At 48.4% G+C, this 57,671-nt stretch carries 49 protein-coding genes (2 of these 49 running past the window's edge); 28 read left to right on the forward strand and 21 right to left on the reverse strand.

All coding sequences use genetic code 11. The features are described 5' to 3' along the window. The 7 genes in view from PRUTH_RS06290 to recC are tightly spaced (at most 58 nt apart) and all read right to left on the reverse strand, a layout consistent with a single transcriptional unit that may run on beyond the window. Positions 1–342: the 5' portion of a DUF2589 domain-containing protein gene (locus PRUTH_RS06290; protein ID WP_081604450.1), read on the reverse strand. 303 nt of this gene lie to the left of the window's left edge; 342 of the gene's 645 nt are visible here — the first part of the coding sequence; the start codon lies at positions 340–342; its stop codon lies beyond the left edge, outside the window. Beyond that, a complete protein-coding gene (locus PRUTH_RS06295) occupies positions 339–605 on the reverse strand; it encodes a hypothetical protein (RefSeq protein ID WP_151172865.1) in 267 nt (88 codons plus the stop codon). The genes PRUTH_RS06290 and PRUTH_RS06295 overlap by 4 nt, the downstream gene beginning before the upstream one ends. Further along, positions 595–1,251 carry a DUF2589 domain-containing protein gene (locus PRUTH_RS06300; protein ID WP_218939692.1) on the reverse strand — a complete coding sequence of 219 codons (657 nt, stop codon included), beginning with the start codon at positions 1,249–1,251 and terminating at the stop codon, positions 595–597. Before PRUTH_RS06300 ends, PRUTH_RS06295 begins: the two co-directional genes overlap by 11 nt. 58 nt (positions 1,252–1,309) lie before the next feature. Then, entirely contained in the window at positions 1,310–1,675 is a 366-nt protein-coding gene (locus PRUTH_RS06305; RefSeq protein ID WP_151172866.1) for a hypothetical protein, read from the reverse strand. A gap of 2 nt (positions 1,676–1,677) precedes the next feature. Continuing rightward, positions 1,678–3,510, reverse strand: coding sequence for an exodeoxyribonuclease V subunit alpha (gene recD / locus PRUTH_RS06310; protein WP_151172867.1), 1,833 nt, complete (start codon positions 3,508–3,510; stop codon positions 1,678–1,680). Then, positions 3,503–7,072 carry an exodeoxyribonuclease V subunit beta gene (gene recB, locus PRUTH_RS06315; protein ID WP_151172868.1) on the reverse strand — a complete coding sequence of 1,190 codons (3,570 nt, stop codon included), beginning with the start codon at positions 7,070–7,072 and terminating at the stop codon, positions 3,503–3,505. Before recB ends, recD begins: the two co-directional genes overlap by 8 nt. Further along, positions 7,059–10,322, reverse strand: coding sequence for an exodeoxyribonuclease V subunit gamma (gene recC / locus PRUTH_RS06320; protein ID WP_151172869.1), 3,264 nt, complete (start codon positions 10,320–10,322; stop codon positions 7,059–7,061). The genes recB and recC overlap by 14 nt, the downstream gene beginning before the upstream one ends. Positions 10,323–10,552: 230 nt before the next feature. Here recC and PRUTH_RS06325 point away from each other — a divergent pair, with 230 nt between their 5' ends. Further along, positions 10,553–11,110, forward strand: a complete 558-nt coding sequence (locus PRUTH_RS06325; protein WP_151172870.1) for a DUF6795 domain-containing protein — start codon at positions 10,553–10,555, stop codon at positions 11,108–11,110. A 156-nt stretch (positions 11,111–11,266) separates the two neighbouring features. Here the strand turns inward: PRUTH_RS06325 and PRUTH_RS06330 are convergent, their stop codons facing one another. Then, on the reverse strand, positions 11,267–12,316 hold the full coding sequence (locus tag PRUTH_RS06330; RefSeq protein ID WP_022943768.1) for an alkene reductase: 1,050 nt from the start codon (positions 12,314–12,316) through the stop codon (positions 11,267–11,269). Between the two features lie 125 nt (positions 12,317–12,441). Here PRUTH_RS06330 and PRUTH_RS06335 point away from each other — a divergent pair, with 125 nt between their 5' ends. Both PRUTH_RS06335 and PRUTH_RS06340 read left to right on the forward strand, forming a co-directional pair. After that, complete coding sequence (locus PRUTH_RS06335) at positions 12,442–13,026, forward strand: TetR/AcrR family transcriptional regulator (RefSeq protein WP_130144940.1); 585 nt, start codon at positions 12,442–12,444, stop codon at positions 13,024–13,026. A gap of 161 nt (positions 13,027–13,187) precedes the next feature. After that, positions 13,188–14,072 carry a patatin-like phospholipase family protein gene (locus PRUTH_RS06340; protein ID WP_022943766.1) on the forward strand — a complete coding sequence of 295 codons (885 nt, stop codon included), beginning with the start codon at positions 13,188–13,190 and terminating at the stop codon, positions 14,070–14,072. 33 nt (positions 14,073–14,105) lie between these two features. Here the strand turns inward: PRUTH_RS06340 and PRUTH_RS06345 are convergent, their stop codons facing one another. From PRUTH_RS06345 to PRUTH_RS06370, 6 genes are all read right to left on the reverse strand, one after another. Next, the gene (locus PRUTH_RS06345; RefSeq protein ID WP_151172871.1) at positions 14,106–14,549 is read right to left on the reverse strand and encodes a nuclear transport factor 2 family protein; all 444 of its coding nucleotides are present in this window, start codon (positions 14,547–14,549) and stop codon (positions 14,106–14,108) included. 267 nt (positions 14,550–14,816) lie between these two features. Next, positions 14,817–15,134, reverse strand: coding sequence for a hypothetical protein (locus tag PRUTH_RS06350; protein ID WP_022943764.1), 318 nt, complete (start codon positions 15,132–15,134; stop codon positions 14,817–14,819). 86 nt (positions 15,135–15,220) lie between these two features. Beyond that, complete coding sequence (locus PRUTH_RS06355; RefSeq protein ID WP_151172872.1) at positions 15,221–16,645, reverse strand: alanine/glycine:cation symporter family protein; 1,425 nt, start codon at positions 16,643–16,645, stop codon at positions 15,221–15,223. A 124-nt stretch (positions 16,646–16,769) separates the two neighbouring features. Continuing rightward, positions 16,770–17,669, reverse strand: a complete 900-nt coding sequence (gene secF, locus PRUTH_RS06360) for a protein translocase subunit SecF (RefSeq protein ID WP_151172873.1) — start codon at positions 17,667–17,669, stop codon at positions 16,770–16,772. Continuing rightward, a complete protein-coding gene (gene secD / locus PRUTH_RS06365; RefSeq protein ID WP_151172874.1) occupies positions 17,662–19,497 on the reverse strand; it encodes a protein translocase subunit SecD in 1,836 nt (611 codons plus the stop codon). Before secD ends, secF begins: the two co-directional genes overlap by 8 nt. 76 nt (positions 19,498–19,573) lie before the next feature. Next, positions 19,574–20,017: a hypothetical protein gene (locus tag PRUTH_RS06370; RefSeq protein WP_170268905.1), complete on the reverse strand. Its 444-nt coding sequence runs from the start codon at positions 20,015–20,017 to the stop codon at positions 19,574–19,576. Between the two features lie 218 nt (positions 20,018–20,235). Here PRUTH_RS06370 and PRUTH_RS06375 point away from each other — a divergent pair, with 218 nt between their 5' ends. Continuing rightward, entirely contained in the window at positions 20,236–21,522 is a 1,287-nt protein-coding gene (locus PRUTH_RS06375; RefSeq protein WP_138547178.1) for a Glu/Leu/Phe/Val family dehydrogenase, read from the forward strand. Here PRUTH_RS06375 and PRUTH_RS06380 read toward each other — a convergent pair. After that, positions 21,509–22,090, reverse strand: coding sequence for a TetR/AcrR family transcriptional regulator (locus PRUTH_RS06380; protein ID WP_022943758.1), 582 nt, complete (start codon positions 22,088–22,090; stop codon positions 21,509–21,511). The genes PRUTH_RS06375 and PRUTH_RS06380 overlap by 14 nt on opposite strands. 387 nt (positions 22,091–22,477) lie before the next feature. On the opposite strand from PRUTH_RS06380, the gene PRUTH_RS06385 reads away from it, so the two are divergent. The 8 genes from PRUTH_RS06385 (at position 22,478) to PRUTH_RS06420 (ending at position 34,261) form a co-directional block, all read left to right on the forward strand. Next, on the forward strand, positions 22,478–23,668 hold the full coding sequence (locus PRUTH_RS06385; protein WP_045978677.1) for an efflux RND transporter periplasmic adaptor subunit: 1,191 nt from the start codon (positions 22,478–22,480) through the stop codon (positions 23,666–23,668). Between the two features lie 8 nt (positions 23,669–23,676). Then, positions 23,677–26,850, forward strand: a complete 3,174-nt coding sequence (locus PRUTH_RS06390; protein WP_022943756.1) for an efflux RND transporter permease subunit — start codon at positions 23,677–23,679, stop codon at positions 26,848–26,850. Positions 26,851–27,057: 207 nt separating this feature from the next. Then, positions 27,058–27,642, forward strand: coding sequence for a PilZ domain-containing protein (locus tag PRUTH_RS06395; RefSeq protein ID WP_151172876.1), 585 nt, complete (start codon positions 27,058–27,060; stop codon positions 27,640–27,642). Positions 27,643–27,760: 118 nt separating this feature from the next. Further along, positions 27,761–28,801 carry an agmatine deiminase family protein gene (locus PRUTH_RS06400; RefSeq protein WP_151172877.1) on the forward strand — a complete coding sequence of 347 codons (1,041 nt, stop codon included), beginning with the start codon at positions 27,761–27,763 and terminating at the stop codon, positions 28,799–28,801. Continuing rightward, complete coding sequence (locus PRUTH_RS06405; protein ID WP_151172878.1) at positions 28,798–29,697, forward strand: carbon-nitrogen hydrolase; 900 nt, start codon at positions 28,798–28,800, stop codon at positions 29,695–29,697. The genes PRUTH_RS06400 and PRUTH_RS06405 overlap by 4 nt, the downstream gene beginning before the upstream one ends. A gap of 13 nt (positions 29,698–29,710) precedes the next feature. Next, positions 29,711–33,187 carry a transcription-repair coupling factor gene (gene mfd / locus PRUTH_RS06410; protein ID WP_151172879.1) on the forward strand — a complete coding sequence of 1,159 codons (3,477 nt, stop codon included), beginning with the start codon at positions 29,711–29,713 and terminating at the stop codon, positions 33,185–33,187. Continuing rightward, positions 33,184–33,990 (forward strand): CsiV family protein, encoded by an 807-nt coding sequence (locus PRUTH_RS06415; protein ID WP_082079271.1) that lies wholly within the window; start codon positions 33,184–33,186, stop codon positions 33,988–33,990. The genes mfd and PRUTH_RS06415 overlap by 4 nt, the downstream gene beginning before the upstream one ends. A gap of 19 nt (positions 33,991–34,009) precedes the next feature. Then, positions 34,010–34,261 (forward strand): hypothetical protein, encoded by a 252-nt coding sequence (locus PRUTH_RS06420; protein WP_022943670.1) that lies wholly within the window; start codon positions 34,010–34,012, stop codon positions 34,259–34,261. Positions 34,262–34,273: 12 nt separating this feature from the next. Here the strand turns inward: PRUTH_RS06420 and PRUTH_RS06425 are convergent, their stop codons facing one another. The 3 genes from PRUTH_RS06425 to PRUTH_RS06435 form a co-directional block, all read right to left on the reverse strand. Continuing rightward, complete coding sequence (locus tag PRUTH_RS06425; protein ID WP_239383899.1) at positions 34,274–35,647, reverse strand: hypothetical protein; 1,374 nt, start codon at positions 35,645–35,647, stop codon at positions 34,274–34,276. A gap of 112 nt (positions 35,648–35,759) precedes the next feature. Next, complete coding sequence (locus PRUTH_RS06430) at positions 35,760–38,462, reverse strand: TonB-dependent receptor (protein ID WP_022943668.1); 2,703 nt, start codon at positions 38,460–38,462, stop codon at positions 35,760–35,762. 576 nt (positions 38,463–39,038) lie between these two features. After that, positions 39,039–39,530, reverse strand: coding sequence for a hypothetical protein (locus tag PRUTH_RS06435; RefSeq protein ID WP_151172880.1), 492 nt, complete (start codon positions 39,528–39,530; stop codon positions 39,039–39,041). A gap of 310 nt (positions 39,531–39,840) precedes the next feature. On the opposite strand from PRUTH_RS06435, the gene ccoN reads away from it, so the two are divergent. The 11 genes from ccoN to ttcA all read left to right on the forward strand — a co-directional run bounded on the left by ccoN (position 39,841) and on the right by ttcA (position 49,741). Then, positions 39,841–41,274: a cytochrome-c oxidase, cbb3-type subunit I gene (gene ccoN / locus PRUTH_RS06440; protein WP_022943666.1), complete on the forward strand. Its 1,434-nt coding sequence runs from the start codon at positions 39,841–39,843 to the stop codon at positions 41,272–41,274. Between the two features lie 10 nt (positions 41,275–41,284). After that, positions 41,285–41,905 carry a cytochrome-c oxidase, cbb3-type subunit II gene (ccoO, locus tag PRUTH_RS06445; protein WP_022943665.1) on the forward strand — a complete coding sequence of 207 codons (621 nt, stop codon included), beginning with the start codon at positions 41,285–41,287 and terminating at the stop codon, positions 41,903–41,905. Between the two features lie 5 nt (positions 41,906–41,910). Beyond that, the gene (locus PRUTH_RS06450; protein ID WP_045978669.1) at positions 41,911–42,096 is read left to right on the forward strand and encodes a CcoQ/FixQ family Cbb3-type cytochrome c oxidase assembly chaperone; all 186 of its coding nucleotides are present in this window, start codon (positions 41,911–41,913) and stop codon (positions 42,094–42,096) included. Then, the gene (gene ccoP, locus PRUTH_RS06455) at positions 42,093–43,061 is read left to right on the forward strand and encodes a cytochrome-c oxidase, cbb3-type subunit III (protein ID WP_151172881.1); all 969 of its coding nucleotides are present in this window, start codon (positions 42,093–42,095) and stop codon (positions 43,059–43,061) included. Before PRUTH_RS06450 ends, ccoP begins: the two co-directional genes overlap by 4 nt. A gap of 113 nt (positions 43,062–43,174) precedes the next feature. Further along, complete coding sequence (locus PRUTH_RS06460) at positions 43,175–43,675, forward strand: FixH family protein (protein WP_022943662.1); 501 nt, start codon at positions 43,175–43,177, stop codon at positions 43,673–43,675. Then, the gene (locus PRUTH_RS06465; protein ID WP_151172882.1) at positions 43,676–46,060 is read left to right on the forward strand and encodes a heavy metal translocating P-type ATPase; all 2,385 of its coding nucleotides are present in this window, start codon (positions 43,676–43,678) and stop codon (positions 46,058–46,060) included. Further along, on the forward strand, positions 46,057–46,230 hold the full coding sequence (gene ccoS, locus PRUTH_RS06470; RefSeq protein WP_022943660.1) for a cbb3-type cytochrome oxidase assembly protein CcoS: 174 nt from the start codon (positions 46,057–46,059) through the stop codon (positions 46,228–46,230). The genes PRUTH_RS06465 and ccoS overlap by 4 nt, the downstream gene beginning before the upstream one ends. After that, the gene (locus PRUTH_RS06475; RefSeq protein WP_022943659.1) at positions 46,217–46,888 is read left to right on the forward strand and encodes a sulfite exporter TauE/SafE family protein; all 672 of its coding nucleotides are present in this window, start codon (positions 46,217–46,219) and stop codon (positions 46,886–46,888) included. The genes ccoS and PRUTH_RS06475 overlap by 14 nt, the downstream gene beginning before the upstream one ends. 37 nt (positions 46,889–46,925) lie before the next feature. Further along, complete coding sequence (locus tag PRUTH_RS06480; protein ID WP_022943658.1) at positions 46,926–47,681, forward strand: FNR family transcription factor; 756 nt, start codon at positions 46,926–46,928, stop codon at positions 47,679–47,681. Between the two features lie 103 nt (positions 47,682–47,784). Then, complete coding sequence (uspE, locus tag PRUTH_RS06485) at positions 47,785–48,708, forward strand: universal stress protein UspE (protein ID WP_045978667.1); 924 nt, start codon at positions 47,785–47,787, stop codon at positions 48,706–48,708. A 121-nt stretch (positions 48,709–48,829) separates the two neighbouring features. Then, entirely contained in the window at positions 48,830–49,741 is a 912-nt protein-coding gene (gene ttcA, locus PRUTH_RS06490; protein ID WP_151172883.1) for a tRNA 2-thiocytidine(32) synthetase TtcA, read from the forward strand. A 42-nt stretch (positions 49,742–49,783) separates the two neighbouring features. Here ttcA and PRUTH_RS06495 read toward each other — a convergent pair whose 3' ends face one another. After that, positions 49,784–50,434 (reverse strand): DUF2987 domain-containing protein, encoded by a 651-nt coding sequence (locus tag PRUTH_RS06495; RefSeq protein WP_022943655.1) that lies wholly within the window; start codon positions 50,432–50,434, stop codon positions 49,784–49,786. Beyond that, the gene (locus tag PRUTH_RS06500) at positions 50,427–51,242 is read right to left on the reverse strand and encodes a glucosaminidase domain-containing protein (RefSeq protein ID WP_151172884.1); all 816 of its coding nucleotides are present in this window, start codon (positions 51,240–51,242) and stop codon (positions 50,427–50,429) included. Before PRUTH_RS06500 ends, PRUTH_RS06495 begins: the two co-directional genes overlap by 8 nt. 161 nt (positions 51,243–51,403) lie before the next feature. Between PRUTH_RS06500 and PRUTH_RS06505 the strand changes: the two genes are divergently transcribed. The 4 genes from PRUTH_RS06505 (at position 51,404) to glsA (ending at position 56,427) form a co-directional block, all read left to right on the forward strand. Further along, entirely contained in the window at positions 51,404–52,699 is a 1,296-nt protein-coding gene (locus tag PRUTH_RS06505; protein ID WP_151172885.1) for an anti-phage deoxyguanosine triphosphatase, read from the forward strand. Between the two features lie 90 nt (positions 52,700–52,789). Further along, positions 52,790–53,881 (forward strand): DUF481 domain-containing protein, encoded by a 1,092-nt coding sequence (locus PRUTH_RS06510; protein WP_022943652.1) that lies wholly within the window; start codon positions 52,790–52,792, stop codon positions 53,879–53,881. A gap of 8 nt (positions 53,882–53,889) precedes the next feature. Beyond that, the gene (locus tag PRUTH_RS06515) at positions 53,890–55,278 is read left to right on the forward strand and encodes a DcaP family trimeric outer membrane transporter (protein WP_151172886.1); all 1,389 of its coding nucleotides are present in this window, start codon (positions 53,890–53,892) and stop codon (positions 55,276–55,278) included. A 141-nt stretch (positions 55,279–55,419) separates the two neighbouring features. After that, entirely contained in the window at positions 55,420–56,427 is a 1,008-nt protein-coding gene (gene glsA / locus PRUTH_RS06520) for a glutaminase A (protein ID WP_151172887.1), read from the forward strand. 115 nt (positions 56,428–56,542) lie between these two features. On the opposite strand, the gene PRUTH_RS06525 is transcribed toward glsA, so the two are convergent. Next, a complete protein-coding gene (locus PRUTH_RS06525; RefSeq protein ID WP_026110933.1) occupies positions 56,543–56,980 on the reverse strand; it encodes a hypothetical protein in 438 nt (145 codons plus the stop codon). A gap of 316 nt (positions 56,981–57,296) precedes the next feature. Here PRUTH_RS06525 and xthA point away from each other — a divergent pair, with 316 nt between their 5' ends. Further along, positions 57,297–57,671: the beginning of an exodeoxyribonuclease III gene (gene xthA / locus PRUTH_RS06530; RefSeq protein ID WP_045978660.1), read on the forward strand. 429 nt of this gene lie beyond the right edge of the window; the window shows 375 of its 804 coding nt (coding positions 1–375); it begins with the start codon at positions 57,297–57,299; the stop codon falls past the right edge of the window.

Raw genomic sequence — 57,671 nt, forward strand, 5'->3', positions numbered from 1 at the left:
GAATGCCACTCGCTCGGCATTAAACCCATCCACTTGGTGCGTCGCCCGTTTCAACTCGCTTTCACTGATTTGAATCGACATATCAAAACGCATTTTGTCTAAGGCTATGCCTTGCGGCTGTACTAAAGCAATAAGCGGCACATACATATCGTGTTGCTCGTCGACTTGCACTTTCACCATTTTCGCCGCTAGCGAGCCATCCTCTTGAGTATCGAAGAACTGCTGCAATTGCATCACATATTGTTGCGATATCATGGTCCCGGTGGTGTTCACCGCATGGTGGATCCCCCGAGTGATATCGGTGAGCATTTGCGCATTCATCTTTTCTTTGCCAAACATCATAAGTCCTTACTATCAATGACATTGGGAGTGCGCAGCCGCTGTAATAACTCAGTGTTAAGAAAATGACTTTGAGCATGCAGCTGCACGTTAACATAGGCGCGCGTATCACCTGCGCGCCCAGAGTGCTCGGAATGTAACAGCACCACATTGGCCTGTTTGGTGTGACAGTGCGTAGACCAATAACGACTTGGTATTGGCCATAATGTACTGATAGCCTGCCAACACCGCCGCCAAGCACTTTTTAGCTTCACCTTAGCCGCCATCCTTTTTACCATTTTTATCAGAAGGCGGTGCGATTTCAGCTTTCGTGTCCGCAGGTAAGGCATCAGTAGCAGAGGGTTTACCCTCACCAATAACCACGGGCTTGGTAGCCGCATCGGTGAGAAAATCAATAACCCGCATTAATGCTTCAGGCGGCCCTTGGCGTTTTACTGCGGTATGAATTGAATATTTAGCTCGAGTGTCGGTTTTACGGGCTTGCTCCGACTTATGAGACACCTTGCCGTGTACTTTAACGGAAAATGGACCCCAGCCCATTTTTGCCTCAAAGCCACCCTCACCACTGGTTTCGCTGTGGCTTTCTTCTGATTGTGTCACTTCCAGTTCAAAGTCAATTGACCCTTCTTCGACACAAATATTGGGGTGGGTGATCGCTGCAAGTAGCGGCACCCGCATGGTTTTACGTATGGTGCCCTTGAAGTTACCTTCGGTGTCCACTTGGGTTTCATCGTATTCGAACTCAACGTTCACCGCCTTGCCATCTTTAATGCACACGGTCATCAAAAATTCGGCGTAAGCCCGACTTGCCTGTACTTGGGCGGTGATCATTGCATGCAATGGCCCCCCTATCATGCGATCCAATGGCAGGGCATTAATTACCGAGCCAACGAGTCCTGTATCGATAGCCATAGTTCTCTCCTTTTGTTCCTATTTGCGCTATTGCCATTAAAAACTAGGAGTCGCTGGCTTAACTCGTGCTCTTATGTAAGCCCTTGTAATAAAAGTAGCGCCGGATAAGCATAAAGATCACCGTGGCGCCGATGACGGCTGACATCAGGTGGTGTATCAGTAAGTGGCCGACAATAAAGGCCGGGATATCGTCGAAGGAGTCGATCAGCAGCAGCTTGAGTATTAGCGCCACATAAACGCTAAGATGCAAAAGAAACGCGACTTTAAATAACCGCCTAAACCCTTGCTTCATACTCGGATGAATAGCCACCACTCCCAAGCGCAGCAGTAGCCATGCGCACAGCGCAATGGCCATGGAAACCCCACCTAACCCCAATAAAGAGGTTTTAATAAGCACCACCGCTAAAATGACATAAAACCACATCGCTAACACTCACATAAACGCTGATACAACCCCGATGCCCGGCGCACTGGCGTGGCGATGGCATGAGCCAAAGTGCGCGCATCACAGATCAATTCAATATGCGCCTTGGCACGGGTCACACCGGTATACACCAATTGGCGATTAAGTCCTTGGCCGCCCCGATGCAGCGGCGGCAGCACCATGGCGGTATGGGCAAACTCAGAGCCTTGTGACTTGTGAATGGTCATAGCAAAAACTTTATCAAATTGCGGTAAACGCCCCGGATAGAATGCCCTGGCCTCACCTTGCGCGCCCATAAAAACGGCCTGAGGCTCGCCGTTGTCATCCGCCATAATGATGCCAATATCACCATTAAACAGGTGAAGCTGATAGTCGTTCTGAGTGATCATCAACGGCATACCAATATAAAAATGCTGCTGCACATTGATTTTCCCTTGCTGAGCGAGGTGATGTTCTATGCGTTGGTTAAGCGCATGCACACCAAAGGGCCCCTCTCGCAGTGCGGCAAGTAACTGGAAACGAGCAAATGCGTCATGCACCTGCACGGGCGTTGCCCCTGCTGCAATCAATGCTAGGTAGTGGCTGTACTGCTCGGCGCAGCGGGCAATGAGTGCGCTATAAAACCCCTCATCCAAAGGGTAATAACTAATATCACTGGCGCGGCTTTGCAGCAGGTATCGTGCTTTTTTGCTATCGGCTGTGTTAATTGCATACGCCAGTTGGCCTATGCCGCTGTCGCCATCAAAGCGATAGCTGTGCTGCAAAAAGGCAACATGATCGGTTAACGCATAGAGTGATTGCTGGCCACTGTGATAAGAATGCTCACCGCATAAATAGCCAAGTTGCTCAGCGCGCTGGTCACTGTAGTGCGGCAGCTGGCCAAGGGTACATTCACTGCAAATATCAGCCATGATATTGCCCGTGTCCACTGAACTCAGTTGGTCTTTATCGCCCAATAAAATCAATCGAGTGTGCGGTGCTAAGGCGTCTACCAATTTACTCATCAGGCTAATATCGACCATGGACGCTTCGTCGACAATCACTAAATCGGCATGCACCGGATTACCCCGATGATGGCGAAAATGATTGGACATGGGCACCGTGCCTAACAACCGATGCAGGGTTTGCGCTTGCTCGGGAATACTCTCTAATACCGCTTGGTCGGTCTCGGCTAAGTCGCCTTTTGCTCCTTGAATAGACTCGCTTAGGCGTGCTGCTGCTTTGCCGGTTGGAGCAACCAGTTCAATGTGCAAAGGGGCTTGGGCATAGAGCGATTGTAAAATCGCCAACAAACGCGTCACTGTGGTGGTTTTACCGGTACCCGGACCGCCGGTGATCACACAAAACTTACTGGTGGCCGCCAGAGCACAGGCCACTTTCTGCCAATCAGGTTCACTGTTTTGATTGTTAAAGTAATGCGCCAACAGCGCTTTGAGCGCCGGCAAATCAAGCTCCAAAGGCTGCTTAGCTAGCTGCAAAAAGCGCGCGGTTAACTGCGCTTCGTAGCCATCATAGCGCGCCAGATAGACGCGCTGCCCATGTATGCGCAGCGGTTTTTCAGCCCCAGTACACGGCAAGGCATTAAGGCAGCCGAGGGCATCAAAGTCAGGCGCAAAAAACGCGGGCACTGGCGCGCGGGTATCGAGCTCAAAGGGGTTGTCCCAGTTCACACTGTGTAAATCTAAGCAGGTATGCTGCTCATGCATAGCTTTGAGCAACAGCAGGATAATATAAAATCCCTCGCTGTAAGGTGGTTGCTGCTCATCGACGAGTAACGCCGCTAACTCGACATCCACGGTACGCACTTTACGCTGTTCTAACAGTACCTCAAGCATAGTGCGCTCCTTTGGCGAAAAGCCCGTCTAAGGTGTCGATTTCAGTCACACTGAATGGCCGATAGTACACTCCGTGTCCCTCGGGCATCGCTCGTAAAAAGGTATACACCATGCCACCTAGATGCTTAGCGGGGTCATAATCAGGCAATCGCGCCGCCAGCAAGCGGTGCAATGCCACCATATAAATCGCCCCTTGGACATGATAGCTATGGGCATTCATGGCGTGCGTTAAGGCTTCATCGTTATAATCATCGGCGCTTTCGCCGAGGTAATTCGATTTGTAATCAAGCACGTAATAGCGCCCCTGATAGCAAAAGATTAAATCAATAAAGCCTTTTAGCACGCCTTTAACACGTTCAAAATCAAGACCAAAGTCATAGCCAAACAGGCTTATCATGGTGGCATTAAAATGTTGGGCATCAAGCTCATTGAGCGCGAGATGAAATTCCATCTCCACTAAACAATCATCGCTTTGTAACTGCCCCAAATAAAGCCCTGACTCGAGTATGGGGCAGCGCATAATCGCCGCCATCCAGCTACACAGCAGCGCGTGCCAGCTCTCATCCAGTGCGTATTTATGCAGGGTATGGGTGATCACTTGCTCAAGCTCTTCCATGGCTTGCGCCTCGCCGGCGAGCACGCCGCGAAAAGAGATTTGCTCGAGTATATCGTGCAGTGCACTGCCAGGCCCCGGGCCTTTGGGAAAATCATAAGCCGTTAGCTGCGCTAGAGGGGATGCTTGCTTAAGCACTAAACTTTGCTGCAAACGATGATCCTCATCATCACCGCCACTGTGACTGGCACCATGATAATCACTGTGTTTGAAGCTCAAGGCGCTAAAGCTGGTGGCCCGCCAGTTGCGCTCAATATCCGCCTGCTGGGCGCGTACCAGGCGCTCAACGGCTGCGTTTTCCTGCACCAAATTCTCACCCGATTGATAATGATCAGCATCGGTTAAACTCATGTCCGGGTAAGGCGCGAGTCGAGCCTGCAGCAGCTCACGAATATTCTCCGTGCCCTCAGCGCGCGGAAACAACAAGTACCCTAGCGCGCTTTGCAAAAGCTGCGAGCGTTTATGTTTGCCTAAATTATAAAGCCCTAAGGCACAATGATAGATGGGCCGGGTCAAGGCCACGTACAATAACCTTAAGTCCTCGGCTAAGCGCTCACGCTCGGCGCGCGCAAGGTTCTCTTGTTGTTTAGATAAATCTAAGTACAGCTTCCCTTGGTGGTGATAATAAGCGGCGCTGGCGCTGCGGAAATTGACCGCAAACGGCATAAACACAATGGGGTATTCTAACCCTTTAGAAGCATGCATGGTCACGATTTGCACCAGCTGGGCATCGGACTCCAAACGCAGTTGGGCGCTGTCACCCTCACTGCTATCACGGGTCAATTGCTGGTGAAAATACTTCAGCAACCGCGCCGTGCCATCCAGTTCAAGTTGCTTATGTTGGAGAATTTCACCGAGATGACGAAAATCCGTTAATAGGCGCTCAACATCCCACCCTTGCTCGGCCCATACTTGCGGTAATTGATTTTGCCATAACAGCTGCTCGAGCATTGCCAACGCGCCATCGCGGTACCAACGCCGCTTGAGCTCGGCGAAGTGCTGCAATTGTTGCTGCCACTGTTCGGCATCATCGCTCAGTGCCAGCAATTGTGCGCTATTGAAGTTATAAAATGGCCCCGCCAGCAAGCCGCGCAGTGCGCGCTCATCATAGGGACCATGTATAATCGCCAACAAGCGGTAAAGATGTTGCGCCAGCGGTTGCTTAAACACACTTTCGCGGGCTAGATAAACACTGGCAACGCCTTGGCGAGTAAGCGCCTGTTTCATCAGTGCCGCTTCGCCCCTGTCGCGTACCAAGATGCAAAAATCGCCGGCGCACGGTGGCGTCTCACCCAGCAGCAAGTCGCCTTGTTGCGCCGCAGCCAACAAAAAGTGAACCCGCTTTGCAAATGCCTCGGCCAAGGCGCTTTGTCCTTGCTCTTTCGATAACACCTCAGCACCGCTGCCGTAAAAGACAAAATCCATGGCACCGAGCGCCTCGCCTTTATATAACAGCGCTTTATCTTTGCCATTCGCTTGCACTTCTTGATAGGGAATGGCGTCGTTAAAGATAAAGCTCTGCGGGTGACTGCTGAATAAGTTATTGACACTTTCCACTAATGGCGTCGCCGAGCGGAAGTTTTTTGCCAAGGTATATTGCTGCTGCGCGCTCAGTTGTTGCTTGGCGTCAATATAGGTAAAAATATCGGCGCCACGAAAACCATAAATGGCCTGCTTGGGATCCCCTATCATGGTGAGGTTAGTGAACTGCTCATCGCTGGGACGATAAATAGTGCTGAAAATACCATACTGAATGGGATCGGTGTCTTGGAACTCATCGATCATCGCCACTGGGTATTGGCGGCGAATTTGCTGTTGCAGCTGGTTGTCGCTGTCATTGTGCAACGCATCATAGAGCTGACTAAGCAGGTCATCGGGGGCGATAATGCCGGTGCGTGCTTTGTTGCTCTGCACATGGCGGCGCACATAGGCGAGCGCCAAGACACATATCACTTGTGCCAGGCGCTCACCCAGGCCTTGGCTAAGCTGCGCCATACGTTCAAATTCCACCACCAAAGGGTGAGAAAAAGGTTGGCCATTTTTCTTATAAATGCTGGGGTCCTCAAGGCTTTGCGCACTCCATAAGCTAAAGGAGTGTTTGGCCGCACCTAAACTCAACTGGGTGTCATCATTGTCGCTAAACGCTGCCAAGCCCGCCAAATTACTTTTATGCTTAGGTTTGGCATTGCCTTTGATATCGCTGGCGGCAATGGCATTGAAGAAATCGCCCTCGCGCAGTGCCTGTTTGAATTGGGGCAAAGCCTTGAGGTATTCGCTTTGGCAATGCCACAATTGGGTCAGCTCAGCCTCAGGATCATCAATGTGCGGTTGTAACTGCAGCTGCTTGCGATTAATGAGCGCACGCAGCTCTTTTAGCAGGCTATGTGGCGAGCTGTAATGAGCGAGGACCGCCTGCGCTTGCTCTGCACGCAGCGGATACACAAACTGTCGCCAAAAATCGAACACCGCCTGCTCGTGCAGCTCACTCTCATCCAGAGTGAAGCGCAAATTAAAGGCCATGTTCGATTCAAACGCATGTTGTTTAAGCATGCGCTGACAAAACCCATGAATGGTGTAAATGGCACTTTCATCCAAGGATTTCGCCGCCATATCCAGACGATTAAATGCCTGTTGACGGTCGTCAAGCTGCGCTATCAAGTCACGCAATAGCTCATCGCTGCTGTGCTCCCCTAGCAGCATGTTTTTTGCCATGCTAATGCGCGAGCGCACCCGGTCTTTGATTTCACTGGTGGCGGCCTCGGTAAAGGTCACGACCAATATTTGCTCGACCGTCAGCGGCTCGCCTTGGTTGCCCTGGGCATCTTCATACAGGCCTAATAAGTAGCGTAAATACAACCCGGTGATGGTATAGGTTTTACCGGTTCCGGCACTGGCCTCAATAAGCTGTTGTCCATCAAAGGCAAGGGTGACAGGGTTAAGCGTCTGCATAGCGTTGCTCCTCGCCTAATTGCGCTATGGGTTGCAACAATCGCGTACTCCAGTCACAGAATTCCTGCTCGCACTGGAAAAGGTCGGCAAAGTCAGTGGCGATGTAAGGGTCACTGCGCTCGGCGACCCCCACATACGGGCTGCCGACGAACTTAATATTGGCTTTATTCATATCTTGGCTTTGTATCCATTCCCAGGCACTGGCGGGGAAAAATGCCACACTGCTTTGATGGCTGCTAGTAAAGAGTTCAAGCCAAGGCTCTAATAATTGTCCGGCACGCTCAGCATTCATCGGGGCAAAAGACACTTGTTCGTCTAAGCCCATCACCACGGTAGTGACCGCCTCCCCACACAGCTGCGCGAGTAAGTGATAAATAAACCCTTGAATTCTATCCTTCGCTTTAATACTGGCGCTGCGATAAAACACCTGTTGGCTGCCATAGAGGTGCGCTAACCAACCTTGCAGGCGCACTCCAGAAACCGTGATATCCACTTCCAGCATTTGCGCCATTTGCCCTTGCGTACGCAGCTGAACCTGCTCTGCCAGTGGGCTGATACGACTACGCAGTTGCTGCAAGGTCAATGTCGATAACACACCTTGGGGCAGCACCCCACGCTGGATAATTTCCTCATCACTCGGAGCGCTACCGTGCAATTGTCCTTCGAGCAGCTCATCGAGTAATTGATAACGCGATAAGGCATCTAAATCGAAATGCTCGATATCTTCATCGTGTGCATCAATGCCATCTATGCGCACCCCAAGTACTTGTTGGTAGAAATAACGTTGTGGGCGAGTAGCACATTGCATTAAGGTGTCGAGCTCGCACAGTTGTGGCGCTGTGACAGCCAAAGGCTGAAGCTGTTGTTTTTGCTCTTGAGCGGCTGTTAACGGCAAGGCCCACACCGGATTAAAGCTTTGCCAACGGCTGTCCTTTTGATAATACTGCGGATGAAACGGCTGCAGATGATGCTCTATCACTAATCGGCTTGTAAACGTATCATCGCTGTCTTGCCAGCAAAAGCTGCGGTCTAAATATTCGCACAGCTCACTGACTAATACCGAGGGCATACGGGGACTGTTATCGCGGCTAGAGCGACCGATATAACTAAGATATAGGCTATCTCTGGCGCTCAACAAGGCCTCTAAAAATAAATAGCGGTCGTCTAGGCGACGTGAGCGATCGCCTTTGCGCCGCTGACTGTAAGGCACCAGGTCAAAACCAATAGGCTGTACACTGCGTGGGTAATCGGCATCGTTCAGCCCCAAGATACAGACCTTTTTAAAGGGCACGGCGCGCATCGGCATCAGCGTACAAAAGTTAACTTTACCAATTAAAAACCGCTGCCCCACGCCTTTTTGCTCGACACCTTGTTGAATCAAGGTGGCGAAGATCCGTGCCGAGATGAGCCCTTGATAGTCGCCATTATCATAATGCTTTTCAATGTCACTATAGAGGCCATCTAACAAGGCTAAGTCTGCGGCACTTAAATGCTCTACTGCCATCACTTCACTGGCAATTGCGCGCAAGCTGGTACACTTATCCAATAAGCTTGCATCACCACTAAGTGCCTGCTTGGCCTGCAACAACACATTGATAAAGGCCAAGAGTTTGCTCAATGTATCACTGGCCATGCCCTCAACTGCGTCTGCCGGATAAACCCCATGATAAGGCGCATCGGTGGCCGCGATGCCTAACAATAATCGCTTTATTCCCAAACGCCAGGTGTTGAGATCAATACTTGGCAGGTTGAATTCTTGTTTGTGCGCGCCATCAATTCCCCACTTCACCCCGACTTGCTCAAGCCACACTTGGCACTGTTCGAGTTCGCTGGCGACGAAGCCGAAATGCTGGCTAATGGCCTCAATGTATAATAAATCCATCAATTCACTGACACCAAAGCGGCTAAAGGGTAGATTCACCAAGCTCACCAAGGCATTAACAATAGGCTGCTCTTGGGCAATGGATAAGTCGGCAATGGCATAGGGAATATGGCGCTCGCCTTTAGCGCCACCAAACACCGCTTCAATAAAGGCGCTGTACTGGCCGACATCAGGCATCATCACAATGATGTCTTTGGGTGTTAGGGTTGGATCGCGGGCAAACTCAGCAAGTAGATGGTCGTGTAAGCACTCCACTTCGCGCAAAGCAGTGTGGCAATTACTTATTAACAGGGAGTGATCTTGTTGCGCCAATGCTATCTTACCCTGCTCACTGATAAACCAGTGTGGGTCTTGCGCTAAGCTTTCCCCTTTGAAAGCTAATTCATATACCTCTTGCTGCAGACGACCCAATAAATGCGGCGCAAATTCATCATCGAAACCATCCAGCCACTTGCCATCTAATTGCAGCAGTTGCTCTAGGTAATCGCGGCCAAGCTTACCCCATGATGCCAATAACGGATTACCGACGATAAAATATTGTTGCTCAGATTCAGCCGCGTCGATATTAGGCTTACGTTGATACTGAGTGTGTATTTTAGCCAGAGTTTTCTCATCAACGATATCGCCCCAATAATGTTCACTGGGGTTGAACAGAAATATCAACACATCCGTGTGCTCACTGAGCGCCTGAAAGATCGCTAGCTGCGATTGCGCCAAAGCGGAGATACCAAACAAGCAAATACGTGGCGGCAGTTGCAACTGCCCCGCCGCCAGTGCATCCAGTAATCCTTGGTGCATATTAGCGCGGTGGTACGGGCTTTGCTTCAGCTCTTGAACACGCGCGACTAAAGCACGCCAAAGATCGGGCTGCCAAGGTGCATGGCTAATATCAACGTCATCTAGTTGGTCTTCACCCGCTTGCCAACTAGCCAACCACTGTGGTCGATACATTAGATAATGATCGAACACATCGGCAATTTTCTCACACAGGGCATAGCGTTTGTGACCATCATCGTCACCATCAAGGTAGCGCATCAGGGGTTGGTAATGAGCCTGTGTTAATTTTTGCGGCAACAGTTCGTAGAGCTTCCATGTCATATTGGCTTTGTTAAACGACGACTCTGGCGGAACATCAGGCAAAGCTTGCTGGTACAAAGACCAGATAAAACTCGAAGGTAATGGAAAGTCGACCTGTGCACATACGCCTAACTGCGCTGTAAGCTCAAGCTTCAACCATTGTGACATTCCTGGAGAATGCACCAATACTTGCTCTTTATGGAAAATATTAGAACTGCTGGTATTCGCCAGCAACGCACAGAGCTGGGCGCTGAGAATCTCCATACGGTTTGACTGTATTATATGCAGCATGCGTTATCGGTATTATTGGAATGCCTAGATAGCCAGTGTACGCAATTTTAATGACGGGCACTAGGTTGACATCACAGTGTATTTTCACCTTATTGGTTATTGTTAAGCGGCATCATTGTTGCACCTAAGTTAATAGCAAAATATTCGGTAACATCTTGAATTTGCATATTTTAGGAACATAGATTAAGTTATAACCACAATGGAATGAATTAGCACACAGGAGCGTGCCAATGCGATTGATTGCTTTCAGCCTTTTTTGTGCCGGCTTACTTGCTTGCTCAGTGACGCTGCTTGGTGATTTTGGACAACATCGCCCACTTATCTCTGATTTAGTGACCCAATCTCAAACCCTATCCCCGCAAGTGAAGGGGAAGCTTGCTTTGGGCGGCTCTGAGCTGGCCAATGTCGAAATTACTCGCACCTTATCGGTGGGCGATCAGCAATTCGTTAGCCGCGCGAAAACAGACAGCAGCGGACACTTTTACTTTGCCCCCATGACCACAGAGCACACTGTTTTTGGCGAGCCTCCGGAGCGCTTATGGCAGGACATCAGTGTGCGCTACCAAGGCCAACAGTACGTGTTATGGTACACCGCCATTGACCATGAATTAGACAACTTCGTGCTACAAGAAACCCTATCGCAGTTGCAGTGTAATTTGCTCTCCGCTGAAAATGAATTCAACATCAGCGATAAGCGCCGCCCTAGCCTGCCCGTGAATGTCTACTCGATATGTGATTTACATGTGCAAAAATCGGCACAAAAAAAAGCCGCTGTTATCAGCGGCTAAGTCGGGGTCTAATCAGAGTTCAAGCAACACATACGTCATTACTTGCCACTCATAGTAAAGCGCCAAAATTGCAAATTCATGACAAGGGTCATATTTTTGCATTTTCTTCGCTCACCACCAAAAATATAGCGGCACTGCAAAGCTAGCGTAGCCTTTTTAGTAAAGTTCAGCCAACATATCATCAGTGTATGGCGTGAGTGGTTTTTGCGCTTTCACTTTGGCGACCAAATCAGGGTTAGCAATAAAAGGACGACCTAAGGCTAGTAAATCGAACTCTTCATTACTGATTGCCTCAGCGCCTTGCTCCGGCGTATAACTGCCAACACCTACCAAGTTCCCGTTATAATGTTTACGTAGATATTGCGAGGCACTGCCGTTGCCACCAAGATAAGGGAAACGCATGCTGTCATCGAAAATACCCAAGTGCAGATACGCAAGGTTTCGATGGTTAAGCTGCTCCAGTAAATAGTCGAACACGGCGGTATCTTGCTCATCGCCCTCATCGAGCAGGAAGTACGCCCCAGGGGATAACCGTAAACCCACTTTCGCAGCCCCCACACGCGCGACGACAGCGTCGACCACCTCAAGTGCAAAACGTGCGCGATTGGCAGCATTGCCGCCATAGTTGTCGTTGCGTTGGTTGCTACTGTGGTGCAGGAATTGATCAATAAGGTAGCCATTGGCACCATGGATCTCAACGCCGTCAAAACCAGCCTCTATCGCGTTTTCTGCCGCTTTAGCATAATCAGCCACAAGCTGTTCGATTTGCGCTTCACTCGCGGCTTTTGGTGTTTGGTAACTTAATTCACGCATGCGCGGCACAGTGCCTTCGATACCAATCGCACTGGCACCGAGCACATCTCCTGCAAAAAAGTGTGGATGAGCGACACGGCCAACATGCCATAGTTGGCAAAATATCTTGCCTCCTTGGTCATGCACTTGCTCAGTGACATTGCGCCAACCTTGTATTTGCTCACTGGTGAATATACCCGGGACATTCGGATAGCCCTGGGCATCAGGGCGAATAATCGTGGCTTCACTAATGATCAACCCAGCATCAGCGCGACGAGCATAATAGGCCGCCATTTTTTCCGTTGGTACGAGATTATCATCCGCCATACAGCGTGTAAGCGGCGCCATAAGAATGCGATTTTTAAGAGTCAGTTCGTCATTTAAAGCATAAGGTTGTAAAAGAAGATCGGTCATATAAAGCATATTTATTTTTTTGAATGTATATTCAACGTATGGATTTTTGAATGCTAATTCAAGTAAATATTGAAAATAAATGGTACCATGTTCGTTATCTTAGTTAGCAGCATCATGTCGTTTTTATGCGCAGCGCCGAATTTGACAGAGCCCACGTTTTACAACAAGCCATGCAAACCTTTATGGAGCATGGTTACAGCAAAGCCAGTATGCAAAAACTAACCCAAGCAACGGGGTTGCATCCAGGCTCTATTTATTGCGCATTTGGCAGTAAAAAAGGTCTGTTTATCGAGGCGGTGAGTCACTACCATCAGCAAAAACAACAAGCATTCGACACCATTTTTGACGCCCAACGCCCGGTTGTTGATAGTTTGCGTGAATTTATCGCCAACACGGTCACTGAGTGCGTGCAAAAGACCTGTGCGAAGGTATGTTTACTCACCCGCTCTTTAAATGAAATTGAAGGCCAAGACCCGGAAGTGGCCAATATTCTTGCACAAAACCTCAAGCAGTTAGAGCAGAACCTAGCTGCGCAAATTCGCCGCGCTCAGCACCAAGGTGAAGCCGTGAACCAAGATGACGCGATGAAGCTAGCGCGCTTTTTGGCCATGGGCATTTACGGCATGCGCACCTATGCGTTTACACAGCCAGATGAAGCCTTGTTAACACAAATGGGCGAACAACTTTTAGCCGCTATTATTGTTGATTAACTTGAAATTCATCGCTATCGCCCATAATACAGCTAATATTCCACATTCAGTGGGGGATGAAACACAATTGACCAAAGCTCACGGCGAAAACCTCTGCACGTAATTGGTTTTGGTGAAATGTGTACCTCTTCACACATTAATAATTAATAGAAGAGTACAATATGACAACACATATACGCTCCGCACTCATCGCCGAAGGCGGTGGACAAAAAGGCATTTTTACCGCCGGCGTACTCGATGCTTTCCTAGAAAAGAAATTTGCGCCCTTCGATTTAAAAGTCGGCGTTTCTGCAGGCGCCCAAAATCTCGCAGCTTACTGTGCTCGGGCGCGCCAATACGCGCAAACAGCGATTGAGCACCTCACCACAGAGCAACAGTTTTTTCGACCGGCCCGGTTTTTCACCGGTGGTAACGTCATTGACCTAGACTGGTATTTTCATCAAGTTGAGCACAACGGCAAGGTGCGCTTCCCCACTGAGCCTAATAACCTCACGCCAGAGAGTAATTTTTATGCGGTAGCTAGCCACTACGACTCGTTTGAGCCGCATTACTTACATACTTGGCATGAAAATATGTTTGCGCACCTAAAGGCCTCAAGCGCTATTCCATTTCTGTATCGCCCCGGCGTAAAAGTCGAAGGCCATGGCATGATGGATGGCGGCGTTGCCGACCCCCTGCCGGTGCGGTGGGCTCATGAAAAAGGCGCGAAAACCATATGGGTGATCCGCACAGTTGAAGCTCATGATGATGGCAAGATGCCGGTGTTGGAGAGGCTTAAACCTATTATGAGGCGCATCAACCAGTCGCCACGGATGTTTGAAATTTATCATCACTATCAACAGCGTTACGCCGAGGCTGTTGAGTTTATGAGGTCACCACCTGAAGGTGTTAACGTGGTTCAAATAGCCCCAACTCGGCCATTACAATCTATGGTGTTAGGCTCAAGTATCGAGACTTTAGAAGAGGACTATCGCCTCGGTTTTGAAGTTGGCCTAAAAGCAGTCAATCGATGGAAAGAGCCCGAGCCACAACCTGAGGCAGTATAATAAGGCCTCGGGTTGCGCTGCTCAATGGTAAAGCTAAAACATGGTATTGGTATTTTTGGCTTGCTCAGGAATGGCTTGAATGACATCCCAGTGCTCAACAATTTTGCCATTTTCCACACGAAATATATCAACAATGGCACCGCCATTCGGCTGCGGCGGCCAGTGGTAACTTTTAACGTGTAATACCACCAAGTCGCCCTCAGCTATCACCCGCACTATTTCACCACTGGGTCCGGCGCTTTTATCTCGTTTAGGCAAGCTGCGCAATAACGCCCGCAGCCCTTCTTTACCATCTGCGACCATGGGGTTATGTTGGATATAGCGCGGACCTAGGTACTTATCGATATGTGTCGCGTCTTCGGCTAGTACCACATCGGTATAAAAATCAATGACCAGTTGTTTGTTTTTGGTCAGTTGACCTTCAGCCAGTGTACTGGTGCTAAATAAAATCATGAGTGTAATGAGTATTTGCTTCATCGCTGCCTCTTATGCTTAAAAAGTGACCCGTTCCATGTTGTAAAATGAGCCTATAGCGCTCGTTTTATGAGTTGGGGTTGCATGTTGCCAGCTTAGAATAAACTCAAAAACATCCGATGAGCAGTGAATTTCATTAACAGTAGTTTTAATTAATCTGAATGAAATTTATCGACAAAAACCCAGGCCTGAGCGGCGTTTTTAATCATCGCCCTATTAAGTAATGACAGCGCTAGCCATCACCACCTAAAACGGAGGAAGGTTGAACGGCTAGTCTGCTTGCGCAGTTAGCCATAGGTAATCATGCGGCTTAAAAAGTACGTAAACAATGGCGAGCATAATTCGCGGACCACGTAAGTTTGAACCTCCGCTTAGCTGCGCCGTCCCTTCTGTTGGCACGTTAATACGCACTTTATTAGAGCGGCACCAGTCCACTTTTAAATAAACTTCTTTTTCGCCTGGTGGCACATCAAACTCAACACTTTCGCCATTACCAATTTTACCCAACGCCTTACCTTCACACATAACCGTGTACTTTCTAGCTCTATCTGCATAGCCACTATCACGACTAATTCGTAGTTTACTCATGGTTTTCCTTAACACCTTAACGGCGACAGTCATCAAAGCCGTGAGTGTAACAAAAATTGCCATGAATAACGTAAAATGCTTTTAGCTCAGTTATCTATACTTTTCTCTTGCCAAATTCCTGACTCTGTTTGCCCCTGTATTTTGACCTTTGCTACGCAAAATTCAGGTGCTTTACCCTGCTTACGCTGGCGGTGGTAGTCTGATGTAACGCGTTTAATCGTCGGCGTAAGCTGCACAATCGCGATGATATTAACCAGTGTCATCAAGCCTAAGGCCATATCTGCTAAACTCCATACTTGCTCAAGCTTGGCACTGGCTCCCCATAACATCATCGCTAGATAACTGAGCATGTACAGGCCTCTGCCCATACGATTATCCAGTGCAAAAAGGTGCAAGTTGCTCTCGGCATAGGCGAAGTTTGCCACCACTGAGGTAAATGCAAACAAGGTGATTGCCGCCGCAACAAAATACACACCGGCATCGGCCATATGCGCGGTCATGGCATCCTGGGTGAGGCGAATACCCTCCATATCGCCGCTGATGGGGATATCCGCCAGTAATATAATCACCGCCGTGCAGCTGCATAGCACTATGGTGTCGAAAAACACCCCTAGCATTTGTATATACCCTTGTGTGGCTGGGTGATTCGGTGTTGGTGTTGCCGCACCCGCTGCGTGGGGAACACTCCCGGCTCCAGCCTCATTGGAATAAAGGCCGCGCTGAATACCATTTTTAATCGCTGCTCCGAGCGCCCCAGCTCCCGCTTCTTGCAGGCCGAACGCACTATGCAAAATATCACTGAGCATCGCCGGCACCCGTTCATAATTGACCATCGTCACCACCAGGGCGCTAAACACAAAAACTAACCCCATTAGCGGCACCACCCGCTCTGCGAAACGGGCAATGGCCTTAAAGCCGCCGGCGATGATACTGCCTGTGACTAAGGTGATAACCAAACCGGTATAAAATCGGTCCACGCCAAAGGCATGGTGCAACGCATCGGTGATAGTGTTGGTTTGCATGGCACTAAAGCTAAAGCCATAACCGAGAAACAAACACAGCGCGAAAGCAATGGCTAACCATTTTTGCCCCAACCCCATTTGAATGTAGTACGCAGGGCCGCCGCGAAACTCGCCTTGGCTATCACGCACCTTATACACTTGCCCTAGTACGCTTTCGGCAAAGCCGGTGGCCATACCGAGTATGGCAATCACCCACATCCAGAACACCGCACCACTGCCACCCAAAGAAATAGCCACTGCCACCCCGGCGAGGTTGCCAGTGCCCACACGAGCGCTTAGGCCGGTACACAGCGCTTGAAATGAGCTTATTTCGTTTTTATCCGCCTGAGCACTGGTTCTTAATAGCGCGAACATATGGGTAAAGTGAGTGATCTGAATCCCTCTGAGCGAAATCGAAAACCACACACCAGCAAAGAGCAGTAAATAAATAAGGATCTGCCCTTCCCCCCACAACAGCGCATTTACGCTGGCTATCAATGACTCTAGCAATGTTCACTCCAAGTGCTTGTAAAACTGCTTGTTTATGTCACTTTATACTAGGCTATGGAGATAAAAATGCGACTTTAGGCGGGATATAATCTAGGAGGCTAAGCCTCCTAGATAGGCAGTAACGCTAAGGTTGAGCGAGTTGACGTTTTACCTCATCACTGTCTTGGTTGGTGTAGTTTTCGGCGCTAAGCCCTAACCAATGCGGCACGGTGGCACTAATGAACACCGATGACCAAGTGCCCACCAGCACACCCACAAACAAGGTGATGGCAAACCCTTGAAGAGGCGGCCCTGCCAACGTCCAGATACTAATAATCGTCGCCAGTGTGGTCATTGAGGTAATAAGTGTACGACTCATGGATGCGGCAATGGCGATATTGATACTCACCGCCACCGATTGTGCGGGCTTCGCGCGGACAATCTCACGCACCTTATCACCGATAACAATGGAGTCATTGAGCGAATAGCCAATGATGGCAAGGATGGCAGCTAACACGGTTAAGGTGAAAGGAATGTCAAAGAGCACCAGCACCGCCAGCGTCAGTGCAACGTCATGCACCAACGCCAAGGTGGCCGCCAGCGCTAAACGCCATTCAAAGCGACAGACTAAATACAGCATCACCGCTAGGGTTGCGAATAACAACGCCATCAGCCCCTGGTCGATGAGCTCGTCACCGGCCTGTGCACCTAAAAAGCTGCTATCCAGTAGCACCAATGCGTTGTCACTGACCCAGGTATCGAGCCACTTGGGGTTGCTCTGCCCTTCGCTCGGTGGTTGAAATAATTGATATTGACTATCACTGTGTGCACTTAATTGAAAATCGCCACTCAGTAAGCCCTCTAATTGGTGTTGTAGTTGCTGTTGAGTGAGCGCCTCAGGCGCTTGAAATTGATGCACATAACCGCCAGTAAAATCTTGGCCAAGCGGTACTCCTTTGATGGCAATCACAGTGCCGGCGAGTACCAGCATAAGCATACTGATCGCCATTCCCAGATGGCGTAATCGTGTTAAATAATTAGCCATGACGCACCTCCTTCGCCGCTGCGAACAACCAGTGTGACAAGTAAGAAGACACCAATACACCGCTAAATACACTGGTGAGAATGCCCAGCGCTAACGTAATGGCAAAGCCTTTAACTGGGCCATAGCCCACACCGATAAGCACTAAGGCACTGATAAATGTCGTTAAGTTGGCATCAATAATACTGCTCATCGCGCCTTGATAGCCACGTTTAAGAGCTTGTAAGCGGGTTCTGCCTAAGCGCAGTTCCTCCTTGATACGCTCAAATATAATGACGTTGGTATCCACCGCCATGCCAATAGTCAGCACCAAACCGGCAATCCCAGGTAGCGTTAATACCACGCCGGGTAGCAGTGACATTAGCCCCACCAAAGCAATTAGGTTAATTGCTAATGCAAGGTTGGCGACAACCCCTAAACGCCGGTACCACAGCAGCATAAACGACAATGTTAGCGCTAAGCCCAATAACAAAGCGTTAAAACCGTTCTCTATGTTTTGCTTACCGAGGCTGGGGGTCATGGTTTGCTCTTTGACTATGGTAATGGGTGCTTCTAATGAGCCTGCGCGCAATACTAAGGCTAAGTCTTGAGCTCGTTGCCAGGTACCCAGCCCAGTAATACTAAAACGCGTTCCCAATGCTTCGTTAATGGTCGCCACAGATATGACCTGCTCGCGCATTCGCACCTCACCTTGGGCATCCACTACATATTCACTGTACAAGGTAGCCATGGGTTGACCTATGTGCGCACGCGAGAACCGATTAATTTTGTCTCCCCCTGCTGAGGATAGTTGCAACTGTACCATCGGCTGCCCCATTTCATCTCGGCCGGCTTGAGCACCGGTGATATCTGCACCCGTGAATATTGCTTTACTCTCTATGGCAATGCTGTGCCCTTGCTCAGTGCGCACCCGCTTACCGCCAATTTCTTGCAGGCCGTGAAAAGAAAGCTGTGCAGTGGCACCAATAATACGCTTTGCTTCACTGAGGTCTTGCACACCGGGTAGCTCAATACGAATAGCCCGCTCGCCTTGGCGTTGCACCACGGCTTCGGTTATGCCTAGCTCCTCGATGCGCGAGCGCAAAGTAGCCAACGCTTGTGTCATATCTGCCTGAGCAAATTGCTGTTGCTGCGCATCCAGGTAGCGTAAGGATACTATTTCTAAGCTGCCTTGATGGGCGCTACCGATATCCAGTTTTGGGTAGGCCGCTTGCAACTTATCAGCCAATTGCTGTAAGTGCGCTTGGTTAGCTGGCGCTGCCACTAAGCGTACTTCGTTATTTTGCGGCGAGTGTATTTTTATGCCCCGTAAACGCGCTTTAACTCTCAGCGTATTAGCCTCTTCGGCAATGCTCTTTAACCGTGTGGCGAGTGCTTGGTCAGTATCCACTTGCAATACGAATAGCACCCCTCCCCCTAAGTCCAGACCAAGCTTCATCGGCGCTAACCCCAAACTTTGCAGCCACTGTGGTGTGCTGCTTTGGCTGACGACTTTGACCTGCCCATGCCCATGCCCATGCTCACGCAATATACGTGCGGCTTCGGCACTGCGTGCGGGATCCGTTAAACGGATATCAAAGCGTTGCTCGCCAGCATCATAGTGCGCCTTTGCGAGGGTAAAACCAGCCTCTGTCAACTCTGTTTTAATATTAACGGTGTCGCTGTGGGTGTGCACAGACGCCACATGCACTACAGCATGATCAGGGTAGATATTGGGAAGCGCACTAAGAAAAAGTACTAAAATAACACTAATAACGGTAAATAAGCGCAGCTGTCTGCTCAGCGCCGACGCGCCTTTGACTCGCTCTTGCGAGTGAGGTTGTTGTCTCATTGTGAGTCCTTTTCGCTTGCTCAGCAAGCGTGTTAAATCTTGATTTCGGTATTAATAGAACGAAGGTCGATTTAACTCAGGACTCGTAGTGAAGCCGGCTACGATAAGTTAAGTTCGCGGCCTGACAGTGATTGATAAGGCCACATTTTTTCTGCTCCCTGGCGATATACCAAGGTTCAAAATCGCTGGCGGGTGGCGCCTTAAAGCGCTGTTTAAACGGCGCAGTGTGCTGCGCCAATGTGTACGCCAGCAAGTAAAGTGGTTGTTGCTCCGGGTGTAAAAAATAGCTGGGGTGAGTACGCATAGCGCGCTCTGGCAATTGCGCGGGGTGCGGTGCTGGACGCTGATGCTCTGAGGCGCCATCGGCGCTGACATCATCAAAGCTGCACTGCATGGGCTCTTGCACCATCAGCGAGCAGAGCGATGATTCGGCTGCTGTGGTATGGGTATGGGCGAGCGCGGACGCACTGCTCAAAAGCAGCGTCATTAACACGATGACCATAATTATACCGTTGCGCATGGGTGCCTTGTACTTATATTTATGCTCGGCTAATTGCCGATATTGAATGCCTTTTAGAGATAGGGTTGATTTTATCTATTTCAATCCCAGAGATTAAATAACCTTAAAAAGTGAACCACAAACGCTATATAGACGTTTGATTTAGGTACTAAAAATAATTGCTCTAAATAGTTCGACCTTGCTCTTAAGCAAAATCGAATGATGCCAATGGAGGCCCAATGAGTAGCACAACTTTTGACGACGCAGTGACACGATTAAAACGCATCGGGGATGCCATCCAGTGCTCACAACAAGTTCTCAACACGCTCAGTCACGCGCAGGCAATGATGCACGTGAACGTTGAAGTGCGTATGGATGATGGCCATGTTCAGTATTTCCCTGGCTACCGTTGCCAGCACAACAATGTGCTCGGCCCGACCAAAGGCGGTATTCGCTTCCACCCCGAAGTTGACAGCGAAGAAGTACAAGCCTTAGCGCTGTGGATGACGCTCAAATGCGCTGTCGTCGATATTCCATTTGGAGGCGCTAAAGGCGGTGTGAGTGTCGACCCGAAAACCTTGTCTCCTTTTGAACTTGAACGCTTATCACGCGCCTATGTGCGCTCTATGGCCGATTTTATTGGCCCTGAGCGTGATATTCCAGCACCGGATGTGTATACCAATGCCCTTATTATGGGCTGGATGATGGATGAGTATGAAAAAATTACCCGAGTTAAAAATCCCGGCGTGATCACCGGTAAACCATTGGCTCTCGGCGGCAGTATTGGCCGTGACGATGCCACTGGGCGCGGCGCTTACCTATGTATTAAAGAATTAGAAAAACGTGACAATCTCGACCCTCAGCAAACCACAGTGGCAGTACAAGGCTTTGGTAACGGCGGTTATCATGTTGCCCGTTTACTCGCCAACGATGGCTATAAAGTAGTGGCCGTTAGTGACTCTAAAGGAGCTATTTATCGCCAAGAAGGTCTCAACGTTGATAGCGTCTATCAGCAAAAGCAAGAACATAAAGAGCTTAAAGCGGTCTATTGTGAAGGCTCAGTGTGTGAAAGTCAGGACTACGACACCCTCTCCAATGAGGAGCTGCTGCACTGCGATGTCGATATTTTAATTCCCGCTGCACTAGGCGGCGTGATCACCGCTGATAATGCTGAGCAAGTTAAAGCACGGTATATCGTTGAGATAGCTAATGGCCCAGTGACCAGTGATGCCGACAGTATACTAAAACAACAGGGTGTCATTGTGATCCCTGATATTTTGGCCAACGCCGGTGGTGTGACTGTCAGCTACTTCGAGTGGGTACAAAACCGCTGCGGTTACCAATGGTCGCGAGAGCGGGTTGAGCAAGAGCTAGAGCAAGTGATGCGCCGTGCATTTGCGCGCGCTAACGAGCAAGTACAGCGCCAAGAACTCGATTTCCGCGATGCGGTCTATGCCGTCGCACTCAAGCGCCTCAGTGACGGTATTGAAGCACATGGCACGCCCGATTATTTTAATGGCGAGTAAACATCCGACAGGTAAGCTCGACTAACTGGTCGAGCTTTTCTTTTTCCACCGGCGGTTTCCACTTGATGAGCTGCTCCCAATATGCCAACTTTTTCATGCCCCCGTAGAACACGGCAGCAGCGATTTCGGCGGGCGTTTCACCCAAAGCACCTTGCTGCTGCGCCTCATAAAACCATGAGTGCAAACCTTGCTCAAAACTTTGAAACCGCTCTTGCAGCTTGGCCGCGCGCTTTTTCGAACGCAACGATTCAATCATAACAATGCGCGACAGGGTCAGGTAGTCTTTGTCTTGTGTCAATCGTAAGCCGACATGGGCCTGTGCTTGCAATTGCTCTTTTATCGGGGTTTGCGCGCAAAAATGGTTTTCTTGCAGTGGACGAATACGCTCTATGAGTAGGTCCACCACACCATCAAATAAATGCTCCTTACTGGAGTAATATTTATACAAGGTGCGCTTTGATACCTTTGCCTTGCCCGCCACCGCTTCCATAGTGGTACCTGCAAGGCCGTGTTGTGCAAATAATGCGATAGCAGCGGTGATCACCGCCTGCTGCTTATTACTACTCATATTCCGCCCCTCAACGATTTGCTGCGCAGTATAACGGAACCAATGATTATTCGCAGCAATAGTAAACGAAGATGTATACCTGAGATGAAAATAAGTATACACTTTCGTTTACTCAGTGCTAACACCCGTAATTAAATATGTAAAAATTTTCGGCTGTCATCTACACTGAGCGTTGGCGGTCGCGCCACGATTTGTGTCTTCAATGTTGTGCTCATGCACAGTAATGCCGATACACTTGAGCGCATGACATGCACCAAAAAAAGCCTGCGCCCGCATAGAATAACCGCGAATTGTCACCTCGGTGTGGCTTGGCAACTCGCCTGCGAGAGCACGCTATAACAACGTCTGACCCATATCATTCAATTTGCAAAGGGAAACGCTTCACTCATGCGTCGTTATTCTATTACTACTGTATTACGTCCAGTTACACTGGTGTTCAGCTCTTTATTATTGTTAAGTGCCTGTGAGCAGCCAGCACAACAATCACAAGGGGGCATGCCTAATGCCCAAGTCGAAACCATTACCGCCAAAGCGGTGGATGCGCCTTTTATTATCTCTGTACCAGCCACGGTATCAGGCTCGAAAGAGGTCGAGATACGTGCTCGGGTCAGTGGCGTGTTGGAATCTCGAAACTTCTCTGAAGGTCAAACGGTCGATGCCGGCCAATCCCTGTTCACTATTGACCTTGCCCCCTACCAGCTCGCTTATGAGCAAGCCCAAGCGGCTGTCAATGCCGCTCAAGCGCGGTTAGAGCAAGCGCAGCGAGAAACCAAGCGGCTGAAAAAGTTACGCGAAGACAAATCAGTATCACAGCGCGATTATGATAACGCCATTTCCAGTGTTCAAATCGCCACCGCTGATTTACAAGCCAGCAAAGTGCAGCTGCGTGAGGCAAAATTAAACTTGGACTATGCCCAAGTCAAAGCTCCCGTTGCCGGGGTAATGGGCCGAGAGTTAGTCTCTGAGGGTACCTTCGTGCCAGGGCCCGAGTTACTGCTGACCTATATTACCGAATTAGACCCTGTCAGAGTGCGTTTTGGCCTCTCAGAACGTGAGCAACTTATGATGCGCCAGGCGCAGAAAAAGGGCGAATTGAGTTTACCTGAAGACGGCCAATGGCAAACACGCCTACGTTTGCAAGACGGCAGTGAGTACCATCACGGTGGCGAGGTTAACTTTACTGATGTGCGCATCAATCCTAATACCGGTACCTCAGAGTTTCAGGCTATTGTGCCCAATCCTGAATTTAGTTTGCGCCCTGGTCAGTTCGTGCAAGTAGAGCTTATCGGCGCGGTGCGTAACAACACCTTCGTGGTGCCCCAACGTGCGGTATTGGATAATGGCACCGGCAAATTTGTGTACGTTGTCGGCAAAAATGAACAAGGAGCCACCATCGCTCGTCCCGCTCCTGTGCAAGTGGGCGAGTGGTATCGTAAACAAAACGGTGACAAGACTGAGAACCTATGGATTATTCGCAGCGGCATTAATGCCGGAGATGAAATTGTTGTCGAAGGCATGGCGCGCATTTTCTTCCCAGGTATGCCCATTACCGTGTCTAATCAGCAACAGCAGGGATAAGCAGCATTATGTTCTCTCGTTATTTTATTGATAGGCCGATTTTTGCTTTTGTGATCAGCATTGTCATTGTCCTTGCTGGTTTAGCTGCCATGCGTGCCTTACCCATAGCTCAGTATCCGGAAATTGCCCCTCCTGTAGTGCAAGTCACAGCCAGTTACCCTGGCGCTTCCGCCGAAGTACTGGAGCAAACAGTGGCGGCGCCGATCGAAAATGCCATTACCGGTGTTGAGGGCATGATGTATATGTCCTCCACCTCCAGCAGCGCCGGCGCAACCACCATCGAGGTGACCTTTGAAATCGGCACTGATGTCGACCAAGCCGCTGTGGATGTGAACAACCGCGTGAAACAGGTTGAGGCTCGCTTACCAGAGGAGACTCGACGGCAAGGCGTGGTGGTGCAAAAGGGCTCGTCGAGCTTTTTGCAAGTGCACGCGTTTTACTCCCCTGACGGGTCACGCTCGTCATTGTGGACGTCGAACTATGTCACCCTCAACATTCTCGATCGTATTAAACGCATCCCTGGCACTACCAATGTACAAATATTTGGCGCTAAAGATTACGCCATGCGAATCTGGTTACGCCCTGACTTAATGAGCCAATTGGGCGTCACCGTGGATGAAGTGGCCAATGCGATTCGGGTGCAAAACTCGCAATATGCGGCGGGTAAAATTGGTGCGACCCCGACTTCCAAGTCACCGCAATCTTTGGTTTATAGTGTCACCGCTCGCGGGCGCATGTCTGAGCCACAAGAATTCGAGAATATTATTGTCCGCTCGAATCCCGACGGCAGCAGCCTGCGCCTTAAAGACGTTGCGCGAGTTGAACTCGGCTCCAAGGATTACAACTTTAACGGCACCGTCAATGGCAAAGAAGCGGTGCTATTGGGGATATTTCTGCAGCCCGGCGCAAACGCGCTGGACGTAGCGAAAGAAGTCAATGGCGTGATGGCTGAGTTCAAACCGCAGTTCCCTATGGGTCTTGAGCATGTGGTCTCTTACGACACCACCCGCTTTGTCGAGGTGTCCATTCGTGAGGTGGTAAAAACTCTGGCCGAAGCCATGCTATTGGTATTTCTGGTGGTGTTCTTATTTTTACAGAACTGGCGTGCCACACTGATCCCTACGTTAGCGGTCCCGGTCTCGTTATTAGGCACCTTTGCTGGCATGTATATGTTGGGTTATTCCATCAATACGCTAACGCTATTTGGCATGGTGTTATCTATAGGTATTGTGGTTGATGACGCCATCGTGGTGCTTGAAAATGTTGAGCGCATTATGCACGAAGAGCATGTCAGTGCTCACGAAGCAGCTATCAAGGCGATGCGAGAGGTTTCTGGGCCAGTGGTAGCCATTGTTTTGGTGCTGTGTTCAGTGTTCGTGCCTATTGCTTTTCTGGGTGGGCTAACTGGTGAACTTTTCCGCCAATTTGCGATTACCATCTCTATCTCTGTGAGTCTCTCTGGTGTGGTGGCGTTAACCATGACTCCGGCGCTGTGTGTGATGATTTTAAAGCATGAGCACAAACAAACAGCCGGTTTCTTTATTTGGTTTAATAAGTTCTTCAGCGCTGTGACCCATAAGTATGTGGGCGCCGTAGGGTTTATGGTGCGTCGTGGCGTGCTTGGGCTGGTGTTAATGATAGCCATGGTCAGCGCAACCGTTGGCATTTGGCAAAAAACGCCCAGCTCCTTGGTGCCCGATGAAGATCAAGGCTTCTACATTGCCGCTGTTTTTCTACCGGATGGTTCATCACTAGAGCGCACCGCAGCGGTGGTTGACGAAGTGGTCGCGGCGGTTAAATCCAACCCAGCCAACGAAAATGTCGCCGCTTTTACTGGCTTTGACTTTATCGGGGGCGGCTATAAAAACTCCGCCGCAACCTTATTTGTTACGCAAACCCATTGGGATGACCGCGAGGTCGATACCAAGGCCTTAGTGGCAGAGTTGTTTGGCAAAACCGCACACATCAATGAAGCCTTGGTGCTGGCTTTTAACCCCCCCGCTATCTTCGGCTTAGGCACCACCGGTGGTTTTGAGTTTTACATTCAAAATAAAGGCGCAGGTGGCCCAGAAAAGCTTCAACAAGCCATGCAGCTGGTTATGAATGAAGCACAAAAAAGCCCGATTGTCGGCAGTGTGCAAACCTTGTGGCGCCCCGACGCTCCACAGCTAAAAGTGGATATAGACCGGGAGCAAGCGCGAGCTATGGGAGTCAATATTAATGATGCTTTCAATACGCTGGCCGGTACGCTGGGCACTTACTATGTTAATGATTTCAATAAGTTTGGACGTGCATGGCAAGTATTGATGTCTGCTGATGCCGAATATCGTATGCAGCCGCAAGACATAGGCCGAATTTACGTCAAGAGTCACTCTGGTGACATGGTGCCGATGTCGGCTTTCACCACGGTGGAATTTACCCGAGGGCCGGATAGCTTGAGTCGGTATAATAATTTACCCGCCGTAAAGTTACTCGGTGAAGCTGCGCCAGGTTACAGCTCCGGACAAGCGATTGCCGAAATCGAACGTATCGCCGAGCAAGTGCTGCCAGCGGGTATGACCTATGACTGGACCGGCACCGCGTTTCAAGAAAAACGCAGTTCTGGCACCACCGGATTAGCATTAGGATTAGCGGTGATCATGGTGTTTTTGATTCTTGCAGCCTTATACGAGCGTTGGTCTTTGCCCTTGTCGGTGATGCTGGCTTTGCCTTTTGGTACCTTTGGCGCACTGATTTCAATTTGGGTGGCAGGGCTCACAAATGATGTCTACTTCCAAATTGGTCTGGTCACCCTACTGGGCTTAGCGGGCAAAAACGCCATTTTGATTGTTGAGTATGCCTTGCTCAAACATCAACAAGGTTGGAGCGCTGCCGCCGCCGCATTAGAAGCAGCCCGGCTGCGTTTTCGCCCCATAATTATGACCTCACTGGCGTTTATTCTTGGCGTTGTGCCCTTAGTGTTGAGCTCTGGTGCTGGCGCCGGTGCCCGCCACAGTGTGGGAACCGGGGTGATGGGCGGGATGATGGCCGCGACCTTCCTAGCCGTGTTCTTTGTTCCACTGTTCTTCTATTGGCTTACTGAGCGCCGAATTGGTGAAAAACGCTCACGCCAAGCGCTGAGCGAGGAAATCGCAGCGCAGCATAAAAAGGAGCAGGTAGAAACTGACGAAGGCTTACTTTAGCCCCTGCCAAAAAGTCTCTCAAAGGCGCTGTTATAGCGCCTTTTCTTTTCAAACGTTGCAATGACAGCTACTATAGAAAAATCAGCAAGTTAAAACTTACTTTCGACAGTAGGGTAAGGCTTAATAGCAGCGCTGCTCATAGTGCTGTGCAACAATGACTGTGCCGACAAGGTCTTTTAAGTAATGTGGTTGAGATAAGTGAGCAACATGAGCAATGAAAAAAGCGAGTTATTCGCCGAGTTTTTTCAAATTCAAGAAAGCGTGAATGTCGTCGTAGAGAGCATAGAATCCGCCCTCGTTCCCACCGATGCCGACGCTCTAGAGCGCGATATCCCGCCGCTTTTTCGGCTCGCCAATGAAGTCAATACGCTCGAACAATCAGCGCTTCGACCGCTGCGACTGCTCGGTGAAACCGCCAATGAACTCGCCCACTACTTATCACTGCAGTCCCGTAAAATCGATCTCATTCTTAGCCATATTTTAATGCAGGAAAGTACCGACCAACCCAATGAACGCTGCCAAAGCTATGGTGGCTCAGGGTTTACCTTACGACGTGAACAGCCAATGGAGGTTGGCCAGTATGTGCGGTGTAAGTTGTTTTTAGAGCAAGAGGCCGCCGCCATCTATTGCTATGGCGAAGTCATTGAGGTCGATACCCAGGTCGATGGCTGCTTGCACAAGATTCTTTTTGCTACCATTCGCGAGCAAGACCAAGAACTTCTCGTACGTGCCAGTTTACACGCTCAGACTCGACAACTGAAAAAACGCCATGAACAGCTACGCGAAAATTAACGCTTAGATACCTACCCGTTTCTGGCAGTGCTCGATGATAATAAATCCGCGCCTTATTTAGCTGACATTCAAGCTGTAAGTGCTAAACTAGCGGCTTGTTTTTCTGTGATTCATTGAAATGACGTTTAGACTCCTCCCTGAGTGGCATCAGCAGGATGCCGTGATGTTAACCTGGCCGCATTCGAATACCGATTGGGCGGCGAATTTGGTGGCTGTTGAGAGCGTGTATTTAGCGCTGTGCGATCATATTAGCCAACGTCAAAAGCTGCTTATCGTTGTCGACAATGAAGCCCTTGAAGCCCATATTCGCTCTCGATTAACGGCACAACACACCGATTTGAATCAGGTGCGTTTTGTCCGCGCTCAGTGCAACGATACGTGGGCGCGTGACCATGGCCCACTGACCCTAAGTGATGGCACTGGGCTAAAAGCCCTCGACTGTCAGTTTACCGCTTGGGGCGGTAAATATGCAGCCGAGAAAGACAATGCCATTAACCAGCAAGTATTCGCTCAAGCCCTTAGCGCTCAAGTAAACGTAGAGCGCAGTGAATTTATCCTTGAAGGCGGCGCCGTTGAAATCAACGAGCACGGGGTGCTGTTGAGTACCCGTCAATGTGTTCACAATGAGAACCGCAACCAACAGTTATCGGCCGCACAAATCGACAGCACCTTAGCGCAACTACTAGGAGCACAAAAAATCCTGTGGTTAGAGCACGGCTACTTAGCTGGCGATGATACCGACTCCCACATTGATACTTTAGTGCGTTTTGCTCCAAATAATGTGCTGGTTTACGTGCATTGTGACGACCCTAACGATGAGCACTATCAGGCTTTGGGCGCGATGCGTGAGGAGCTCGTGGCACTAAGAGGGCTCGATAATGAGCCTTATCACCTTATTGCCCTCCCCTGGCCCAGGCCCATCACCAACGCCGAGGGTCAGCGCTTACCGGCCACCTATGCGAATTATTTAATTATCAATGGCGCGGTGTTGGTGCCAACCTATAACGACCCACATGATGCCGTGGCGCTTAAGCAAATCGCCAAGGCGTATCCTGAGCGTGAGGTGATCGGTATCGATTGTCGCGCGCTGATTGAACAATTTGGCAGCTTACACTGTATAACCATGCAACTACCGCATGGCTTTTTGGAGGAACGATGAGCGCCCCAACCCAACAATCATTGCGCGTTGCCTTGGTGCAACAGCAAAATACCGCCGAGCGTGATTACAACCTAACACAGTCTATTAACGGCATTCGTGAAGCAGCCGCGCAAGGCGCCCAACTGGTGGTCCTGCAGGAGCTTCATACTGGCTTATATTTTTGTCAAAGCGAAGATGTCGAGCAATTTGATTTGGCTGAGACCATACCTGGTCAGAGCACGCAAGTCTTTGGCGAGCTTGCAAAAGAGCTTGGGGTGATGATTGTTGCCTCACTGTTCGAGCGTCGCGCAGCCGGCTTGTACCACAACACCGCCGTGGTGCTGGAAACGGATGGCAGTATTGCTGGTAAGTATCGCAAAATGCATATTCCTGATGACCCCGGGTTTTATGAGAAGTTTTACTTCACGCCCGGTGATTTAGGGTTTGAGCCAATAAAAACCTCGCTGGGCACCTTAGGGGTGTTGGTATGTTGGGATCAATGGTTTCCAGAGGCAGCGCGATTAATGGCTACTAAAGGCGCTGAAATCTTGATTTATCCGACCGCCATTGGCTGGGATAAAAATGATGACGCTGCTGAGCAACAACGCCAGCAAGATGCCTGGGTTATTTCCCAGCGCGCCCACGCAGTGGCCAATGGTGTCTATGTTATCAGTGCCAACCGCACCGGCTTTGAGGCCGATCCAAGCGGCCACAGCGCCGGAATCGATTTCTGGGGTCACTCATTTATCGCTGGGCCGCAGGGTGAGTTACTGGCTAAAGCCTGTGATGATAAACCCGAGGTATTAGTGGCAGAGCTCGATTTACAGCGCGGCGAAAAAGTCCGTCGCATTTGGCCCTACCTACGCGATCGCCGCATCGATCATTATGGTGATTTAACCAAACTTTATCGCGATTAAAACGGAGTATTCCATGCAGTTAGCGCAGTTCATTGAATTGCCTTGGGTAAAGACACAACAAGACAAAATAAAGTGGGGCCAGCTACATGGCAGTGCCCTCGCTCTGAGCATTGGCGAAGCGGTTAAGCAACATCAGCAGTTAGTGGTGTTAGTGACACCGGACACCCCTAGTGCGTTGAAGCTAGAGCATGAATTACATGCTACCTTGAGCCGTGATGAAGTGATGGTTTTTCCTGATTGGGAAACATTGCCTTATGATCATTTCTCACCTCATCAAGACATTGTCTCTACCCGGCTGCATACCCTCAGTCGTTTGAACAATATCAGCCACGGCGTGCTGATTGTGCCCGTTGCCACGCTCATGCTGCGTGCTGCGCCGAAAGAATTTATTTACGGCAATGCCATTGTTTATCAGGTTGGTGACACGCTTAACATCGACAAGCTGCGCAAACAGCTTGATGATGCCGGTTACATCCATACTCAGCAGGTGATGGCCCATGGTGAGTATGCGGTGCGCGGCTCGGTGGTCGACTTATTCGCAATGGGTCAAAACGCGCCTGTGCGTTTTGATTTGTTCGATGATGAAATAGACAGCATGAGTCACTTTGATGTCGACAGCCAGCGCTCCAGCGATAATATAAGCCACATCAATTTATTACCGGCGCATGAATTTGGCACCACGGATAGCGACATTGAACGTTTTCGTATCCAATACCGCGAGGCTTTTGGTGCCAGTGCCGAGCAAGACTCGGTATATATGCAAGTCAGCAAAGGCGCCCTGCCTGCGGGTATTGAGTACTACCTGCCGCTATTTTTTGAGCACTTGGGCACCTTATTTGATTATCTACCCGAGCAAGCGGTATTTATGCATATGGGCGATACCCAACATGGTGCCCAGCAGTTTTTAGATGATGTGCACAGCCGCTATGAAAGCCGTAAAGTAGACCCTCTGCGACCGCTGTTACCACCTAACCAGCTCTACTTGCCCATTGAAGAGTTAAACCAGCAGTGCAAAGCCTATCCGCGCATTGATTTATCGCAAGCGAAGCTGCCAACCAAAGTCGGCTACTTTAATCTTCCCTGCGAGCCGTTGCCCGAGGTACGCATAGATCACAGTAAGCAGCCTCCCTATGGCGCCTTTTTAGATTATGCCGTAGAGCAAAAACGCCAAGGCGCGCGTATCGTGCTGTGCGTAGAATCCGATGGCCGTCGTGAAGCGCTACTAACGTTGCTCAAACCCAGCGGCTTGAAAATCCGCGCCTTTGATACCTTGGCACAATGCCTAGACAGCGACGCGGATATTTCTTTACTAGTGGCACCTTTTGAGCAAAGCGTGGTGCTAACTCACAATGCCCGTGTCAGTTTAATCACCGAACAAGAACTGCTCGGGATCCGCGTGTCACAACGCCGCCGCCGTAAACATAAACACCAGGCCAGCAGTGATGCACTGATCCGCAACTTAGCGGAACTCAAAGAAGGTCAGCCAATCGTTCATTTAGACCACGGTGTGGGCCGCTATGTGGGCTTAGAAACGTTGGACGCAGCAGGTGTTGCCACGGAATTCGTCACCATCATGTATGCCAATGACGCCAAGCTTTATGTACCGGTATCGGCATTGCATATGCTCAGTCGTTATTCCGGGGGAGAAGAAGCCAGCGCGCCATTACATAAACTTGGCTCTGATGCTTGGGAGAAAGCCAAACGCCGCGCTGCCGAGAAAGTCCGTGATGTGGCCGCTGAGCTGCTCGATATTTATGCCAAACGCCAAGCTAAGCCAGGCTATAAGTTTGCTCTCGATGATGTCGGTTATCGACAATTCAGCGATAATTTTGTGTTTGAGGCCACCGACGATCAGCAAAATGCTATTGATGCCGTGCTCAGCGATATGCAAAGCAAAAATGCCATGGATCGCTTGGTCTGTGGTGATGTCGGTTTTGGTAAAACCGAAGTGGCGATGCGCGCAGCCTACACTGCCGTTGCCGACTCTAAGCAAGTGGCGGTATTGGTGCCCACCACACTGTTGGCGCAGCAGCACTTTGAGAACTTCCGTGACCGCTTTGCCGACTTCCCTGTGGAAGTCGATATTTTGTCACGGTTCAAATCCACGAAAGAGCAAAATGCCACCTTAGCCAAAATAAAAGATGGCCAAGTCGATATTGTTATCGGCACCCATAAGTTGTTGCAAGAAAACATTAAGTTCGCCGACCTTGGTTTACTTATTGTCGATGAAGAGCACCGTTTTGGGGTGCGTCAAAAAGAAAAAATTAAGGCCCTGCGTGCAGATGTCGATATTCTCACCCTAACGGCCACGCCAATTCCGCGAACCTTAAACATGGCCATGAGTGGCATGCGTGACTTATCCATTATTGCCACGCCGCCAGCCAAACGTTTAGCGGTGAAGACCTTTGTACGCCAACGAGACGATGACATGATCCGTGAAGCTATTTTGCGGGAAATTAAACGCGGTGGTCAGGTGTATTTCCTCCATAATAACGTTGAAACCATCGAGCGCACTGCCGAGGATATTCGCAAAGTCGTGCCTGAAGCCAGTGTCGCGGTCGCCCACGGTCAAATGCGCGAGCGTGAACTAGAAAGCCTAATGAGCGAGTTTTACCATCAACGCTTTAATGTGTTGGTGTGTACCACCATCATAGAGACCGGCATTGATATCCCCAGTGCTAATACTATTATTATGGACCGCGCGGATCGTCTCGGCTTAGCGCAATTGCACCAGTTGCGCGGGCGCGTTGGCCGCAGCCACCACCAGGCCTATGCCTATTTGCTCACCCCGGGCCCTAAAGCGATGTCGAAAGACGCGCAAAAACGCTTAGAGGCCATCGAGTCCCTTGAAGACCTCGGTGCGGGCTTCACCTTGGCCACCCATGACTTAGAAATTCGCGGCGCCGGTGAACTACTTGGCGATGAGCAAAGCGGGCAAATCCAGACCATCGGGTTTAGCATGTACATGGAGATGTTAGAGCAAGCGGTGGAAGCGCTAAAAAATGGCCAAGAACCCACCCTAGATAAGCTGATTAAATCACACACCGAAGTCGATATTAAACTGGCTGCGCTATTGCCCAATGATTATATCAGTGATGTTAATCTACGCTTGGGGCTTTATAAGCGTATCGCCAGTGCCAGTGATTTTGATGCCCTTGATGAGCTGAAGGTCGAACTTATTGACCGTTTCGGCCTACTCCCTGATGCCACCAAGAATTTATTTGCCGTACAACAACTGAAAATCCGCGCCGGGGCCTTGGGTATCACTAAGGTTGAGGCCAACCCCAAAGGCGGGTACTTTGAATTTAGTGAACAGACCAAGGTTAGCCCCGAGTTTATTATTGGTTTAATTCAAGCTGATCCACAGCACTATAGAATGGAAGGCGCCAATCGGTTACGCTTTATGATTGATGAAGCCAATGCTCAAGAGCGCTTAAAACTGATCACCGCGATGATTGCGGATTTCGAAGCCAAGGTAGGAAGTAAATGATAAGAATAATGGCCACGCTGATGGCAGCCTGTTTTAGTAGCCTGAGTTACGCCGCCGATGGGCGCTGGTTCGAAATTGAGGTGTTGGTGTTTAGCCAACCTGATGCGTTAATCAGTGAGACCTTAGCGAATGACAATGCCAAGCTCGATGATTATCACAGTAATGACGATATTATCACTGAGGGCTATATCACGACGCTCACCAAGCAGTGCTTAGCGGGGCAGATTGACCCACCCACTACGCCTGCCAAACCTCTGCTCGCAAGTGATAACCAAGTATCGGCAGCGTGTGAATACAGCAAAGAGGATTTTAGCGCACTGACCCGTTTACCTCAGGTCGTCGATGGTGAGGTGTATGAACATACCGACACGCCTTATGTGCTAGCCCAATCGCAATTGCAATTTAGCGATAAGCGTGATCAACTGGCGCGCATTGGTAGGCAAGTGCTTTTGCACACAGGTTGGCGCTTTCCTGGGCAATCGAAACGAACGGCCCCTAAGTTCCGCTTGTACGGGGGGGAGCTAATTGCTCGAGTGCCAAAAAATGTGCCTAATAGCGCAGATTTTTTGAGCCCAATACGTCCGGAATATAACTTAATTTGGCAGTTAGATGGCTTTTTAAAGGTGCATCTAAACCATTACCTCTATATTACCTCGGCGTTAACATTGCGTCAGACTGGGGATACAGAAACACACTTGAGTGGCGAGTTTTCGCAATTTCGTCGTGTTATTTCCGGCGAAATCCATTATTTTGACCACCCACAACTAGGCATGCTGGTGCAAATAAGGCGCTTTAACCATTAATTCAATGTGAGGAAAAACAATGAAAAAATCTCTCTTTCTCTCTTTAGCCACCGTGCTCACCTTGAGTGCCTGCTCGAAAGTAACGCTGGAGAATTACGAGCAACTGTCTGTGGGCATGGATAAAACCGAAGTCGAAGCCCTGCTTGGAGAAGCTGATGCGTGTGAAAAGAAAGCGCTTCACACTAACTGTATTTGGGGCTCTGAAAGCAAGAATATCCAAATAACCTTAGTTTCCGACAAAGTAACACTCTATTCAGAAAAGGGACTGTAGCGAGGCCACGGCTCACGCACTGGGTGAGCCGATTTTTTCTAGGGCAACAATTTGTGAGCGATTGAGGGTAATCTTATAGCGCTGGGCCTGAGCCTCGTGGTTATCATCACGCGTCACGAGTACCACATTAATTTGATAACGCCTTTCAACAGCATGCTTGCGGATTTTTTTGCCACTGTACTCATATACCCGCCCTTCCCCTTTACGTAAGTAGCGCACCATCGGCGCCATGCTAATGTTGATGCTTTGGTGCAAGGCATCGTAGCCTGGCATAAAGGTGTTCACGGGCACATCACACTCAAAGCGCATATACATCCATTGCGCTGCCTGCTTATTTTGCTGTCGACGCTTAGAGAAGATAGCCGCTATCTCTTTGGGGATCCGCGTTGGTTTTATATATTCCAACCAGACCTTTTGTTTCGCCACTTTCACTTTCGTAGTGGAGTTATAAAAAGACTGTAACCATTTAGCACGGCCCATAATAATACGACGCCAAATAATACGCGTGATGTCTTCTTTAAAGATCTCCCTGAGCCCGTAAATGGTGCCTAATAAGGCGACTAAACCAATAGTCACCTGAGTGAAGTTGGTCCGTGCAGTTAGCACCAATAACATGACAAAGGCCATCATAATCGCGGTGACCGAGCCTTTAACAACACGTCTTAACAAGGTGTTTAAGTTTCGAGTTTCTCGTCTGAGTACCACCCCATGCTCGATTAAACGTTGCAACAAATGCATTTTATTCGCTAGTCGATTGGGGTCATCCACAGTGGATACAGAGTTATAACGTTTGTGTTCGCGGTAGCCGTTTTCTGCCTCACAAAACTGAAGTAACTGCTTGCGCTCAACAGCATGCTCACTGCTTTTCGGTCCCTTATCAAGAAGCTTTAAAATCACTTGCTCAGCGTGCCAACTAAGAAAGTTATCGGCATTGTAAAAAAACGACAACAGCTTTTCTTCTTTGGGCTTATACCGCCGTAAACGCTTTAATAGTCGCTCCGTTTCTTGTTGCATGGCTTGAACACGAATAAAGAATGCATCCGGCTCCTTTATGGCCAACGCTTCATTAACATCGGTATCTAACGCCAACCTTACCTGATAACAATACAAGTTGAGGTTCTGCCGATAGTCTTGCTCATCGCCTCGGTTTTTACTTATAAAACGACTGCGCACCAAAGGCAAGTGGATGCCACTGGCGTTATAAGCCATGCGCGTTTTTACATGGTTATGATAAAAGCTTTCTTCACTTAAAGTATTAGGATTGATCCCCATTTCATTGGGAATGCAAAGATACAACTCCACGAGCGAATGAGACTTTGGCAACAGCGATTGACTGATTTGCAGCCTGAGGCCTTCATCTTGTTTGAAGCTAATATGATGATGCAAAGTAGCCGTACCTGAGTTGCTGAATTCAACTTAGTTATACCATTGTTTAGACACATAAAAAATGCCCATCAGCAAGCTGATGGGCATTTTATCACTCGTAGCTTGGCGCAGTTTAGAACTTAACGTTCACACCTGCGAAGAAGCGACGACCTAGTACATCATAAGTGTACGGGTCAGTGTTTGAGTCATTGTTACCTGAGTAGTATGGAGGTTGCTTGTCAAACAAGTTGTTCACACCACCTGTTAAAGTAACCATGTCAGAAACGATGTATGAACCGCTTAGGTCATGATAAGTCACGCTTGGCGTAGTTGGTGCGTAACAAGCTGCTGGGTCTGCCAAACAGTTTTGGCTATCCATACCGTTAATGTAACGAGCTTGATACTGCATATCCCAGTTATCACCAGCGATGTTTAGAGTGAAGTTAGACTTCAACTCTGCAAAACCACCGTCGCCAGCTGTAATTAAGCCAGCATAATCAGTGATAGTGCCGTCTACTTCAACAACATACTCATCAAGAACTGTTGTGTCTAGGCTTGTGCGCCAGTTAAGACCTGCTGCTTCAAACGTGTATGCTAGGTTAATATCGTAGCCAGAAGTTTGCTCTGAACCGATATTTTGTAGCTGGTTATTGAATTTAACACGGCCAGTTGAGTCCATAGTAACGTTTGCTGACTGACATAGTGCGCTATTCGCGTTGTCAGTTGTTGCAAGACACTGCTGAAGGATCGTCTCTGAGCTCACGCTAGCAATCGCATTTTCGATTTCGATATCGTAGTAATCGAAAGTCATTGAGAAACCTTCGAACCAGCTTGGCTCGTATACTAGGCCTGCAGTTAGCGTATCAGCTTCTTCAGGAGTCAAGTCTTGGTTACCACCTACAGTGACTTCCGCTTGATCTTGCGCACCTGGGAAGGTGATCTGCTCGAATGACGGAGAGTTACCAGAGTATAGCTCGTCAACCGTTGGCGCACGGAATGCTGTTGAAACAACACTACGTAGCATTAGCTCTTCGTTGACTTTCCAAGTAAGACCTAGTTTCCATGTTTCATCGCTACCGAACGTGCTGTAGTCGAACGCACGGATTGCTGCGCTTAGGTCAACCATTTCAGCAAAAGGCACGTCTGCAAGAAGTGGTAGAGCGAATTCTACATATGCTTCGTTTACATCGAAGCCACCTGAGGTAGGTTCAACTGGTGGATCGTTGGCCAGACCCTGTGCTGTTAGTGAATCAGGCGTGTACCATGCTTTTTCTTGACGACGCTCTACACCTGCTGCAAATGCTGAGTAACCCGCTGGCATTTCAAACATTTCGCCAGATACAGACGCAGACAAGATGAATAGTTGGCTACCGCCGTTGTTTACTTCGGTGTAAACGTTTTTACGGAATTCTTCCGACACCCAAGCTGCTTGATCGATTGGGTTGAAAGTACCTTCAGTGATTTGGTCTTGGATAGCACCCATGTTGTGTAGGTTGCTTAGCTTATCAACTGAGTCGTTACGACCAAAGTTAGCTGATACATCCCATGCGTAATCGCCAATGAAACCTTCCGCACCAATTACTGCACGAACTGTGTCTACAGACTGTTCGAAGAAACGTGCACCAGTATCGCTCATACGGCGGCCGTAAGAGATAGTGTCACCGTATTGGTAATTTGTTTCTTGAGTTACATAGTTACCATCAGCGTCTTTATCTAGGTAACCGTCACCATCAAGGTCTACACGCTTGTCATAGCTTTGGCTTAGCAATGCATCGCCCATCGCTTCTGTGTAGTCAAAGTCAAACCATACTGGCTGAGGCGCCATTTGCTGCTCTGACCAACGCTTGGTGTAGGTGAACTCACTGAATAGGCGAGTGTCATCAGTTAGGTCATAAGTAGCGATACCAGTTAGGTTTAAACGCTCCATTGGCGTGTAAAGGTAGCTAGCTGGTGAGTAGTTGTAAGCATCTTCGTTGCCGTAACGATGATATTCACCGCCGCGACCAGTTACACCATTGTCGTCAATAAGTGAAACTTCAATGTCTTCGCCTTTAGCGTTAACAGTTTTACCTTTTTCACCATTGCCGTTCCAAATGTGACCGCCTTCGTTGTACGAAGAACCTGTGCAATATAAGCCATTTGCACCTTCAGCAAGAGGACAGGTAGAGAAATCACGATCGCCTTGAGATGCTTCACCACGATCTGTGTATTGCATGCCGATTACAACGTTACCACGGTCAAAAGAACTACCTAGTGTAACGTCGAATGAGCTTTCTTCTGCATCACCTTCACCGCTCATCGCAGTGTTAAGGTTCATGTCTAGACCTTCGAAGTTGTCTTTAAGGATGATGTTAACAACACCCGCTACCGCGTCAGTACCATATACTGCAGATGCGCCATCTTTCAGTACTTCAACTGATTTAATCATTGATACTGGGATAGTGTTAAGGTCAACAGTTGACGCTGCACCAGTACCAGAGTTAATCATACGACGACCATTTACAAGTACTAGCGTACGCTGAGAACCAAGACCACGTAGGTCGATACGCGCGTTACCGCCTGAACCATTGTTGATACCTGGGTTGGTCATGGCACCGCCGGTCGCAGTCATTTTTTGCAAAACGCTGTCGATGCTGGTTGCGCCCATCGCTTTGATGTCATCGGCGCCAATCAATGTAACTGGGCTAGCAGTTTCCATGTCGGCACGCTTGATGCGTGAGCCGGTCACTTGAATTTTTTCAATTGCTTCAGCTGAAGAATCTGCCGCAATTGCTTGAACACTTGAGAACATAGGCAGTGCCGCAGCAACGGCTAGCCCTAGTTGTGTCTTTTTTATATTAAACCCTACTTGTTGAATTTTTACCCATATCGGGCCGATAGCAGTTCATTTTTATATGAAGGTACTGCATAACGAGACGCAACTTAGGACTATTTAAATGAACGATAACTGAATGAAAGATTTAATTTTAACCCAGCCAGGCTATAGGTATATAGATACATTACCCATGTAAAGAAATGTTATAAATGTATCAACCCACAAACCAGTAAAAGCAGGCCACCCACCCTACTTTCATACACTTATTTGACCAATGAAACTATGTGTACGCATTTTGTAATTCAATGTAACCGGCAGTAATTGTTTTAACTTAAATGATTATTTACAACCTATACACACAAACTTATTACCCCATTCAAAAACCTCCACTATTTTTTATAAGCGCACAGTGATCGCAATCAATATGAGAATGATGCAAACACTTAACTTGAACGAATTTAATACAGGTTTGGATGATTTTTTATGCATATCACTTCACAGACACGCAGATATTCGCTGCGCAATAAAGACTTGTCGCACCAGCTTATCGACACCGAGTGAGCCAGTGCCTTCGTCTTTTAATATGCTGGGGTCGAGTTAATATGCTGGGGTCGAGATAAATTGGAAGTGATGACTTTGCGGTTGAGTGTTTTGTGCAGTTTCAACAACGAGTTGCCAGCGCATTGTTGGTTCACTGCAACTCCCTACTTGAGTAGTTGCAACCCAAGTATTCGCGCCCACTTTGTTGAACAAAACCGGGATGCGTCCCATGTACATGCCAACACCCTCCAAGTGCGCTTTAATTACTTGAGTGTGCTTAGGCAGTGTTAGTTTTATCGCAAACGGGTTCTCAGGGTGAACCTGTTCAGTGCTCAAGGCAAAGGTAATGTCTTGATGTGTTTGCTGCTGATGCTCGCAACAACTGGTATTCGCACTGAGATTTTCTATACTTGTCGTCGAGTCGCTGTCACAACCAGCGATAAGCAGCAATGTGCAGATCAGTACGCCAACACCAGAGCAAAGGGGGTGGCCGCTTGGGCGGTATTTTTTTTCACACTCAAAGCGTGGTGAAGTAATCGATTCTGTCACTGTATTACGTACTTGTAGCTAACACATTATTCGGCTGATGCTTTATTACACCAGAAGTCAGTTAAATTTTCCCCAACTTCTTGGGATAATTTGATTGAAGTCATTATTTTAGCCATTTGCGCTATCTTTTTAAGGTCAAAAATTTTATCATTTCGGCCGAAAATAATAAGCGTGTTTCGAGTGTGTTTTCTGAAATGCTCAAAGTGTTGAGGGTTTTAGATAGCGGGCTTGGAGCACAATCAGTAGGGCCTATTCGCATAGAATAGGTAATTCATTTCTAATCGCATAATAATGCAGCGGAAACCTGACAATGAGCCAAACAGTAGCATCACAAACTGAGTACAACTATAAAGTTGTTCGCCAATTCGCTATTATGACAGTGATTTGGGGCATCGTTGGCATGAGTGTCGGTGTTCTGATTGCCGCCCAGCTTGCCTGGCCAGCGTTGAACTTCGATACCCCATGGCTAACTTACTCTCGACTTCGTCCGTTACATACGAACGCAGTTATCTTCGCTTTCGGCACCAGTGCCCTTTTTGCAACGTCTTACTACGTTGTACAACGCACCTGCCAAACCCGTCTTTTCTCCGACAAACTCGCGGCCTTCACATTCTGGGGCTGGCAACTTGTCATCGTACTTGCAGCAATTACCTTACCTATGGGTATTACTAGCTCAAAAGAGTACGCTGAGCTTGAGTGGCCAATTGATATTCTGATTGCCGTCGTGTGGGTCTCGTATGCCGTGGTGTTCTTCGGCACGCTAATCAAGCGTAAGGTGTCACACATTTACGTGGCAAACTGGTTCTATGCTGGTTTCATTATCACGGTCGCCGTTTTACACATTGTAAACAGCATGGCTGTTCCGGTCTCGCTGACCAAGTCATACTCCATTTATGCCGGTGCAGTTGATGCCATGGTGCAATGGTGGTACGGCCACAACGCAGTAGGTTTCCTACTGACAGCGGGCTTCCTTGGGATGATGTACTACTTCGTTCCTAAACAAGCGGGGCGTCCTGTGTACTCTTACCGTTTATCGGTTGTACACTTCTGGGCACTTGTCTCTCTTTACATTTGGGCTGGTCCTCACCACCTACACTACACGGCTCTGCCAGATTGGACACAGTCGCTAGGTATGGTGATGTCGGTGATCTTATTCGTACCTTCATGGGGCGGCATGATCAACGGTATCATGACCCTATCGGGCGCGTGGCACAAATTGCGCACTGACCCAGTACTGCGTTTCTTGGTGGTCTCACTGTCATTCTACGGCATGTCGACTTTCGAAGGCCCGATGATGGCTATCAAATCAGTAAACGCCCTATCTCACTACACTGACTGGACCGTAGGTCACGTACACTCTGGTGCGCTTGGTTGGGTAGCGATGATTTCTATTGGTGCAATCTATCACCTAATCCCGGCATTGTTCGGCCATGGTCGCATGTACAGCATCAAGCTGGTTAACACGCATTTCTGGCTACACACTGTGGGCGTTGTACTTTACATCGTGGCAATGTGGATTTCAGGTGTAATGCAGGGTCTAATGTGGCGTGCAGTGAACGAAGACGGCACCTTAATGTACAGCTTCGTACAATCACTAGAAGCGTCTTATCCCTTCTACATCATGCGTTTCCTAGGCGGTGTATTCATCGTAACGGGTATGTTGGTTATGGCTTATAACTGTTATCGCACCATTGCTGCCAAAAAAGGCGCAATCGCTGACGATACACAGGCACAACCAGCTTAAGGGGTAGATGATGAGCAATAAAAACTCTAGCAACAAACACGAAATTGTTGAAAAGAACGTCGGCCTGATGGCCATCCTAACGGTGTTCGCGATTAGCTTTGGTGCACTTGTGGAAATCACCCCGCTGATGTTCCAAAAAGACACCACTGAGCCTGTAGATGGGCTACGCCCGCTCACAGCGCTTGAGCTTGAAGGCCGTGATATCTATGTTCGTGAAGGTTGTTACAACTGTCACTCACAGATGATCCGTCCTTTCCGTGACGAGGTAGAGCGCTATGGTCACTACTCGGTGGCTGGTGAGTCGGTATGGGATCACCCTTTCCAATGGGGCTCAAAACGTACCGGTCCTGACCTTGCACGTGTAGGCGAGCGCTACTCTGACGATTGGCACTACGCCCACCTTATGGACCCACGCGCTGTGGTTCCAGAGTCAAACATGCCAGCTTTTCCTTGGTTGGATGAAAACGTACTTGATGGCGAGTTAACGGCTAAGAAAATGGAAGTATTCCAGGATTTTGGCGTACCTTATACGGATGAAGACATTCAAGGCGCCAAAGAAGCGGTGCAAGGCAAAACCGAAATGGAAGCCTTAATCGCCTACTTGCAGCAACTTGGCACACACTTGAAGTAATTATTATGGATTACGGCACGTTCAGAGGCATTTTAACTCTGGTAATAATGGTACTTTTTATCGTGATTGTGTTGTGGGCATTCAGTAAGCGCAGTAAGAAGCGCTTCGACGACGCAGCCAACTCGGTGTTTGAAGACGAAAAGAAACACCAAAACACAATCACACATGAGGAAAAGGAGTCTGAGAAATGACTAGCTTTTGGAGTATTTGGGTCATCGTGTTAACAGTGGCCTGTCTAGCTCTCATTTTTGCTCTACTAGTTTGGAACTTGAAAAACTACGTGGGTGTAAAAGAGGGTGAAAGTTGTGGCCACGAATTTGATGGCATTGAAGAGGTGAATAACCCACTACCAAAATGGTGGACATACATGTTCTTCGCCACCTTTATTTGGGCAGTGTTTTACCTTGCTGCTTACCCTGGTTTAGGTAACTTTGAAGGCCTATTTAAGTGGAAAAGCTCGAACCAAGGCATTACGTCTTTAGAAGAGTCAAAGCAAGCCGTCAGTGAAGCCGAAGAAAATGGCTACCGTATTCAGCTTGACGATGAAATTCGTGCCGCTGAAAAACGCTATGGCCCTATCTTTGAGTCTTTTGCCAAGCGTGATGTACTTGACTTAGCAGCGGATGAAAAGGCGTTAGAAATTGGTCAACGTTTGTTCTTACAAAACTGCGCGCAATGTCACGACTCTGATGCTCGTGGCGGTGACGGCTTCCCTAATCTGACCGATAATGATTGGTTATATGGTGGCTCGCCAGATAAAATTAAAGAAACGTTACTGCACGGTCGTGTAGCAGCCATGCCAAGCTGGGAAGCTGCATTGGGTGATCAAGGTATCAAAGAGATGACCGCCTATGTACTTAGCCTTTCCGGACGTACGGTTAACCAAAAAGACGCTGAAGCCGGTGCCGCTAAGTTCGCTATGTGTGCTGCCTGTCACGGTGCTGATGGTAAAGGCTCTGTTGCTCATAACCTGCCGTTTGGGGCACCTAACCTGACCGATAACATTTGGTTATATGGTAGTGGCTCAAAGCGTTCAGTTGAAGAAACGCTACGTAACGGTCGCGCTGGTGTCATGCCCGCTTGGAAAGAAATTCTTGGCGAGGACAAAGTTCACCTGTTAACGGCATACGTATACAGCCTGTCTCAGGAAAAATAATCGCTTAGATTAATTGAAATCAAAAAAGCCTCCTAATTTGGAGGCTTTTTTTTGGGAATTTTTGTTCTAATACCGTAAAATAGCAGCCACTATTCGGCAATATGAAGTGCGTTATGAAAGCAGTGTCTCCCCCTTGGTATAAGCAGTTTTGGCCTTGGTTTCTGTTATTTTTCCCATTAGTGACAATAATAGCCTGCATCGGTCTTATCACCTTCGCTGTTGGCAACGGCCCTGATATGGTAGTGGATGATTATTACAAAAAAGGCAAGGCCATCAACCTCGAGCTGAGCAAGTTTAATAAAGCCAAAGCGCTCTACTTACACGGCGACCTTGATATTGACCAAGAGCGTGTGGTGTTCCGCTTTACCAAAGGCGACGCATCAAAAGTTGCAGCGCTCAATATCGGCCTGTATCACCGCACCATTGAAGAAAAAGATATTCGTTTTAGACTCACGCAAAATGCCCGTGGTGAATTCACAGCGCTATTAGACTCCCCGATCCCACAGGGCGCTTACACTGTGTTTATTACTCCTTTTGATGACAGCTGGAAGCTAAAAGAAAATATTCAGCTGCCCTTGAACGGTACCGTAAAAGTTGACCCTGAGTATAAGTAAATGAGCGCAAAGGCGTGTTTTCACTGTCTTGAGCCAGTTCCGGCTGGCTTTAATGAATCGGTCACCATTCAAGGTCATGCGCAGCCCATGTGTTGTATTGGCTGTAAAGCTGTCGCCCAGACCATCGTTGACCAAGGCATGACCGATTATTATAAGTATCGCACTGAGTCTGCCGGTAAAGTCGAACAGCTCGTGCCAGAGCAACTTGCACTTATAAAAAGCTACGACCAAGAAAGTATTCAGCAAGAGTTTGTGGCTCATCAAGGCGACGATAAAGAGGTGCTGCTCAGTGTCGAAGGGATCAGTTGTGCTGCCTGCGCTTGGCTTATTGAAAGGCAGTTGCTCGCCCATCAGGGCGTAAAACGTGTTGATGTTAATACCTCCACCCATCGCGCCATGGTGGTGTGGAACGACGAACAGGTCAAGCTCAGCACCTTGATCACCAGTCTCGCTGAGATCGGTTATAAGAGTTACCCTTTTCAAGCTGATAGTGAAGCGGCACAAAAACAGGCAACGGCCAAGAGCTTTATCCGTCGCCTTGGCGTCGCGGGCCTGATGACCATGCAGGTGATGATGTTCGCCTTTGCTATGTACTTTGGCATGTTCTCAGGGATGGAAGATAACTTCGAGCAATACTTCCGTTGGATCAGTTTAACCCTTGCTACGCCCGTTATTTTTTACTCTGCACTGCCCTTTTTAACCAATGCCATCAGTGGTCTTCGCGCTAAACAATTGAATATGGATGTCCCTGTATCCTTGGCGATATTTGGTGCCTATTTTGCCAGCTGCTATGCCACACTGACTGAGCAAGGCGAAGTGTATTTCGAATCTATCTGCATGTTCACCTTCTTGCTGTTACTGGGTAAACATTTAGAGTTTCGCGCCCGCCTTAAAGCCAGTGAATTTACCGCTAACTTGCAAAAATTACTGCCCCTAACAGCGCGTAAAGTAGAGAATAATGAAGAGCATATAACCAGTGCCAAACTCCTCTCTCTAGGTGATATCGTGCGCGTCAAAGCCGGCGAAACCATTGCCGCTGACGGCGTGGTGATTGCAGGGCATTCCAGTGTTGATGAGTCAATGATGACCGGCGAACATCACCCTGTGACTAAGCGTGTAGGCGACCAAGTCCATGCTGGCACTCTCAACCATGACGGCATACTGACGATAGAGATCAATAAAGTGGGCCAAAATACCTTGGTCAACCAAATCATCAGACTGCAACACTCAGCATTAAGCCAACGCCCGCGCATAGCCCAAGTAACCGACAAGGTTGCCCAGTGGTTTGTTGCCTGCTTACTCGTTTTTGCCTCGATTACCGCAGTAGCTTGGTACAGTATTGCTCCCGAGCACGCCTTTTGGATCACCATTGCGGTGTTGGTTGCAACTTGCCCATGTGCACTGAGTTTGGCTATCCCCACCGCACTAACATGTGCTGTGGCCAACCTTACCAAGCGCGGGGTGTTAATCAAACAGTCTCATGTGTTAGAGACAGCCACCAAGCTCACCAAGGTGGGCTTTGATAAAACTGGCACCCTGACGTTAGGGCGCTTTGTTATTGACCACACGGAAATACTAGATAACGCCTACGACGAGCAACAAATACATGCATTAGCCAGCGCTTTAGAAGCGTATTCCGAGCACCCCATAGCCAAAGCGTTTACCGAGAGTGCGAGTGCTGCTGCCCAACAAGTCATCACCGATGCCCAAGTACACACAGGTTATGGGGTGGCTGGTATGTGGCAAGGTCAGCGTGTGCACATTGGTAAAGCGAGCTGGTTTGCAGGCCCACAACCTAAAAACGCGCAGGCGGTGTTATATGTAAATGAATCCGCCGTGGCCGCATTCTTTTTACAAGATAAAGTAAGAGAATATGCACAAGAGCTGCAACAGGAGTTGAAACAACAAGACATTGAGCGCGTGATGCTCACTGGCGACCCCTCCGATAAAGGTGCCCAATTAAGCCAACAACTGCAATTAGATGCATGTCACAGTGCGCTGCTGCCACAAGACAAATTAGCACTGATGCAATCGTGGCATAATCAGGGAGATATCTGTGCCATGGTTGGCGATGGCGTCAATGACAGTCCGGTATTTAACGCCGCACATTTATCGATTGCGATGGATAGCGGCGCCGATATTTCGAAGAACACCGCCGATGTGGTATTGTTAAACAGTGATTTACGTTCGGTGTCTAAGCTTATCACCATTGCCAAAAAAACACGCCGAATTGTTCGTCAAAACTTGGCACTGTCGCTGTGTTATAACGGCGCTATCTTGCCTTTGGCAGCGATGGGCCTCGTGGCGCCGTGGATGGCGGTCATAGGTATGTCTGCCAGCTCCATTATTGTTATTACCAACTCGTTGCGACTATTACGCCTATGAGCATTATTTATGTGTTAATCCCTATCGCTATTTTGTTCGTGATTATTGCCATCGGCATTTTCTTTTGGGCAGTCAAAAGCGAGCAATTTTCCGACTTAGATAAACAAGGCCACAGCATTCTCTTTGAGGACGACAAAGAAGAGCACGACAAGAGCAATGAGCGAGATTAACTTTATTGCTGCTTTGCTTATGGGCCTTGCCGGCAGCGGCCACTGCGTTGCTATGTGTGGCGGTATCGCCGGCAGTTTTCAATTGGCCAGTAAGGACCTTAATGCCGTCGGTGCAGCCAGTGCTTACAACATAGGTCGGCTATTTAGCTACACCCTAGCGGGTGCCCTTGTAGGAGGGCTAAGTGCTGCCTTTGCCAAGCAGAGTAACACCCTCAGCCAAGTATTAAGCTTATTCAGCGCAGTCTTTATGGTTTTGGTTGGCCTGTACGTGATGCGGCTATTTAATGCCCTTGGCCCAGTTGAAAAAGCCGGACAATGGGCTTTGTGGCGCCATATCGTAAAATTAAACCGCTACCTAATGCCAATTAATACCTATCCCAAGGCCCTGGGTTATGGTGCACTTTGGGGGTGGCTGCCATGTGGTTTAGTTTACAGCGCCCTAACTTGGGCTATAACCAGCCAAAGCGCGATTAATGGCGCACTATTTATGTTATGCTTTGCGCTTGGGACACTCCCTGCCATGTTGGCATTAGGATTAGGCGCCCAATTTATAAAGCGTGGCCTCAATCACCCATGGGTGCGCCTAGCACTTGGTAATCTATTACTTTGGTATGGGTTGTACAGCCTTATTGTTGCAAGCCAACCTCTACTGACGTAGATTTAACACAAACATTCAGTTCACCTTGGATAGTAAAATGGACGTAAAACCAACCCTTTCAGGTAAATACGCAGGTAAGTCAAACTGTGCCATTAGTTGCACAAACTGCTCTATTTCCCAACTGTGTCTGCCGTATAGCCTCAATGGCGATGAAATGGATCGTCTCGACGATATCATTGAGCGCAAAAAACCGCTGCACAAGGGGGATTTCCTGTTTGAATCTGGGGACGAACTGAAGTCCATTTTTGCCGTGCGCAGTGGCTCGTTTAAGTCCTTTACTCTATCAGAGCAAGGTGAGGAACAAATCACCGGATTCCATCTGGCGGGCGACTTAGTTGGTTTTGATGGTATTCAAACCATGAAACATCAAAGCTTCGCCCAAGCCTTAGAAACATCTATGGTGTGCGAGATCCCCTTCGCTACGCTCGACGAATTAGCAGGGAAGTTACCGAAGCTGCGCCAGCAGATTATGCGCTTAATGAGCAACGAAATTAACTACGACCAAGAAATGTTATTGCTGCTAAACAAAAAAACGGCTGAGCAGCGCCTGGCCTCTTTCTTGTTCACCTTATCACGCCGCTTCAGCGAGCGTGGGTTCTCAGCTAGAGAGTTTCGTCTCACTATGACGCGCGGTGAAATCGGTAATTACTTAGGCCTAACAGTTGAGACCATCAGCCGCTTATTAAGCCGCTTCCAAAAAGGGGGGTTCATCCGTGTGGACGGTAAGTTCATCACCATTGAAGATCATGAAACCCTGGCCCACACGGCTGCGATAAGTTTGCCAAGCGATTGATCTAACTCAAACTCACAGACTGCGCCCCCTTTTCAATTGCGTTAATTGCGTTACACTGAAATGGTGTATATTACAATTCGCTTGGTAATGCAGGAGGCGCACAATGGATAAAATTAAACGTATTTTAGCTGTGGTTGATCCCACCGTGGAGCAGCAACAGAGTTTGTCTCGGTCTATCGAACTGGCGCGAAAAAGCGGTGCGCAAATCACCGCCTTCCTGTCCATCTATGATTTTTCTTATGAAATGACCACAATGCTCAGTGCCGAAGAGCGCGAAGCCATGCGCAAAGCGGTGCTCAGTGAAAAAGAGCAGTGGTTGAAAACCCTCACTCACCAATACCAAGATGTGCAATTTGACACCAAAGTGGTGTGGCATAACCGCCCTTTCGAAGCCATTATTCGCGAAGTGCTCGGCCATGATTATGATCTAGTCGTCAAAGGCACACACCAACATGACACGCTAAAGTCGGTGATCTTTACGCCTACCGATTGGCACTTGATCCGTAAATGCCCGGCTCCTTTATTGCTAGTGAAAGATCATAACTGGCCAGTTGGCGGTGCAGTGGTGGCTGCAGTTAATGCTTCCAGTGATGATGAGCAACACCAAGCGCTTAATCAACGCATTGTTCAAGACGCTAAATTTATCGCTCAACTTGCTCAGGGCGACCTGCATTTAGTTAATGCTTACCCGGCAACACCGGTGAATATTGCCATTGAGATCCCGGAGTTTAATCCCTCACAGTACAATGAAACGGTGAAAGAGCATCATCTCAATTCAACACGAGAATTAGGCGCTCAACATGGTATCGCCACGCACCATCAACATGTGGAGGAAGGTTTACCGGAGGATGTGATCCCTCGGATTGCGAAAAAGCTCGACAGTGAACTTGTGGTGATGGGCACTGTGGGCCGCACCGGTCTTAGTGCAGCTCTTGTGGGCAACACTGCTGAGCATGTTATCGATAGTCTCGATTGTGATGTCCTGGCGCTGAAACCCGATGGCTATCACTCCCCGCTTGAGGACTAATCTGCAACCATTACACACTATCTGTCATTTGGGCGGCGCTAATGCCGCCTTTTTCTTGATGCCGCTGCACTGTATGCCTATAATACGCGCCTTTAAAATGAGCCGTAACAAGGGTGTCTAGGTGTCGCATTCAGCACAAGCCAAAGCGCAATATAACTTCAATAAACTGCAAAAGCGGCTACGCCGCCATACAGGTCAAGCCATTGCTGACTTCAATATGATTGAAGAAGGCGACCGCATCATGGTGTGCTTATCCGGCGGTAAAGACAGCTACACCCTGCTCGATATTTTACAAAATCTACAACGCTCAGCGCCGGTACGCTTTGAGCTGTTTGCGGTGAATTTAGACCAAAAACAACCCGGCTTCCCTGAGCATGTGCTGCCCGAATACTTGGACGGATTAGGTATTGAGTACAAAATTGTTGAAGAAGACACGTACTCGATTGTTAAAGATAAAGTGCCTGAGGGTAAAACCACCTGCTCGCTGTGCTCGCGTTTACGACGTGGCATCTTATATCGCACCGCTAAAGAGCTCGGAGCAACTAAAATTGCTCTCGGCCACCACCGTGATGACATGATTGAAACCTTGTTTTTAAATATGTTCTATGGCGGAAAAATGAAAGGCATGCCAGCCAAGCTAATGAGCGATGACGGCCAACACATGGTGATCCGCCCACTGGCCTATTGTAAAGAAGCTGATATCAGTGCATACGCACAACAAAAAGAGTTTCCAATCATTCCTTGCAACTTGTGTGGCTCGCAAGAAAACTTACAAAGACAGAACATCAAGGCGATGCTGCAGCAGTGGCATAAAGAATCACCTGGGCGTATTGAAAGCATCTTTACCGCCATGCAAAACGTGGTGCCCTCACATATGGCTGATACTTCGCTGTTTAACTTTGCACAGCTGCAAACCGGTGAAGTAATAGATGGCGGCGATATTGCGTTGGATAAAGCCCAGTTCGATACACCGCCGGTGCCCGAAGAAGAACACTCTGACAGTGGTGTAAAAATTCAAGCCATTGAGCTGTAAGAGTATAATAAGGCCGCTTTAAAAACGGCCTTATTCCTTTCTCTACTGCGCTATCCATGGCGTAATTCGATGAATCTGCGTGCCTTCTACTAAGGTGTTATTATTGTCTTGCCACTGCTGCTCAATCGGCACCTTACATTGCAAGCCTTGGCACTGCCAGCTGTCTGGCACCTTCGCCGGCAGCGTATCAGCAAAGTGTAGTTGCACCCCTTTATGTTCAGGTAACAAAAACGGCATCAGCGTACCCACAAAAAAGCCAGATAAGTCGCCAATTAAATCGTCAAACTCTTGCTCGATGGTATAAGCTTGCGCATAGGTTAATCGTGTAAACGGTCCTGGCGCTTCAATTTGCATACTCAACTGGCACTGCCCTGATTGTGGCGTGGCGATGACCATAGCTTTGTGGGTATCTAGTTGCTTGTCAAAGGGCAAGAACAGTTGCCCGTTATCGTCATAAGTTAAAGGAAAGCGTTCGCGCTCGGTCACGATTTTACCTTCCTTTAGCACGCAATTTTCTGCATTTTCATAGGTTTTTAAGTAAAAGCCGACTTTAGCGTGTTGGAAATTGCCTTCGTTGACAACCTCCATACGGTCGTAAAAGCCATCGTAAGACATCACCACAGGCTCATCTGTTGGCTGCGCATTCACAGCCATTGAACACATTAGTGTGGCAATAAAAAGGCATTTATTCATCGAAGTAAGTCCTATTATGGTCAATCATCGCTTGCAGCTCTTCAATATAGGCTTCACCGCGTTCAGAGTAAGACATTAACCCATACGTCAGCGCCTTGGCATCAATTGGCTGTTGTGCTTGACGTAAGTCGGCGCGAATATCGCGTAATTCACGATACGCGCTGTTGGTGTTGATATTGTAAAAATAGGCATTCACCGCCTCTTGCACTGACTGATACACAGCAACCTCATGTTTTGCCCCTTGGTTGCGGCGCTTTGGCACCATACCGCAGCCCTTACTAAAGCACCATTGCCCAAAAAAGTTAAGTCCGATGCGGGCAAAACGTGAGGTGCCCCATGCCGACTCATTGGCCGCCTGCATCATGACTAATTCTTTGGGGATCACATCTACTCTGCGCAATGCCTGGCGCAGTGATAATTCACTAATTTGTTCATCTCCCAGCCCATATTCAGCGAAAATATCGCTGACTTTATCAATCTGCACATCAGTAAGTGGCTCATCAAATTGGGTCATCATCAGGGCAATTTCTAACACTGCACGCTGTGAGCGTAACTTGGCATTCGCTTTTTCAATAGGCTCGCGAATAAAGTCGAAGAACGCCGCCTTTTTCTGTTTTACATCCTTTATCGCAGCAAAATTAGGTAGCTTAACGTTGTGCAGAGGTTTTTCCGGCACTGTTGGCTTTTCCACAGTGGGCTGCTCCTCACGTGGCTGGGTGTCTGCGACACGGGTTCCCCATATAAACGGGTATAACAATGCAGTCACACAGATTATTACGGTTATTAGCAGTCCAAGCTTTTTTATCATGAATCCTCCACGAGCCCCCAAGGCCAGATCAAAAAACGCGGCATTATATCGCGAACATGGTTGTTTTAAAAACGCAATCTGAACACTCGGGTGATTGAAAAGACTTTGTTTTATTTATAGTTTACACTTTGCACAGTGCAAAGGATCAGATTGAGGAAGCCATGCAGCATATCTGGCAACAACGGCGCGCCGATGAACACAAACACCGCCCTAATGACAATCGCTCACCTTGGCAAGTGGATCGCTCACGTATTATTCATGCCGCAGCGTTTCGCCGCCTGCAAGCCAAAACCCAAATTATGGGTATTGGCCTGAATGACTTTTATCGCACTCGCTTAACCCACTCTTTGGAAGTTTCGCAAATTGGCAGCGGTCTATTACGTCATCTCAGTCGACAACATCCAGATATTACTTGTCTTCCTGATGAGTCATTACTTGAAACCTTGTGTTTAGCCCATGATATTGGTCATCCACCATTTGGCCATGGCGGTGAAATTGCCCTGAATTATATGATGCGCGAACACGGAGGCTTCGAGGGCAATGCGCAAACCTTGCGGATCGTCGCGAAGTTAGAGCCCTACACTCAGGGCTACGGCATGAACCTAACCCGACGCACTTTACTGGGGTTTATAAAGTATCCAGCGCTTATTGATACACTTTGGCACACTCACCCAGAGCAAAACGCCAAACAACAATTTATAAAAGCGCACGATTGGCGCCCGGCAAAAGGCTTATACAATGATGACCAAGATTTGCTTGATTGGATTTTAGCGCCGCTCGATGACTCACAACGCCAACGCTTTACCAGCCATGAGCAGTATGATGCATATCGCCACAAAACCCGTTATAAATCACTCGATGCGGCCATTATGGAGTTGGCAGATGACATTGCTTATGCGGTGCATGATCTTGAAGATGCGATTGCCACCGAGCAAATCACTGTCCACGATTGGCAGGCTCATGGCGAGCCAGCACTTGCTCAAATCGATTGCCCCTGGCTAAATGACAGCCGCATCACTGAACGGCTTTTCTTTGGCTGTGAAGCGCAGCGCAAAGACATCATTGGTGAGTTAGTTAACTTGTTCATTACCCAATCCCGACTTGAGCAAACAGACAGCCGCTTTGGGTGCGATATTTTGCGCTATCAAGTGACCCTGCCCAGCGCTTACATGAGTTTATTAAACGCGCTCAAACATTTTATTTATAAACGCCTTATTCGCGCCCCCCATATGCAGCAAATTGAATTTAAAGGACAAAAACTAATCATGGAATTATTTGCCGCATTTGCCAGTGATCCCCTACGCTTGCTGCCGGAGACAACCGCATTGAGTTATCGTAAAGCTGAGCAACAGGGCGATAATCCTTTACGCGTGCTATGCGATTACCTCAGTGGCATGACCGATGAGTATGCATACAAAACTTATCAACGGTTGTTTGCGCCGACCATCGGTGTTTAACTACATAATAGGAACACAGCAATTGCTTTATGTTCGTCTAAACTAATGAAGCAATAACGAAAACGTCTGAGTATTCAAGGACCGACACCAATGCATTACCCTTTATGCTTACTGGCGTTGCTCATAAGTACTAGCAATAACGCCAACACAACCAGTTCGTTGCCTGACACCTTACTTGAGGAGCGTCAGGTCGTTATCAAACAAGCCGATAAATACGACTGGTTACGCCTAAATTCCGGAGAGTGGCTTAAAGGAGAGCTGAAATCGCTCTATGACAAAAAGGTGGAATTTGAAAGCGATATTCTCGATACCCTGATCATTGATCAAGAAGATATTTATATGGTCATATCTGGGCGCTCTCACAGTGTGCGCTTCAATGACGGCACTGTGCAACAAGGGTCGCTGAATATATCCGGTGGCTATGTGGTTGTGGGAAACAGTCCTTCGCAATATCGCTATCAAGACTTAGTTTCTATTGCTCCTAGTGCCGAAGACGAGCTGAGCGCTTGGTCTATCAAGGTCGGCGTAGGCGCGAATTTAAGCAGAGGAAATACCGAACAAACCGAGCTCTCGGCCAGTGTTGATATAAAACGTCGGACGGCCAGTAATCGGTTACTCATTACCGCGCTGGCAGATCGCACAGCAAACGACGATAAGGTGACTGAAAACAATGTCCGAGCGAATGGCACCTTTGATTGGTTTTATACCAGCTCACTGTATTTTCGCCCGGTATTTTTTGAGTATTACCGCGACCCTTTTCAAAATATCGATAACAAATACACCCTGGGTGCTGGTTTTGGCTACTACTTAATAGACACAGATAAACTGGAATGGGATATCGGTGCGGGGCCAGCCTATCAACGAACCGAGTTTAGTGATGTTGCTGCGGGGCAAGATACCAGTAATTCCTCCACCTCTTTTTATTTTGAGTCAAATTTGGATTACGAATGGCGCACCAATGTAGATTTAAAGTTTGACTACCGTTTTACCTTTGCCGAAAACGCCTCAGGTGGTAATGCTCAACATGCTCTTGCTGGCGCTTCTATCGATATAACTAACGACATAGATTTGGACTTATCATTGGTGTGGGATCATCTTGCCTCCCCCGTGGCTAATGCCGATGGCAGTATTCCCAAGCAGGATGACTACAAGATGATTGTTTCTTTAGGTGTTGAACTTTAGGAGAGCCAATGAAATTTCTGCCATTAAATGTTGTCGCCGCAGCGCTCTTGTCTGTGCTGTGCTATAGCGCCAATAGTCATGCACAAAGTATAGAGCAGCGTCTCAGTGCGCTTGAGCAGCGCCTCAGCGAGCTAGAAAAGCAGTTGGCTGCTAAAGATAAAAAAATCGCTGCATTGGAGCGCGAACAAAAACGCACCCAAGTAGTGGCCAATAATGCCAAGGTCTCTGCGATAGAGGCGCAGCAAGTGCTCTTTAATGACACCACCCGACCGAGTCACCGGTTTGCCGCCCCCGCCAAAAGTATTCGCTTAAGCGACTCAACGACGACGTTGCAACTAGGTGGACAAATTTGGCTTGATGCTATCTATAATCACGGCGAAATGACGAATCGTGCCGGCTTTCAAACCTCTTCTATTGCTTATGATGACAACACCACCAACGACAACACGCTGTTGAGCGCTGGCCAATCTAAGCTGTCGTTTCGCAGCCATACGCCCACCCACTATGGTGATATGACCACGCGTTTTGAATTCGATATGTTTGATGACCAAGGTAATGCCGATTTTCACCTGACTCACCTATGGGGTGAGCTTGGGAATTGGGGAGCAGGACAAACCTTTTCCGGGTTTATGGACATTAATTCCTTCCCCAACATCATTGATTATTGGGGTCCCACTGCCATGGTGTTTACCCGTCAACCACAAATCCGCTATCGCACTGAACAGAGCGCATCGGGGGCAACATGGATGGTGACCATGGAGCGCTCTGACGCCGACTTGGCATTTCCTCGAGATATCGACCCCGCGACCCTTTCTTTCAATGAGCAGAACGATTGGCCAGACGCTACGCTCAGTTATCAGCAGCGTTTCACAGATGGCTACATAAAAGCCGCCCTATTACTACGTAGCTTAGGCTTTGAAACATCGACCCAAGAAGACTCAGTAACAGGATGGGGTATCAATGTCACCGGCAATTATGCCCTTGATAAAGCACATTTATTGAAGTTCCAATTTGCAACTGGCGAAGGCATCGCCCGTTATATCAATGACCCGTGTTGCAGTATATACAGCGCTATCACCGGGGGCAGCGATGCAGGCTTAAACAGCAACGGTGATTTACAAGCAATCGGTATCAGTGGTGGGTTTGTGTATCTCGATAAGCAGTGGAGTGAGCGCTTTACATCTAGCCTAGGGGTAAGCTACGTCGACGTTGACAACCTTGCTACGCAACACGCTAGAGCACTTAATAATAGTCTCTACAGCACTATTAACCTTATTTGGAACCCCACTATGATGTCCCGTTTAGGCGTGGAGCTACAATACGGGGAAGTAGAGAATTTTGCCGGTGAGCAGGCTGATAACCTGCGCCTGCAAACCTCATTTGGCTTTAAGTATTGAAGCGATGATTTACTAGCGTTATCGCTTAGCAAGCATTTTATCTTTGGTTCATAAGGCGCGTGCTTAAATCGCCGCCCTGATGTTATGGCCTTTTTATCGGCCCGGGTGTGTGCTCAACACCCTTAATAGGACAGTGAAACAATGAAAACGTGGATAAGTTCAGCCTTTTTATCATTCATTATTTTGTGCAGTACCGCCTGTTTGGCTCGCCCTTATGACCCACAGAAGGTCGAGCATGTGCTCAATACTGCTCATGCTTTATACAAAGATACCAATGCAGGAGCCAACGCCGATTATATTCCGGCTCTGGCCAAAGTGGACTCCAGTTTATTTGCCATTGCTATCGTCACCGCTGATGGTCAAGTATTCACTCAAGGGGATATTGACGCCACATTTTCAATTCAGTCCATTTCGAAGGTATTTACGCTCGCCTTAGCCATGGAGCAGCAAGGCAGCGAAGCAATAGTCGATAAAATCGGCGTCAACGCCACAGGATTGCCATTTAATTCTGTTGCCGCTATCGAGCTGAACCAAGACCGCTCGGTCAATCCACTGGTCAATGCCGGGGCCATGGCCACAGTGAGTCTGCTAGAAGGTGATAAGACGCAGCAAAAATGGCAGTCGATTGCTACTTGGTATGATCAATTTGCTGGCCGAGAGCTGGCGGTGATGAACGAGGTATATCAATCAGAGTCGGCAACCAATGGCCACAACCTCGCTATCGCTGAACTGCTTAAGTCTTATGACCGCTTCTACGGTGATGTGGATATGAATTTAGATATCTATACACGTCAATGCTCAGTGGGAGTGACGACCAAAGATCTCGCGATGATGGCTTCCGTACTCGCGAATGGTGGCACGCACCCAGTCACTGGCGAAGCGCTAATGACAGCAGAAAATGTTCAACGTGTGCTGGCGGTGATGGCTACCGCAGGGCTTTATGAAACCAGTGGCGACTGGGCGTTTCAAGTAGGTTTACCGGCCAAAAGTGGTGTCGGTGGTGGCATTATCGCGGTGATGCCAGGAAAGTTTGCTATCGCTGCTTTTTCACCAAAACTTGATGAGGCTGGCAACAGTGTTCGCGCTCAGCGGGCGATAGATTATATCGCCGATAAGGCCAACGCCAATATATTTAGTCATCTTGATTAATTGTCCCTATCCGCATTGACTTCATTATCATCGATGCAACGAAAAACGCACCTTTTTCAAGGTGCGTTTTGATATCCAACTTGTGGAAAAATGACTGAGCGAGCTCAATCACTCATTAGATTGCAGCATTACGGTAACGCTTAACAAATTCTTTAACCGGCTGGCCGTTACAACGAAGGTTAGATAGACGCTTGTTCTGTAGGCTTAATGTGCTTAAACCTTTTTGCGCAGCTTCCAAACATAGTTGTGTTTCTCGCTGATTATTTTTAGCGTAAAGGCTTACTGCAGTGTCGCTATTTGCATTTTCAACCGTCACATTTTTAGCGATATCACGAATATCTTGACCGTTGCAGTACAAACTAGAAGATACTCGGCTTACACGAATACCATGTTTTGCGCCTAGCTCTTTTGCTGCCGCTAAACCTTGGTTCGCAGCTGCTACGCAGACCTGAGACTCAATACTGTCGTTTTTAGCAAAATAAACACGCTCTGTGCTGGCAAAAGCTGAAGTAGCGAATAAACAAGGGATAACAAGGGCAGTAAGTTTGGTCATGTAAGACTCCACAAAAATGAACGGGTGATCAAAATTTGAACTGAATTTTATATCCACAAAATACGATGTCAACTGCATTAGCTATGCAATTAAAAATATTTTAAAGAATTAACAATTCATATACGTAATCACATTTATCATGTAACAAATGCTTAATAGCTGTACTTTTTGCTCACAATTAAATCATCTTAAAAATGTCGACTTGTTCAGTAAGACTGCATTTTTAATCGAAACAAAAGCCTAGCCATTTTTACTTGTCGACGGGCTTGGTATACTGCCAACAACGCCGTTATTTAGTGCAAAAGGATCTCCGGACATGAAACTTATCTCATTTAATATCAATGGCATTCGCGCAAGGTTACACCAACTGCAGGCGCTATTGGAAAAACACAACCCTGATGTCGTTGGCCTTCAGGAGATTAAAGTACATGACGACTTATTCCCTGTCGCCGATGTTGAAGCCATGGGCTACCACGTGTATTTTCACGGGCAGAAAGGTCATTACGGCGTGGCAATGCTAACCAAAAACCCCGCTAAGCAGGTGAAAAAAGGCTTCTCTACCGATACCGATGATCATCAAAAACGGATGATTGCCGTTACTGTGGAAGATAGCCATGGTGATGATGTTACGGTGCTAAATGGCTATTTCCCGCAAGGCGATAACATCAATCATGAAACCAAGTTCCCTTAT

It is taken from the genome of Pseudoalteromonas ruthenica (genome assembly GCF_008808095.1).
GTDB classification, from domain to species: domain Bacteria; phylum Pseudomonadota; class Gammaproteobacteria; order Enterobacterales; family Alteromonadaceae; genus Pseudoalteromonas; species Pseudoalteromonas ruthenica.

What these genes read in the sequence shown, in the direction of transcription:
- PRUTH_RS06295 (WP_151172865.1), bottom strand. Translation starts at nt 605, where the DNA reads ATGGCGGCTAAGGTGAAGCTAAAAAGTGCTTGGCGGCGGTGTTGGCAG.
- PRUTH_RS06300 (WP_218939692.1), bottom strand. Translation starts at nt 1,251, where the DNA reads ATGGCTATCGATACAGGACTCGTTGGCTCGGTAATTAATGCCCTGCCA.
- PRUTH_RS06305 (WP_151172866.1), bottom strand. Translation starts at nt 1,675, where the DNA reads ATGTGGTTTTATGTCATTTTAGCGGTGGTGCTTATTAAAACCTCTTTA.
- recD (WP_151172867.1), bottom strand. Translation starts at nt 3,510, where the DNA reads ATGCTTGAGGTACTGTTAGAACAGCGTAAAGTGCGTACCGTGGATGTC.
- recB (WP_151172868.1), bottom strand. Translation starts at nt 7,072, where the DNA reads ATGCAGACGCTTAACCCTGTCACCCTTGCCTTTGATGGACAACAGCTT.
- recC (WP_151172869.1), bottom strand. Translation starts at nt 10,322, where the DNA reads ATGCTGCATATAATACAGTCAAACCGTATGGAGATTCTCAGCGCCCAG.
- PRUTH_RS06325 (WP_151172870.1), top strand. Translation starts at nt 10,553, where the DNA reads ATGCGATTGATTGCTTTCAGCCTTTTTTGTGCCGGCTTACTTGCTTGC.
- PRUTH_RS06330 (WP_022943768.1), bottom strand. Translation starts at nt 12,316, where the DNA reads ATGACCGATCTTCTTTTACAACCTTATGCTTTAAATGACGAACTGACT.
- PRUTH_RS06335 (WP_130144940.1), top strand. Translation starts at nt 12,442, where the DNA reads ATGCGCAGCGCCGAATTTGACAGAGCCCACGTTTTACAACAAGCCATG.
- PRUTH_RS06340 (WP_022943766.1), top strand. Translation starts at nt 13,188, where the DNA reads ATGACAACACATATACGCTCCGCACTCATCGCCGAAGGCGGTGGACAA.
- PRUTH_RS06345 (WP_151172871.1), bottom strand. Translation starts at nt 14,549, where the DNA reads ATGAAGCAAATACTCATTACACTCATGATTTTATTTAGCACCAGTACA.
- PRUTH_RS06350 (WP_022943764.1), bottom strand. Translation starts at nt 15,134, where the DNA reads ATGAGTAAACTACGAATTAGTCGTGATAGTGGCTATGCAGATAGAGCT.
- secF (WP_151172873.1), bottom strand. Translation starts at nt 17,669, where the DNA reads ATGGCTAATTATTTAACACGATTACGCCATCTGGGAATGGCGATCAGT.
- secD (WP_151172874.1), bottom strand. Translation starts at nt 19,497, where the DNA reads ATGAGACAACAACCTCACTCGCAAGAGCGAGTCAAAGGCGCGTCGGCG.
- PRUTH_RS06370 (WP_170268905.1), bottom strand. Translation starts at nt 20,017, where the DNA reads ATGCGCAACGGTATAATTATGGTCATCGTGTTAATGACGCTGCTTTTG.
- PRUTH_RS06375 (WP_138547178.1), top strand. Translation starts at nt 20,236, where the DNA reads ATGAGTAGCACAACTTTTGACGACGCAGTGACACGATTAAAACGCATC.
- PRUTH_RS06380 (WP_022943758.1), bottom strand. Translation starts at nt 22,090, where the DNA reads ATGAGTAGTAATAAGCAGCAGGCGGTGATCACCGCTGCTATCGCATTA.
- PRUTH_RS06385 (WP_045978677.1), top strand. Translation starts at nt 22,478, where the DNA reads ATGCGTCGTTATTCTATTACTACTGTATTACGTCCAGTTACACTGGTG.
- PRUTH_RS06390 (WP_022943756.1), top strand. Translation starts at nt 23,677, where the DNA reads ATGTTCTCTCGTTATTTTATTGATAGGCCGATTTTTGCTTTTGTGATC.
- PRUTH_RS06395 (WP_151172876.1), top strand. Translation starts at nt 27,058, where the DNA reads ATGAGCAATGAAAAAAGCGAGTTATTCGCCGAGTTTTTTCAAATTCAA.
- PRUTH_RS06400 (WP_151172877.1), top strand. Translation starts at nt 27,761, where the DNA reads ATGACGTTTAGACTCCTCCCTGAGTGGCATCAGCAGGATGCCGTGATG.
- PRUTH_RS06405 (WP_151172878.1), top strand. Translation starts at nt 28,798, where the DNA reads ATGAGCGCCCCAACCCAACAATCATTGCGCGTTGCCTTGGTGCAACAG.
- mfd (WP_151172879.1), top strand. Translation starts at nt 29,711, where the DNA reads ATGCAGTTAGCGCAGTTCATTGAATTGCCTTGGGTAAAGACACAACAA.
- PRUTH_RS06415 (WP_082079271.1), top strand. Translation starts at nt 33,184, where the DNA reads ATGATAAGAATAATGGCCACGCTGATGGCAGCCTGTTTTAGTAGCCTG.
- PRUTH_RS06420 (WP_022943670.1), top strand. Translation starts at nt 34,010, where the DNA reads ATGAAAAAATCTCTCTTTCTCTCTTTAGCCACCGTGCTCACCTTGAGT.
- ccoN (WP_022943666.1), top strand. Translation starts at nt 39,841, where the DNA reads ATGAGCCAAACAGTAGCATCACAAACTGAGTACAACTATAAAGTTGTT.
- ccoO (WP_022943665.1), top strand. Translation starts at nt 41,285, where the DNA reads ATGAGCAATAAAAACTCTAGCAACAAACACGAAATTGTTGAAAAGAAC.
- PRUTH_RS06450 (WP_045978669.1), top strand. Translation starts at nt 41,911, where the DNA reads ATGGATTACGGCACGTTCAGAGGCATTTTAACTCTGGTAATAATGGTA.
- ccoP (WP_151172881.1), top strand. Translation starts at nt 42,093, where the DNA reads ATGACTAGCTTTTGGAGTATTTGGGTCATCGTGTTAACAGTGGCCTGT.
- PRUTH_RS06460 (WP_022943662.1), top strand. Translation starts at nt 43,175, where the DNA reads ATGAAAGCAGTGTCTCCCCCTTGGTATAAGCAGTTTTGGCCTTGGTTT.
- PRUTH_RS06465 (WP_151172882.1), top strand. Translation starts at nt 43,676, where the DNA reads ATGAGCGCAAAGGCGTGTTTTCACTGTCTTGAGCCAGTTCCGGCTGGC.
- ccoS (WP_022943660.1), top strand. Translation starts at nt 46,057, where the DNA reads ATGAGCATTATTTATGTGTTAATCCCTATCGCTATTTTGTTCGTGATT.
- PRUTH_RS06475 (WP_022943659.1), top strand. Translation starts at nt 46,217, where the DNA reads ATGAGCGAGATTAACTTTATTGCTGCTTTGCTTATGGGCCTTGCCGGC.
- PRUTH_RS06480 (WP_022943658.1), top strand. Translation starts at nt 46,926, where the DNA reads ATGGACGTAAAACCAACCCTTTCAGGTAAATACGCAGGTAAGTCAAAC.
- uspE (WP_045978667.1), top strand. Translation starts at nt 47,785, where the DNA reads ATGGATAAAATTAAACGTATTTTAGCTGTGGTTGATCCCACCGTGGAG.
- PRUTH_RS06495 (WP_022943655.1), bottom strand. Translation starts at nt 50,434, where the DNA reads ATGAATAAATGCCTTTTTATTGCCACACTAATGTGTTCAATGGCTGTG.
- PRUTH_RS06500 (WP_151172884.1), bottom strand. Translation starts at nt 51,242, where the DNA reads ATGATAAAAAAGCTTGGACTGCTAATAACCGTAATAATCTGTGTGACT.
- PRUTH_RS06505 (WP_151172885.1), top strand. Translation starts at nt 51,404, where the DNA reads ATGCAGCATATCTGGCAACAACGGCGCGCCGATGAACACAAACACCGC.
- PRUTH_RS06510 (WP_022943652.1), top strand. Translation starts at nt 52,790, where the DNA reads ATGCATTACCCTTTATGCTTACTGGCGTTGCTCATAAGTACTAGCAAT.
- PRUTH_RS06515 (WP_151172886.1), top strand. Translation starts at nt 53,890, where the DNA reads ATGAAATTTCTGCCATTAAATGTTGTCGCCGCAGCGCTCTTGTCTGTG.
- glsA (WP_151172887.1), top strand. Translation starts at nt 55,420, where the DNA reads ATGAAAACGTGGATAAGTTCAGCCTTTTTATCATTCATTATTTTGTGC.
- PRUTH_RS06525 (WP_026110933.1), bottom strand. Translation starts at nt 56,980, where the DNA reads ATGACCAAACTTACTGCCCTTGTTATCCCTTGTTTATTCGCTACTTCA.